Annotated in this window: 56 protein-coding genes (2 of these 56 running past the window's edge); 10 read left to right on the top strand and 46 right to left on the bottom strand. The window is 67.9% G+C overall.

The window, feature by feature from the left end:
- Positions 1-552 carry the 3' portion of an MFS transporter gene (locus EV665_RS03995; protein ID WP_064329529.1) on the top strand. The gene continues 729 nt to the left of window position 1, outside the view, so the window shows 552 of its 1281 coding nt (coding positions 730-1281); its start codon lies off the left edge, out of view; it ends in the stop codon at positions 550-552.
- A gap of 3 nt (positions 553-555) precedes the next feature.
- Here EV665_RS03995 and EV665_RS03990 read toward each other — a convergent pair whose 3' ends face one another.
- Complete coding sequence (locus tag EV665_RS03990; protein WP_064329528.1) at positions 556-1494, bottom strand: DMT family transporter; 939 nt, start codon at positions 1492-1494, stop codon at positions 556-558.
- 324 nt (positions 1495-1818) lie between these two features.
- On the opposite strand from EV665_RS03990, the gene pepN reads away from it, so the two are divergent.
- Together pepN and EV665_RS03980 are read left to right on the top strand one after the other, a co-directional pair.
- Positions 1819-4467 carry an aminopeptidase N gene (pepN, locus tag EV665_RS03985; RefSeq protein WP_133033176.1) on the top strand — a complete coding sequence of 883 codons (2649 nt, stop codon included), beginning with the start codon at positions 1819-1821 and terminating at the stop codon, positions 4465-4467.
- Between the two features lie 212 nt (positions 4468-4679).
- Positions 4680-7028, top strand: a complete 2349-nt coding sequence (locus EV665_RS03980; RefSeq protein ID WP_133033175.1) for a PAS domain-containing sensor histidine kinase — start codon at positions 4680-4682, stop codon at positions 7026-7028.
- A 191-nt stretch (positions 7029-7219) separates the two neighbouring features.
- Here the strand turns inward: EV665_RS03980 and EV665_RS03975 are convergent, their stop codons facing one another.
- The 31 genes from EV665_RS03975 to EV665_RS03820 all read right to left on the bottom strand — a co-directional run bounded on the left by EV665_RS03975 (position 7220) and on the right by EV665_RS03820 (position 37977).
- Positions 7220-10171 carry a bifunctional [glutamine synthetase] adenylyltransferase/[glutamine synthetase]-adenylyl-L-tyrosine phosphorylase gene (locus tag EV665_RS03975; RefSeq protein ID WP_133033174.1) on the bottom strand — a complete coding sequence of 984 codons (2952 nt, stop codon included), beginning with the start codon at positions 10169-10171 and terminating at the stop codon, positions 7220-7222.
- A gap of 51 nt (positions 10172-10222) precedes the next feature.
- Positions 10223-11638 (bottom strand): sensor histidine kinase, encoded by a 1416-nt coding sequence (locus EV665_RS03970; RefSeq protein WP_133033425.1) that lies wholly within the window; start codon positions 11636-11638, stop codon positions 10223-10225.
- 13 nt (positions 11639-11651) lie between these two features.
- Positions 11652-12335 carry a response regulator transcription factor gene (locus tag EV665_RS03965; RefSeq protein ID WP_064329523.1) on the bottom strand — a complete coding sequence of 228 codons (684 nt, stop codon included), beginning with the start codon at positions 12333-12335 and terminating at the stop codon, positions 11652-11654.
- Positions 12336-12449: 114 nt separating this feature from the next.
- Entirely contained in the window at positions 12450-14024 is a 1575-nt protein-coding gene (locus tag EV665_RS03960) for a Do family serine endopeptidase (RefSeq protein ID WP_133033173.1), read from the bottom strand.
- A gap of 205 nt (positions 14025-14229) precedes the next feature.
- On the bottom strand, positions 14230-14682 hold the full coding sequence (locus EV665_RS03955) for a cytochrome c-type biogenesis protein (protein WP_064329521.1): 453 nt from the start codon (positions 14680-14682) through the stop codon (positions 14230-14232).
- Positions 14679-16664, bottom strand: a complete 1986-nt coding sequence (locus EV665_RS03950; RefSeq protein ID WP_133033172.1) for a heme lyase CcmF/NrfE family subunit — start codon at positions 16662-16664, stop codon at positions 14679-14681. The genes EV665_RS03955 and EV665_RS03950 overlap by 4 nt, the downstream gene beginning before the upstream one ends.
- Positions 16661-17110 carry a cytochrome c maturation protein CcmE gene (gene ccmE, locus EV665_RS03945; protein ID WP_064329519.1) on the bottom strand — a complete coding sequence of 150 codons (450 nt, stop codon included), beginning with the start codon at positions 17108-17110 and terminating at the stop codon, positions 16661-16663. Before ccmE ends, EV665_RS03950 begins: the two co-directional genes overlap by 4 nt.
- On the bottom strand, positions 17107-18246 hold the full coding sequence (gene ccmI, locus EV665_RS03940) for a c-type cytochrome biogenesis protein CcmI (protein WP_133033171.1): 1140 nt from the start codon (positions 18244-18246) through the stop codon (positions 17107-17109). Before ccmI ends, ccmE begins: the two co-directional genes overlap by 4 nt.
- Positions 18247-18429: 183 nt before the next feature.
- Positions 18430-18861: a hypothetical protein gene (locus EV665_RS03935; RefSeq protein ID WP_133033170.1), complete on the bottom strand. Its 432-nt coding sequence runs from the start codon at positions 18859-18861 to the stop codon at positions 18430-18432.
- A 267-nt stretch (positions 18862-19128) separates the two neighbouring features.
- Positions 19129-20547: an ATP-binding protein gene (locus tag EV665_RS03930; RefSeq protein ID WP_064329516.1), complete on the bottom strand. Its 1419-nt coding sequence runs from the start codon at positions 20545-20547 to the stop codon at positions 19129-19131.
- Positions 20537-21208, bottom strand: a complete 672-nt coding sequence (locus EV665_RS03925) for a response regulator transcription factor (RefSeq protein WP_133033169.1) — start codon at positions 21206-21208, stop codon at positions 20537-20539. The genes EV665_RS03930 and EV665_RS03925 overlap by 11 nt, the downstream gene beginning before the upstream one ends.
- A gap of 48 nt (positions 21209-21256) precedes the next feature.
- A complete protein-coding gene (locus tag EV665_RS03920) occupies positions 21257-21508 on the bottom strand; it encodes a hypothetical protein (RefSeq protein WP_064329514.1) in 252 nt (83 codons plus the stop codon).
- A 92-nt stretch (positions 21509-21600) separates the two neighbouring features.
- On the bottom strand, positions 21601-21810 hold the full coding sequence (locus EV665_RS03915; RefSeq protein ID WP_064329513.1) for a hypothetical protein: 210 nt from the start codon (positions 21808-21810) through the stop codon (positions 21601-21603).
- A gap of 14 nt (positions 21811-21824) precedes the next feature.
- A complete protein-coding gene (locus EV665_RS03910; RefSeq protein ID WP_133033168.1) occupies positions 21825-25670 on the bottom strand; it encodes a baseplate multidomain protein megatron in 3846 nt (1281 codons plus the stop codon).
- Positions 25671-25673: 3 nt separating this feature from the next.
- On the bottom strand, positions 25674-26150 hold the full coding sequence (locus EV665_RS03905; RefSeq protein ID WP_064329511.1) for an NlpC/P60 family protein: 477 nt from the start codon (positions 26148-26150) through the stop codon (positions 25674-25676).
- A gap of 100 nt (positions 26151-26250) precedes the next feature.
- A complete protein-coding gene (locus tag EV665_RS03900) occupies positions 26251-27141 on the bottom strand; it encodes a DUF2163 domain-containing protein (RefSeq protein WP_133033167.1) in 891 nt (296 codons plus the stop codon).
- Positions 27138-27773: a DUF2460 domain-containing protein gene (locus EV665_RS03895; RefSeq protein WP_133033166.1), complete on the bottom strand. Its 636-nt coding sequence runs from the start codon at positions 27771-27773 to the stop codon at positions 27138-27140. The genes EV665_RS03900 and EV665_RS03895 overlap by 4 nt, the downstream gene beginning before the upstream one ends.
- Before the next feature lie 309 nt (positions 27774-28082).
- Positions 28083-28583 (bottom strand): phage tail tape measure protein, encoded by a 501-nt coding sequence (locus EV665_RS03885; protein WP_133033423.1) that lies wholly within the window; start codon positions 28581-28583, stop codon positions 28083-28085.
- A 36-nt stretch (positions 28584-28619) separates the two neighbouring features.
- Positions 28620-28823: a rcc01693 family protein gene (locus EV665_RS03880; protein ID WP_245507647.1), complete on the bottom strand. Its 204-nt coding sequence runs from the start codon at positions 28821-28823 to the stop codon at positions 28620-28622.
- The gene (locus EV665_RS03875) at positions 28820-29176 is read right to left on the bottom strand and encodes a gene transfer agent family protein (RefSeq protein ID WP_133033163.1); all 357 of its coding nucleotides are present in this window, start codon (positions 29174-29176) and stop codon (positions 28820-28822) included. The genes EV665_RS03880 and EV665_RS03875 overlap by 4 nt, the downstream gene beginning before the upstream one ends.
- Positions 29176-29583, bottom strand: a complete 408-nt coding sequence (locus tag EV665_RS03870) for a phage major tail protein, TP901-1 family (protein WP_133033162.1) — start codon at positions 29581-29583, stop codon at positions 29176-29178. Before EV665_RS03870 ends, EV665_RS03875 begins: the two co-directional genes overlap by 1 nt.
- A gap of 27 nt (positions 29584-29610) precedes the next feature.
- Entirely contained in the window at positions 29611-30018 is a 408-nt protein-coding gene (locus EV665_RS03865) for a DUF3168 domain-containing protein (protein WP_133033161.1), read from the bottom strand.
- Positions 30015-30353, bottom strand: a complete 339-nt coding sequence (locus EV665_RS03860; RefSeq protein ID WP_133033160.1) for a phage head closure protein — start codon at positions 30351-30353, stop codon at positions 30015-30017. The genes EV665_RS03865 and EV665_RS03860 overlap by 4 nt, the downstream gene beginning before the upstream one ends.
- The gene (locus EV665_RS03855; protein WP_133033159.1) at positions 30353-30922 is read right to left on the bottom strand and encodes a head-tail connector protein; all 570 of its coding nucleotides are present in this window, start codon (positions 30920-30922) and stop codon (positions 30353-30355) included. Before EV665_RS03855 ends, EV665_RS03860 begins: the two co-directional genes overlap by 1 nt.
- A gap of 230 nt (positions 30923-31152) precedes the next feature.
- Positions 31153-32397 carry a phage major capsid protein gene (locus tag EV665_RS03850; protein WP_133033158.1) on the bottom strand — a complete coding sequence of 415 codons (1245 nt, stop codon included), beginning with the start codon at positions 32395-32397 and terminating at the stop codon, positions 31153-31155.
- Positions 32398-32469: 72 nt separating this feature from the next.
- On the bottom strand, positions 32470-33027 hold the full coding sequence (locus tag EV665_RS03845) for an HK97 family phage prohead protease (protein WP_133033157.1): 558 nt from the start codon (positions 33025-33027) through the stop codon (positions 32470-32472).
- Positions 33028-33177: 150 nt separating this feature from the next.
- Positions 33178-33486: a DUF6107 family protein gene (locus EV665_RS03840; protein WP_064329501.1), complete on the bottom strand. Its 309-nt coding sequence runs from the start codon at positions 33484-33486 to the stop codon at positions 33178-33180.
- A 380-nt stretch (positions 33487-33866) separates the two neighbouring features.
- Entirely contained in the window at positions 33867-35003 is a 1137-nt protein-coding gene (locus tag EV665_RS03835) for a phage portal protein (RefSeq protein WP_133033156.1), read from the bottom strand.
- A 215-nt stretch (positions 35004-35218) separates the two neighbouring features.
- On the bottom strand, positions 35219-35827 hold the full coding sequence (locus EV665_RS03830; protein WP_133033155.1) for a hypothetical protein: 609 nt from the start codon (positions 35825-35827) through the stop codon (positions 35219-35221).
- A gap of 1 nt (position 35828) precedes the next feature.
- Positions 35829-37031 carry a DNA-packaging protein gene (locus EV665_RS03825; protein ID WP_133033154.1) on the bottom strand — a complete coding sequence of 401 codons (1203 nt, stop codon included), beginning with the start codon at positions 37029-37031 and terminating at the stop codon, positions 35829-35831.
- 403 nt (positions 37032-37434) lie between these two features.
- A complete protein-coding gene (locus EV665_RS03820; RefSeq protein WP_133033153.1) occupies positions 37435-37977 on the bottom strand; it encodes a hypothetical protein in 543 nt (180 codons plus the stop codon).
- A gap of 260 nt (positions 37978-38237) precedes the next feature.
- On the opposite strand from EV665_RS03820, the gene EV665_RS03815 reads away from it, so the two are divergent.
- Positions 38238-38570: an MmcQ/YjbR family DNA-binding protein gene (locus EV665_RS03815; protein ID WP_064329497.1), complete on the top strand. Its 333-nt coding sequence runs from the start codon at positions 38238-38240 to the stop codon at positions 38568-38570.
- Positions 38571-38577: 7 nt separating this feature from the next.
- Here EV665_RS03815 and EV665_RS03810 read toward each other — a convergent pair whose 3' ends face one another.
- On the bottom strand, positions 38578-39063 hold the full coding sequence (locus EV665_RS03810; RefSeq protein WP_064329496.1) for a YcgN family cysteine cluster protein: 486 nt from the start codon (positions 39061-39063) through the stop codon (positions 38578-38580).
- A 168-nt stretch (positions 39064-39231) separates the two neighbouring features.
- Between EV665_RS03810 and EV665_RS03805 the strand changes: the two genes are divergently transcribed.
- From EV665_RS03805 to EV665_RS03795, 3 genes are read left to right on the top strand one after another with little or no spacing between them, the layout of a single operon-like run.
- Positions 39232-41424: a transglycosylase domain-containing protein gene (locus EV665_RS03805; RefSeq protein WP_133033152.1), complete on the top strand. Its 2193-nt coding sequence runs from the start codon at positions 39232-39234 to the stop codon at positions 41422-41424.
- Positions 41425-41453: 29 nt separating this feature from the next.
- Positions 41454-42047, top strand: coding sequence for a DUF1214 domain-containing protein (locus EV665_RS03800; protein ID WP_064329494.1), 594 nt, complete (start codon positions 41454-41456; stop codon positions 42045-42047).
- A complete protein-coding gene (locus EV665_RS03795; protein WP_133033151.1) occupies positions 42040-42591 on the top strand; it encodes a DUF1254 domain-containing protein in 552 nt (183 codons plus the stop codon). Before EV665_RS03800 ends, EV665_RS03795 begins: the two co-directional genes overlap by 8 nt.
- A gap of 132 nt (positions 42592-42723) precedes the next feature.
- Here EV665_RS03795 and EV665_RS03790 read toward each other — a convergent pair whose 3' ends face one another.
- Complete coding sequence (locus tag EV665_RS03790) at positions 42724-42912, bottom strand: hypothetical protein (RefSeq protein WP_133033150.1); 189 nt, start codon at positions 42910-42912, stop codon at positions 42724-42726.
- A gap of 667 nt (positions 42913-43579) precedes the next feature.
- Between EV665_RS03790 and EV665_RS03785 the strand changes: the two genes are divergently transcribed.
- Entirely contained in the window at positions 43580-44494 is a 915-nt protein-coding gene (locus EV665_RS03785) for a DUF2336 domain-containing protein (protein ID WP_133033149.1), read from the top strand.
- 9 nt (positions 44495-44503) lie between these two features.
- On the opposite strand, the gene EV665_RS33055 is transcribed toward EV665_RS03785, so the two are convergent.
- From EV665_RS33055 to EV665_RS03765, 5 genes are all read right to left on the bottom strand, one after another.
- The gene (locus EV665_RS33055; RefSeq protein ID WP_256388502.1) at positions 44504-44635 is read right to left on the bottom strand and encodes a hypothetical protein; all 132 of its coding nucleotides are present in this window, start codon (positions 44633-44635) and stop codon (positions 44504-44506) included.
- 143 nt (positions 44636-44778) lie between these two features.
- Positions 44779-45150, bottom strand: a complete 372-nt coding sequence (locus EV665_RS03780) for a DUF1491 family protein (protein WP_064332459.1) — start codon at positions 45148-45150, stop codon at positions 44779-44781.
- Between the two features lie 201 nt (positions 45151-45351).
- Positions 45352-46803, bottom strand: coding sequence for a methyl-accepting chemotaxis protein (locus EV665_RS03775; RefSeq protein WP_133033148.1), 1452 nt, complete (start codon positions 46801-46803; stop codon positions 45352-45354).
- Positions 46804-46926: 123 nt separating this feature from the next.
- Positions 46927-47640 (bottom strand): peptidoglycan-binding domain-containing protein, encoded by a 714-nt coding sequence (locus EV665_RS03770; RefSeq protein ID WP_133033147.1) that lies wholly within the window; start codon positions 47638-47640, stop codon positions 46927-46929.
- On the bottom strand, positions 47612-49138 hold the full coding sequence (locus tag EV665_RS03765) for a sensor histidine kinase (protein WP_133033146.1): 1527 nt from the start codon (positions 49136-49138) through the stop codon (positions 47612-47614). The genes EV665_RS03770 and EV665_RS03765 overlap by 29 nt, the downstream gene beginning before the upstream one ends.
- Before the next feature lie 512 nt (positions 49139-49650).
- On the opposite strand from EV665_RS03765, the gene EV665_RS03760 reads away from it, so the two are divergent.
- Both EV665_RS03760 and EV665_RS03755 read left to right on the top strand, forming a co-directional pair.
- Entirely contained in the window at positions 49651-50076 is a 426-nt protein-coding gene (locus EV665_RS03760) for a DUF5330 domain-containing protein (RefSeq protein ID WP_064329488.1), read from the top strand.
- Between the two features lie 208 nt (positions 50077-50284).
- Complete coding sequence (locus EV665_RS03755; protein ID WP_064329487.1) at positions 50285-50704, top strand: SufE family protein; 420 nt, start codon at positions 50285-50287, stop codon at positions 50702-50704.
- A gap of 330 nt (positions 50705-51034) precedes the next feature.
- Here the strand turns inward: EV665_RS03755 and EV665_RS03745 are convergent, their stop codons facing one another.
- The 7 genes from EV665_RS03745 to EV665_RS03715 all read right to left on the bottom strand — a co-directional run.
- Complete coding sequence (locus tag EV665_RS03745) at positions 51035-51829, bottom strand: DUF6456 domain-containing protein (RefSeq protein WP_245507641.1); 795 nt, start codon at positions 51827-51829, stop codon at positions 51035-51037.
- Positions 51822-52262 (bottom strand): helix-turn-helix domain-containing protein, encoded by a 441-nt coding sequence (locus tag EV665_RS32795; protein WP_245507640.1) that lies wholly within the window; start codon positions 52260-52262, stop codon positions 51822-51824. The genes EV665_RS03745 and EV665_RS32795 overlap by 8 nt, the downstream gene beginning before the upstream one ends.
- A gap of 232 nt (positions 52263-52494) precedes the next feature.
- The gene (locus EV665_RS03735) at positions 52495-52929 is read right to left on the bottom strand and encodes a Ros/MucR family transcriptional regulator (RefSeq protein WP_064329485.1); all 435 of its coding nucleotides are present in this window, start codon (positions 52927-52929) and stop codon (positions 52495-52497) included.
- Between the two features lie 413 nt (positions 52930-53342).
- Positions 53343-53699, bottom strand: a complete 357-nt coding sequence (gene mnhG / locus EV665_RS03730) for a monovalent cation/H(+) antiporter subunit G (protein WP_064329484.1) — start codon at positions 53697-53699, stop codon at positions 53343-53345.
- Positions 53699-54064, bottom strand: coding sequence for a cation:proton antiporter (locus tag EV665_RS03725; RefSeq protein WP_133033145.1), 366 nt, complete (start codon positions 54062-54064; stop codon positions 53699-53701). The genes mnhG and EV665_RS03725 overlap by 1 nt, the downstream gene beginning before the upstream one ends.
- A complete protein-coding gene (locus tag EV665_RS03720; RefSeq protein ID WP_133033144.1) occupies positions 54064-54537 on the bottom strand; it encodes a Na+/H+ antiporter subunit E in 474 nt (157 codons plus the stop codon). The genes EV665_RS03725 and EV665_RS03720 overlap by 1 nt, the downstream gene beginning before the upstream one ends.
- 1 nt (position 54538) lies before the next feature.
- Positions 54539-55214, bottom strand: partial view of a Na+/H+ antiporter subunit D gene (locus EV665_RS03715; RefSeq protein WP_133033143.1) — the 3' portion only. The gene runs 866 nt beyond the window's last position; only the last 676 of its 1542 coding nucleotides appear in the window; the start codon falls outside the window, past its right edge; its stop codon occupies positions 54539-54541.

The raw sequence follows: 55214 nt of genomic DNA, 5'->3' as shown, positions 1-55214 counted from the left end.
CTCGGCAGCGCCCTTTCGCAGATCCCGATCGGCCGGGCCTCCGACCGGATGGACCGCCGCCTCGTCATGGTGGCCTGCGGTATCGTCGGCACGGTCTCGTGCCTTGCCATGGCCGCCGTCGCCGGCGGGCCGCCGGTGCTGCTCTATGTCGTCGCCGCCTTCGTCGGCTCGGTCATCTTCCCGATCTATGCGCTGAACGTCGCGCACGCCAACGACCGCGCGCAGCCCGACGAATATGTCGAGGTCTCCTCCGGCATGATGATCGTCTACGGCGTCGGCACCATTTCCGGCCCCATCATGGTCGGCCCGATCATGGACCGGTTCGGGCCGGGCGCGCTGTTCGTCGTGCTGGCGGCCTATTTCGTGCTCTACGGCGCCTATGCCGCCTGGCGCATCAGCCGGCGCGAGGAGAACGACGGCCTCGTCGTCAAGACCGATTACCAGGCGATGGCGGCGCAGCCGCTGGGCGCCGATGCCGCGGCCGCCGCGCTCCAGCCGGATGCGGCAGTGGAGGCGCGCATCGAGGATACGACGACGCCGGAATGGCGCTGATGCCTATCCCTGAAGGGTCTGGTGGCGCAGGACCGCCCGGCGCTTCAATTCGAGCTGATGCTCGCGCAGGATGACGAAGATGCCGGCGGCGACGACGACGGCCGTTCCGACGAGCATGGTCTGCGTCGGCACGTCGCCGAACACGACATAGCCGATGATGAGGCCGAGCACGATCGAGATATATTCGAACGGCGCAATGGTGGAGACGTCGGCATGGCGATAGCTCGCCGTCAGCAGAAGCTGCGCGATGCCGCCGCAGAAGCCGGCGAGCGCCATCAGGCCGAGCGACGGCCAGCCGAGCGCGGTCCAGCCGAAAGGCAGCGTGCCCAGCGAGAAGACCGAGGCGAACAGCGAGAAATAGAGCACGATGGTCGGCGTGCGCTCCGTCTGCACCAGCTTGCGCACCAGCACCATGGCAAAGGAGCCGAGCACGGCGAAGGCCAGCATGGCGAGTGCGCCCGTCGCCTCCGAGGAACCGAAGCCGCCCTCGCGGAACAACGTCAGGCGCGGCCAGCTTATGATGGCGACGCCCAGGAGCCCCACCAGCACCGCCGTCCAGCGATAGATGCCGACCTTCTCCTTGAGGACGATCGCGGCGACGACCACGGTGACGAGCGGCAGCGCATAACCGAGCGCGATCGATTCCGGCAGCGGCAGGTGCACGAGCCCGTAGAAGCCGCACCCCATCGAGAGGATGCCGACGAAGCCGCGCTTGAAATGGCCGAAGATGTCGTTGGTGCGGAAGGCGTCGCGCAGTTGGCCCTGCACGGCGAGGAAGACGATGATCGGCACCATGGCGAAGGCGGAGCGCAGGAAGGTGATCTGTCCTGCCGGAATATCCTTGCCGGCCGCCTTGATGAGCGCGGACATGCACAGGAAGATCACCACGGAAATGACCTTGAGCGAAATGCCCCGCATGGGGTTGGAGTACGGCATGTCCATGGAGAACTCGTCACGGCCGGCGGGCCGTGGCATCAGGCGTTGAGGAGAGACCGGAGAACCGATTCAGGCTGGCGGCAAGTCTATCCGGATCGGCTGGCGGATGGGATCAATTCTGGTGATGCGTCACGGATAATTTTGATCGGATCCGCGGGAGGAAACGACTGTCCCGGCAAAACACAAATTTGCAGTTTGCGAAGGCCCATGGAAATGAGATGTTAAGCCAATAAGCTTATCAATCCATGGAATTTGGGGGCAGACCGTCCGCGCCGCCCGTGACGTTGTACGAAAACGATACGGCCCGGACGGCAACGAGCAGGACATATCATGCGGACAGAGAACGGCCGGATCATTCATCTGGCAGATTATCGCCAGACCGACTTCGTTCTCGAGCGCGTCGACCTGACCTTCGAACTGGACCCGACGGAAACCAAGGTCGAGGCGCGGCTGATCTTCCACCGCCGCGAAGGCGCCGATCCCGCCGCGCCGCTGGTGCTCGACGGCGACGAACTGGTGATGACCGGCCTGCTCTTCGACCAGATGGAGATGGATGCCGCGCGCTACGACGCCACGCCCGACAGCCTGACGATCCGCGACCTGCCGGCGACGGACCCGTTCGAGATCACCATCACGACGATGATCAATCCGGAGGCCAATACCCAGCTGATGGGCCTCTACCGCACCAACGGCGTCTACTGCACCCAGTGCGAGGCGGAGGGTTTCCGCCGCATCACCTATTTCCCCGACCGGCCGGACGTGCTCGCCGTCTATACGGTCAACATCATCGCCGACAAGGCGAGCTGCCCGCTGCTGCTGTCCAACGGCAATTTCCTCGGAGGCGCCGGCTACGGCGAAGGCAAGCATTTCGCCGCCTGGTTCGATCCGCACCCGAAACCGTCCTACCTCTTCGCGCTGGTCGCCGGCGATCTCGGCGTCGTGGAGGACACGTTCACCACGATGTCCGGCCGCGAGGTGACGCTGAAGATCTATGTCGAGCACGGCAAGGAGCCCCGCGCGGCCTATGCCATGGACGCGCTGAAGCGCTCCATGAAGTGGGACGAGGAGGTGTTCGGCCGCGAATACGACCTCGACATCTTCATGATCGTCGCCGTCTCCGACTTCAACATGGGCGCCATGGAGAACAAGGGGCTCAACGTCTTCAACGACAAATACGTGCTCGCCGACCCCGAGATCGCCACCGACCAGGACTATGCGAATATCGAGGCGATCATCGCGCATGAATATTTCCACAACTGGACCGGCAACCGCGTCACCTGCCGCGACTGGTTCCAGCTCTGCCTCAAGGAAGGCCTGACGGTCTACCGCGACCACGAATTCTCCGCCGACCAGCGCTCGCGCGCCGTCAAGCGCATCGCCGAGGTGCGCCACCTGAAATCGGAGCAGTTCCCGGAGGATGCCGGGCCGCTCGCCCATCCGGTGCGCCCGACGAAGTACCGCGAGATCAACAACTTCTACACGACGACCGTCTATGAAAAGGGCTCCGAGGTGACGCGCATGATCGCGACCATCGTCGGCAAGGACGGCTTCAAGAAGGGCATGGACCTCTATTTCGAGCGGCACGACGGCGATGCCGCGACGATCGAGGATTTCGTCACATGCTTCGAGGCGGCGAACGGCGTCGACCTCACGCAGTTCTCGCTCTGGTATCACCAGGCCGGCACGCCGCTCGTCAGCGTCTCGTCGAGCTACGACCAGGCGAAGGGTGCGTTCACGCTGTCGCTGGAGCAGATGATCCCGCCGACGCCCGGCCAGGCCACGAAGGAACCGATGCACATCCCGCTGCGCTTCGGCCTCCTTTCCGCCGACGGTTCCGAGGCGCTGCCCAGCGCCGTCAGCGGCGCCGACGTGACCGGCGACGTGCTGCACCTCAGGGAGCGCCGCCAGACGGTGACCTTCTCCGGCATCGCCTCGCGCCCGGTCGTCTCGCTCAACCGCAGCTTCTCCGCGCCGATCAACCTGCATTTCGAGCAGGCGCCCGCCGACCTTGCCCATATCGCCCGCCACGACAGCGATCTCTTCGCCCGCTGGCAGGCGCTGAACGACCTCGCCCTGCCGAACCTCGTCGAGGCCGCGCGCAAGGCGCGGGCCGGTGAGACGGTCGAAACGAACCCGGTCCTCGCCGACACGCTGATCGCCATTGCCGGCGACGAGACGCTGGAGCCGGCCTTCCGCGCGCAGGCGCTGGCGCTCCCCTCCGAATCCGACATCGCCCGCGAACTCGGCAGCAACAACGACCCGGACGCCATCCGCGCCGGCCGCGAAGCCGTGCTCGCCTTCGTGGCGAACCGCGATCCCGCCGTCTTCGCCGCGCTCTTTGCGGGCCATCGCACCGGCGGCGCCTTCACGCCGGATGCGGCAAGCGCCGGCCGGCGGGCGCTGCGCAATGCCGCGCTCGCCTATCTCGCCGTCGCCGACGGCACGCCGGCCCGCGCCGCGGAGGCCTTCGCGGCGGCCGACAACATGACCGATCTCAGCGCGGCCCTCACCGTGCTCGCCCATCGCTTCCCGGACGCGCCGGAGACGGCGGCTGCGCTCGAAACCTTCCGCGCCCGCTTTGCCGACAATGCGCTGGTCATCGACAAGTGGTTCTCCATCCAGTCGACGATTCCGGGCGACGGCGCGCTGGAACGCGTCAAGGCGCTGATGGAAAGCCCGCTCTTCAACAAGGCGAACCCGAACCGCGTGCGCGCGCTCGTCGGCACCTTCGCCTTCTCGAACCCGACCGGCTTCAACCGGGCGGACGGCGCCGGCTACCGCTTCCTCGCCGAGCAGATCCTCGAGATCGACCCGAAGAACCCGCAGCTCGCCGCCCGCATCCTCACCTCCATGCGCTCCTGGCGGGCGCTGGAGGATGGCCGATCGGACCATGCGCGCAACGCGCTGCGCACGATCGCGGCGGGCGAGAAGCTGTCTTCGGACGTTTCCGACATCGTGGAGCGCATGCTGAAGGGGTGAGCGAACGGCGTCCTTCTCCGGTCGGCAGGACCGGAGAGGATGCCATCCCGCGAAGCGCCCTTCGCGCCGCCGCAACCCCAATTTCCCAACCGTAATAATTGGTTAATAGTCCGTTACCTTTTCCTCTGGACAAGCCGAATCACAATTGATTCATTAAGGCAGATTCGGGCGAGCGGCACGCCGAATCACGAGAGGGTACAAGGTTTAAGACTATGACGGACGCGCAACGAGGACGCGCAGCCGGCGGGTGGACTCACCTCAAATTTCCGGGAATGGCGGCCTGGGAAAATGAGCTGACGGGACAGGCGAAGATTTTCGCCGGGCCAGCCGCACGGCATCTGACACGGGCCGAGCCCGTGCTGAAGCGGTCGATACCGATCCTGATCATCGCCTTTCTGTTCGTGGTGGCCATTTCGCGCATGGCCGGCATCCTGGTCGAGCACGACCGGATGGAGACCGGCGTGAAGGACACGACCTCGCTGACGGCGATGGCCGTCGGGGCGGTGTTCTCCGGCCCCATGGCCGGGAGCCTTGCGAAATCCGACCGCATGGCGGTCGAGGCGGCGCTCTCCCTGCATCTGCCGCAGGACCGCATGCAGCCGGGCGGGCTGGTTCTCTTCGTCGCGGAAAAAGGCCAGGTCTTCGGCGCCTCGCTGGGCGCGGCGCGCTATGTCGGCCTGTCGCTGGCGCGGTTTGCGCCGGAGCTGGCGGCAACCCAGTATTTCGGCGATCCGGCCGGCGTCTTCCGTGCCCGCATCGGCGATGAGGACTATTACGCCTCGCTCGTGCAAATGCCCAAGAAGGGCGGATTCATCATCGTCGCCAATCCGCTCGGGCAGCTCGCGACGTTCTGGCGCGATGAGGTAGCGTTGAACGTCACGCTGTTTTCCGGCATTTCGGCCATCCTGCTCGTCATCCTCTATGCCTACTACATCCAGGCGAAGCGCGCGCGCGATGCGGATGCGATCTTCGCGGAATCGAACTTGCGCGTCGAGACGGCGCTCGCCCGCGGCCGCTGCGGCCTCTGGGATTTCGACCTCACGAGCCGACGGCTGTTCTGGTCGCGCTCCATGTATGAAATGCTCGGCATGCCGGCGCGCGACAGCGTTCTGTCCTTCGGCGATGCCGCCCGCCTGATGCATCCCGACGACGACGGCATCTACCAGGTCGCCCGGGCCGTGGCGCGCGGCGAGGCCAAGCAGGTGGACCAGGTGTTCCGCATGCGCCATGCCGAAGGGCACTATGTGTGGCTGCGCGCCCGCGCCCAGCTCATCCGCATGGCCTCCGGCCGCATGCACATGATCGGCATCGCCATGGACGTGACCGAGCAGCACCGGCTCGCCCAGCGCTACCAGGAGGCCGACCAGCGGCTGGCCGACGCCATCGAATGCACCTCCGAGGCCTTCGTGCTGTGGGACAAGAGCGACCGGCTCGTCATGTGCAATGCGCACTACCAGCAGGCCTACGGCCTTCCCGACGACGTGCTCGTTCCCGGCACGGACCGGGCGACGGTGCATGCCGCTGCGGCCCGGCCGGTCATCGAGCGGCGCATCGCGGATGCCGACGGCACCGGCGCCTCGCAGACCAGCGAGGTGCAGCTTGCCGACGAGCGCTGGCTGCAGATCAACGAGCGGCGCACCCGCGACGGCGGCCTCGTCTCCGTCGGCACCGACATCACCATGATGAAGCGCCACCAGGTGCGCCTGCGCGAATCCGAACGCCGTCTGATGGCGACGATCGGCGACCTCTCGGCCTCCCGCGCCAAGCTGGAGCGGCAGAAGGCCGAGCTTTCCCTTGCCAATGCCAATTACCAGGCGGAAAAGGACCGCGCGGAGGCGGCCAACCGGGCCAAGTCCGAATTCCTCGCCAACATGTCGCATGAGCTGCGCACGCCGCTCAACGCCATCCTGGGCTTTTCCGAAATCCTGCAGAACCAGATGTTCGGCCCGCTCGGCTCGGACAAGTACCGCGAATATTCCCGCGACATCCACGAGAGCGGCAAGCATCTCCTCAACGTCATCAGCGACATCCTCGACATGTCGAAGATCGAGGCCGGCCACATGCGCATTAGCTGCGAGACGGTCGACCTGTCGCCGCTGATCGAGGAGACGCTGCGCCTCACCATGCTGCAGGCGGAAAAGAAGCACATCGAGGTGCAGCAGGCCTGCCCGGGCAACCTGCTGACCGTCGCCGACCGCCGCGCCATGAAGCAGATCCTGCTGAACCTCCTGTCGAACGCCATGAAGTTCACCAATGCCGGGGGCACGGTGAAGGTGCGCGCGCGCAGGGTGGACGGCGCCGTCACGCTGACGATCGCCGACACCGGCATCGGCATCCCGAAATCCGCGCTGCAGAAGATCGGCCAGCCCTTCGAGCAGGTGCAGAGCCAGTACGCCAAGAGCAAGGGCGGCTCCGGCCTCGGCCTCGCCATCTCCCGCTCGCTCGCCCACCTGCACGGCGGGGCCATGCGCATCCACTCCGTCGAGGGCAAGGGCACGATCATCTCCGTGCGCATCCCCGACCGGGAACGGCTGGCGGCGCTGCACCTGGCGGCGGCCTAGGGCGACGGCGCGAGGACGCTCCTCTCTGCCAAGCCGTCCCTTGACCGCAGAACCATCGCCTATGGAAGGAAACCGTCGCCCCATCCCCTTCTCCCCCGCGGGGAGAAGGGAAGAGTGGCACCGTCGAACTCCATAGACGATTGCCCCGTCCTTGTGGCGGAAATGCCGGGCAGGGCAGAGGGAGGTAGCGCTTACCCTTTCACCACCCCCTGAAAGATCTTCCGCACCGCCTTGGAGACACGCCGTATCTCCGCCTCCAGCGTGCGCACGTCCGGGCAGTCGCCGGCGCGGCAGACGAGGTCGAGGAGACCGGCGGGCGCCTCCTTCGGGTCGAAGCCGCCATCGACGCTGAGGCGCACGATCTGGGAGATCTCCGTATAGAGGGTGAGCGCCCGCTGCACCGTGTCGAGATCGTTCGGGTCCATCATGCTCTGTCCGAGCAGGGCCAGCGCATCGCCCGTCGGCAGCGCCTTTTCCGGCTGCGCGGCGCCCCGCGCGGGTGCCACCAGCGCGAGGAACTGGGCGATGAACTCGATGTCGATCAGCCCGCCGGCAATCAGCTTCAGGTCCCAGATGTCCTTCGGCGGCTTTTCCTGGTCAATCAGCGTCCGCATCTCGACCACGTCCCTGGCGATCTTGCCCGCATCGCGCGCGCGGGCGAGCACCGCGCGGAAAATCTCCTCCGCCTGCCGCATCAGGCTCTCGTCGCCGCAGAGCACGCGGGCGCGGGTCAGCGCCATGTGCTCCCAGGTCCAGGCCTCCTCCGCCTGGTACTTGGCGAAGGCGGTGATGCGGGTGGCGACCGGCCCCTTGTTGCCGGAAGGGCGAAGCCGCATGTCGACCTCGTAGAGCACGCCTTCGGCCGTCGGGGCGGAGAGCGCCGCGATCAGGCGCTGCGTGATGCGGGTGAAATACCTGACGTTGTCGAGCGGCTTGGCGCCGTCCGATTCGAAGGCGTCGCCGTCGTGGTCGTAGAGCAGGATGAGGTCGATGTCCGAGCCCGCCGTCAGCTCGAAACTGCCGAGCTTGCCCATGCCGACCAGCGCGATGCGCCCGCCGGGAAACCTGCCATGTGCCGCCTCGACCTCCTCCAGCACCGCCTTGAAGGCTGCCTGGACGATGAGATCGGCGACATGGGTGAAGGCGCGGGCGGCCTGCTTTCCGGTGATCGCGCCGGTCAGAAGACGGATGCCGATGAGGAAGCGCTGTTCGGCGGCGATGATGCGCAGGCGATCGAGGATCTCCTCGTAATGCCGCGCGCCGGAGACGAAGCCGTCGATGCGCTCGGAGAGATAGGCGCGGGTCGGCAGTTCGGCGAGAAGCCCCGGATCGAGCATGCCGTCGAAGACATGGGGCTTTGCCGCGATCACCTCGGCAAGGCGCGGCGCCGACGACATGATGTTGACGATGAGGGAGAGCAGCGCCGGATTGTTGCCGAGCAGCGAGAAGAGCTGGATGCCCGCCGGCAGGCCGGAGATGAAATTGTCGAAGCGCAGCAGCGCTTCGTCCGCCCGCTTGCTCTCGCCGAAGACGCGCAGCAGCTCCGGCGTCAGCTCCGTCAGCCGCTCGCGCGCCTCGACGGACTGCGTGGCGCGGTAGCGGCCGTAGTGCCAGGTGCGGATGGTGCGGGAAATGTCGGCGGGGCGCTCGAAGCCGAGGCGCTTCAGCGTCTCCAGCGTGTCCGGATCGTCCTTCTGGCCGGTGAAGACGAGATTGCCGGTCTCCGAGGAGAGCTTCGCCTCCTGCTCGAAGAGCGCCGCATAGCGCCGCTCCACGGTCTTCAGCACCTCGACCAGTCGGGCGGAAAAGGCCGCCGTGTCCGCAAAACCCAGCATATAGGCGATGCGCTTCAGTTCGGCCTCGGTTTCCGGCAGCACATGGGTCTGCTCGTCGCGCACCATCTGGATGCGATGCTCGACATCGCGCAGGAACCAGTAGGCCTGCGTCAGTTCCTCGGCCGTCGCCGCGTCGATCCAGCTCGCCCTGGCGAGTTCCGCCAGCATCGGCTCGGTGGCGCGCAGGCGCAGCGCCGGAACGCGTCCGCCGGCGATGAGCTGCTGGGTCTGCACGAAGAACTCGATCTCGCGAATGCCGCCGCGGCCGAGCTTGACATTGTGGCCCTTCACCGCGATCTCGCCATGGCCCTTGTGCACATGGATCTGCCGCTTGATCGAATGGATGTCGGCGATGGCCGCATAGTCGAGATACTTGCGGAAGACGAAGGGCGTGAGGTCCTTGAGGAAGGCTTCGCCGGCCCTGAGGTCGCCGGCAACGGGCTTTGCTTTGATGAAGGCGGCGCGCTCCCAGTTCTGTCCCCTGCCCTCGTAATAGAGCATCGCCGAATCGACCGAGATGGCGAGCGGCGTCGCGCCGGGGTCGGGCCGCAGGCGCAGGTCCGTGCGGAAGACGTAGCCGTCCGCCGTGCGCTCCTGCATGATGCGGATCAGCCGGCGGACAAGGCGGGAAAAGGTCTCGACGGCCTCGCTCGGATCGACGGCGATGCCGGCCATCGGGTCGAAGAAGACGACGAGGTCGATATCGGAGGAGTAATTCAACTCCGCCGCGCCCAGCTTGCCCATGCCGAGCACGATGAGGCCGGAGCCCTCGCTCGGGCGCGCGGGGTCGGGCAGTTTCAGCTTGCCGCTCCCATGCGCCGATAAAAGCAGGTGGTCGATGGCGGCGGAGGTGGTCGCCTCGGCAAGATCCGTCAACAATGCCGTGGTGCGCCGCGCGTCAAAGATGCGGGCAAGGTCGGCAAGGGCGGTGAAGAAGGCGACCTCGCGCTTGGCGCGGCGCAGCCGGGTCATCAGCACGGCCTCCGTCACCTCGCCGTCCTCCGCCCGCCAGGCCTTGCGGGCGCCGTCGATGGCGGCCTGCACGGCGGGAAGGATCGGCTCTTCGAGCGCGCGGGCGAGCAGGCCGGGATCGATGCGGGCCGTGTCGCGCAGATAGGGCGAGAGCGACAGGGTCGCGACGATGAAATCCTTGAGCGGCCCCTCCTCGCCGATAAGCCGGGCGATGGCGGCGTGGTCCCTGCCCCAGTCCTTGAGGTCGGACAGGACCGACTTGACCTCGGTCTGGCTGAGAGCCCGCACGGGGCTCGCCGAAAGATCGGAAAACCGCGTCGTTTCCGCTGCGCTCATGATGCCTCCTCACCACATCCGGCCGATGAAAGGCCGGCGCGAAAAGGTGTATCAGTCCGCGGCGACGGGGAAAACCATCCTGACCGTCAGCCCCCGATTGTTTTCCCGCTCCGGATGGGTCGCATCGAGCTCCAGGCGACCATGGTGCATTTCCATGACGGCGCCGGCCAGCGAAAGGCCGAGGCCCGTGCCGGGCTTGGAACGGCTGGCATCGAGCCGCACGAAGCGCTTCACCACATCCTCGCGCTTGTCGTCGGGCACGCCCGGGCCGCTGTCGGCGACCGAGAGCACGACATCGCCCTGCCGCCGTTGCAGGGAAATGCGGATCTCCGGCTCGCCGCCGCTGCCCTCGGCATATTTGATGGCATTGTCGATGAGGTTGCCGAGCGCCTGGCCGACGAGCTCGCGGTTGCCCTTGACCTCGACGCCGTCGGCAATGTCGGTCACCAGCTTGAGGCCGCTGTCCTCGGCCACCGGCTCATAGAGCTCGGCGCCGTCCTGGGCGATGCCGCTGATGTCGATCGCGCTCATCTCGGCCGGTGCCTGCCCCGCCTCGACGCGGGAAATCATCAGGAGCGCGTTGAAGGTGCGGATGAGCTGGTCGGATTCCCCGATCATCTCCTCCAGCGCCGTGCGGTAGTCGGCCCGGTCGCCGCCGGAAAGCGCCGCCTCCGCCTTGTTGCGCAGCCGGGTGAGCGGCGTCTTCAGGTCATGCGCGATATTGTCGGAGACCTGCTTCAGGCCCTCGTCGAGCTTCTCGATGCGGCCGAGCATGGTGTTGAGCGATTCCGACAGCCGGTCGAACTCGTCGCCCGAACCGCTGGTCGGCAGGCGCTGCGAGAGGTCGCCCGCCATGATGCGCTGGCTGGCGCCGGACATGCGGTCCATGCGCTTCAGCGCATTGCGCCCGATCAGATACCAGATGGCGAGCGCCCCGAAGCCCATGACGCCGAGCGCCACCATCAGCGCCTGGCGCACCAGATAACGGAAATTCTCGGGCTCGCCGAGATCGCGGCCGACGAGCACGCGCAGGCCGTTGGTGAGCACGATGACCTGCGCATAGGCCATCGGGCGGTTGTTGCCGCGGGCCTCCTCCTGATAGCGCTGGTAGCGGAATGGCGTCTCCGTCCAGCCTTCGGTGTCGAGCACGCCCGGCTGCAGCGACGCCACGTTGCCGGCCAGCACCTCGCCCGTCGGGCTTGCGATGATGTAGAGATTGGCGCCCGGCTGGCGCGAGCGCCGTTCCAGCGTGCGCAGGAGGCCGTTCATGCCGTTGCCTTCGAAGACGCGCTCGATCTGCTCGACCTCCTGCGCCACCGCCTCGCGCATCTGCTGGCGCAGCAGCCGTTCCGACATGGAGGAGACGTAGAAGACGAGGAAGGCCGCGCACAGGGCGAACAGCAGCAGATAGACGGCGGAAAGCCGCACCGCGGTCGTGCGATAGAGGGCGGTCAGCCTGCCGAGCATTCGATGCATGGGGTCAGCCCGCCGCCTCGTCCTTCATCATGTATCCCGCGCCGCGCACCGTGCGCAGCAGCGGCTGGTCGAAGTCCTTCTCGATCTTCGAGCGCAGCCGCGAAACATGGACGTCGATGACATTGGTCTGCGGGTCGAAATGATAGTCCCAGACATTCTCCAGCAGCATGGTGCGCGTCACCACCTGGCCGGCATTCTTCATCAGGTATTCGAGCAGGCGGAACTCGCGCGGCTGGAGCAGGATCTCCTTGCCGGCGCGCTTGACCGTGTGCGACAGCCGGTCGAGCTCTAGGTCGCCGACACGGTAGACCATGTCCTGCTCCGGCGTGCCCTTGCGCCGCCCGAGCACCTCCACCCGCGCCAGCAGCTCGCTGAAGGCATAGGGTTTCGGCAGGTAGTCGTCGCCGCCGGCGCGAAGCCCCGTCACCCGGTCGTCGACCTGGCCGAGTGCGGAGAGGATGAGCACGGGGGTGTGGATGTTGCGGCGGCGCAGCTCCGAGATCAGCGACAGGCCGTCGCGACGCGGCAGCATGCGGTCGATGACCAGGACGTCGTAGCTGTTCTCGGTGGCGAGGAAGAGCCCGCTTTCGCCGTCGCTCGCATGGTCGAGCACGATGCCCGCCTCGCGAAAGGCCTTCGAGAGATAGGCAGCCGCCTCCAGATCGTCTTCCACAATCAATATCTTCATCGTGCGGACCTTACAGCATGTTCGGCGGGACTTGGCCAGAGTGCCGTGTCCCGATATGGCAGCGCCGCGAAACCTTGCGATTTCGCGGCGCCGAAAAGCGGATTACGGAGCCGCTCAGCCCTGGTCGATCGGCAGGGCCAGGAAGCGGCTGCCGTCATTGGTCTCGATCTGGAACAGCGCCTTGGAGCGGCCGTCCTTGCGGGCATTGTTGATGACCTTCACCACGTCGTCGGCGGACTTGACCGCCTGGTTGTTGACCGAGGTGATGCGGTCGCCCTGCTTCAGGCCGCGGTCGCTGGCGTCGGAGTCCGGATCGACGGAGGAGACCGTCAGACCGTCGTCGCCCGGCGTGACCGAGATGCCGAGATCGGCAAGCGCCTGCTCGCTGGCAGGGGTTTCCGGTTCCACCTCCTCGGTGCCGGCCGCGGCCTGGATCTGCTCGCCGGCAAGCGTGCCGATCTCGACGCGGATCGTCTCGGACTTGCCGTCACGCCAGACCGAAAGCTCCACCGTCTTGCCGGGCGCGATATCGGCCACGCGGCGGGCAAGGTCACGCGGATTCTTGATCGGCTCGCCATCGAGCGCCGTGATCACGTCGCCCTTCTTGATGCCGGCCTTGGCACCGGGCGAATCGGCCTGCGGTTCGACGACGAGGGCACCGGCGGCGTCCGCAAGGCCGAGCGAATCGGCGATGTCGCGGCTCACCGGCTGGATCTGCACGCCGAGCCAGCCGCGGTCGACCTTGCCGTCCTTCATCAGGTCGGCGACGACGCCCTTGGCGACGGAAGCGGGAATCGCGAAGGCGATGCCGACATTGCCGCCCGACGGCGAGAAGATCGCGGTGTTGATGCCGACGACCTGGCCGTTGAGGTTGAAGGTCGGGCCGCCGGAATTGCCGCGGTTCACGGCGGCGTCCACCTGCAGGTAGTCGTCATAGGGGCCGGAGCCGATGTCGCGGCCACGGGCCGAGATGATGCCGGCCGTCACCGTGCCGCCGAGGCCGAACGGGTTGCCGACGGCCACGACCCAGTCGCCGACGCGGATCTGGCTGTCATCGGCGAAGCTCACATAGGTGAACTTGCGCTTGTCCTTCTCCTCGACCTTCAGCACGGCGAGGTCCGTGCGGCTGTCCTTGCCGACGAGCTTGGCGTCGAGCTCGGTGCCGTCGTTCATCACGACCGTGAAGGCACTGCCGTCATTGACGACGTGGTTGTTGGTGACGATGTAGCCGTCTTCCGAGATGAAGAAGCCGGAGCCCTGCGAGGTCGGGCGCAGATGCGGCTTGCGGTCACGGCCGCGGCGGTCGCCGCGATCACCGAAGCGGCGATCCGGCCCGCGGTCGCCCCGGAACTGGTCGGGGCCGCCGAACTCACGGAAGAAGCGCTTCAGCGGATGATCGTCGGGAAGCTCGTCGAAGCCGCGGCCGCCGAAATTGAAGCTGAAATTGCTCTCGTCATTGGCCGGCTTGACATCGGACTGGACGCGAACGGAAACGACGGCCGGCGAGACGGCCTCCACGACGTCGGCGAAGCTCGCGACCTGCGGGCCCTGCACCGACACGGCTTCTGCAAAACTCTCGGTGACACGCGCGGGAATGCCGGTCGCAAGCATGACGGCCGCAAGCCCGGCGACGGTGGTCGTCTTCAGGACGGTCTTGAGGCCCGGACGGAATGCTGAAATCTTGGACATTCTTTGCACCTTTTCTCTCACTTCATGGCTGCGTGCGGCAGCCGATGAGCAAGAGATAGGCGCGTGCACATTACAGCGCACTATCCGCGGCATGAATTTTTGGTAATGTTGGGAAGGAAGGCAGTAGGCAGTAGGCAGTAGGCAGTAGGCAGTAGGCAGTAGAAATATCTTCTTCCCTACTGCCTACTGCCTACTGCCTAATTCCTCACTCCAGAGCCTTTTCCAGCTCGGCCTTCTCCGCCTCCGAAAGCGGCGTTCCCGTCGGCTTGCCGCCGCGCTTGCGCACGAAGAGCACCATCGCCGCCGCGCCCGCGAGGAAGAGCACGATCGGCGCGCCCCACAGGAGCAGCGTCTCGCCGCGCAGGCGCGGGTTCAGCAGCACGAATTCGCCGTAGCGCGAGACGACATAGTCGATGACCGCCTCGTCGCTGTCGCCGTTCTTCAGCCGCTCGCGCACGAGAAGCCTGAGGTCGCGGGCAAGCTCGGCATTGGAATCGTCGATCGACTGGTTCTGGCAGACCATGCAGCGTAGCTGGGCCGACAACGCCCGCGCCCGCGCCTCCAGCGCCGGATCGGCCAGCACCTCGTCCGGATTGACCGCGAAGGCCGGAAAAGCGGCAATCAGGAAGGCCGAGGCGAGGAGCAGGCGGCGCATCATTCCGCCGCCTCCAGCGCGGGCTTGACCTTGCGCAGCTTCTGCGGCGCCCCGACGCGCAGCCGCCGGTCGCACAGCGACACGATGCCGCCCGCCATCATGATCAGCGTGCCGATCCAGATACAGAGGATCATCGGCTTCCACCAGACGCGCACGACGATGCCGCCGTCGGCCATCGCATCGCCGAGCGAGACGTAGAGCTGGCTGAGCCCGAAGGTGCGGATGCCCGCCTCCGTCGTCGGCATGCGGCGGGCGGAATAGAGCCGCTTGGAGGACCAGACGTCGGTGACGATCACGCCGCCCCGCGCCACCGTGAAATGGCCGGATTCCTCGGAATAGTTCGGCCCCTGCCCGCGGCGCATGCCGTCGAAGGTCAGCGTGTAGCCGCCGGCCTCCACCTGCATGCCGGGCTTCATCTCGACGACATGCTCGGTCTCGAACGCCGTCACCGCGATGACGCCGATGACCGTCACGCCGATGCCGATATGGGCGAGCGCCGTGCCGAAGGCCGAGCCCGGCAGGCCGATGAAGCGGCGGACGGCGACAGTGCGCGCCACCTTGCCGATGCCGGCGCGCAGCCACAGGTCGGTGATCGCGCCTGCGATCATGTAGAAGCCGATGGCAAGGCCGAAATAGGCGAGCACCGGCCCGCCGTTCTGGATGTAGAGAACCACCGCCGCGAAGACGAGGCCGATGCCCGCCGCCGCAAAAAGGCGCTGGCCGGCGGCGAGCACGTCGCCCCGCTTCCAGGCGAGCAGCGGGCCGAACGGCACCGCCAGCAGCAGCGGCAGCATCAAGAGGCCGAAGGTGAGGTTGAAGAAGGGCGGGCCGACGGAGATCTTCTCGCCCGTCAGCGCTTCCAGCACCAGCGGATAGAGCGTGCCGGTCAGCACCGTGGCGGCCGCCGTCGTCAGGATCAGATTGTTGAGGACGAGCGCGCCCTCGCGCGAGATCGGCGCGAAAAGCCCGCCGGCCTTCAGCGTCGCCGCCCGGAAGGCGAAGAGCGACAGCGCGCCGCCGATGAAGAAGACCAGGATGGCGAGGATGAAGACGCCGCGCGTCGGATCGGTGGCAAACGCATGCACCGAGGTGAGCACGCCGGAGCGCACCAGGAAGGTGCCGAGCAGCGACATGGAGAAGGTGAGGATCGCGAGCAGCACCGTCCAGATCTTCAGCGCCTCGCGCTTTTCCATGACGAGCGCCGAATGCAGGAGCGCCGTGCCGGCGAGCCAGGGAATGAAGGAGGCGTTCTCCACCGGGTCCCAGAACCACCAGCCGCCCCAGCCGAGTTCGTAATAGGCCCAGTAGGAGCCCATGGCGATGCCGGCGGTGAGGAAGCTCCAGGCCGCCAGCGTCCACGGCCGCACCCAGCGCGCCCAGGCCGCATCGATCCGCCCGTCGATCAGCGCCGCGATGGCGAAGGAGAAGCTGACGGAGAAGCCGACATAACCGAGATAGAGCAGCGGCGGATGGATGGCGAGGCCGATGTCCTGCAGAACGGGATTGAGGTCCTGCCCCTCGGCCGGCGCCGGCTGGAGCCGCAGGAACGGATTGGAGGTGAGCAGGATGAAGAGCGCGAAGGCGGTGGAGATGAAGCCCTGCACGGCCAGCACGTTGGCGCGCAGCCGCTCCGGCAGGTTGGCGCCGAAGGTGGCGACGAGCGCGCTGAAGAAGACGAGGATGAGGAGCCAGAGCAGCATCGAGCCCTCATGGTTCCCCCAGACCCCGGTGATCTTGTAGATCATCGGCTTCAGCGAATGCGAGTTCTCCCAGACATTGCCGACCGAGAAATCGGAGACGACATAGGCGAAGGTCAGCACCGAGAAGGAGAAGAGCACGAGCAGGAAACCGGCCAGCGCCGCGGCCGGCGCCACGGCCATCAGCGTGCGGTCGCCCCGGATCGTGCCGACCAGCGGCAGGATCGACTGGACGATGACGGTCGCCAGCGCGAGGATGAGGGCATAGTGTCCGAGCTCGATGATCATTTGATCGTTTCCTTGCCGGAAAGTTCGACGCCCTGCGCCTTCAGGCGATCCGCGACGTCCTTGGGCATGTAGGTCTCGTCATGCTTGGCGAGCACCGTGTCGGCCAGGAACAGCCCGTCCGTGCCGAAGGCGCCTTCCGCCACCACGCCCTGCCCCTCGCGGAAGAGGTCGGGCAGGATGCCGGTATAGGTCACCGGCACCGTCGCAAGCGTGTCCGTCACCGTGAAGGTGATGGTGGAGCCCTCGCCGCGCTTGACCGTGCCGGCCTCCACGAGCCCGCCGAGGCGGATGCGCGTTCCCGGCGGCACATTGGCCTTGGTAAGATCGCCCGGCACGTAGAAATAGGCGATCGACTGGCTGAAGGCGAACATGACGAGCAGCACCGCCGCCACCAGGAAGGCAATGCCGCCGCCGATCACTGCCAGACGTTTCTGCTTGCGTGTCATGGTCCGCTGCCCTCAGCCGAAATCGATAGGTCCCGGGCAAGCGCCAGAAGCTGTTTGCCGTTGTCGCTGTCCGCCGGGAAGGTCTTCAGCGCCGTCTGTAGCGCAGCTTCTGCCTTCGGCCTTTGATCCAGCACAACATAGGAACGGATGATGCGCATCCATCCTTCGATATTATCAGGGTTTTCCTCAAGCTTCGCCGCAAGGCTCTCGACCATGCCGGATATCATCTGCTGGCGGTCGCCCGCCGACATGTCCTGGGCGGCCGCCATGTCCTCCGCCGTCGGATTGCCGAGCGTACCGGCGACCTCACCACCCTGCCCCTCGGCAAGCCCGGCAATATGCCGGTTGACGAGCGGCAGCCAGGGCGCATCGGCCGGCGCTTGCTTCGCCAGGGCCTCGAAGGCCGCGCGCGCCTCGGCGCGCTTGCCCTCCTGCTCCAGCGCCAGCGCCAGGTAGTATTCGGCGCGCGGATTGTCCGCCTTCAGCGTCAGCGACTGTTCCAGCCGGGCGCGCGCCTCGGCGGTCACGATGCCGTTCGACTGGGCGATCAGCGTTTCCGCATAGCCGTCCAGCCGTTCCGGCGTCGGCCCGAGCAGGCGGATCGCCTGGGAGAAGGCGTTCGCCGCATCCTCCACCCGGCCGCTGCGATAGTAGATCGGCGCCAGGAGGTCCCAACCCGCGCCGTCGTCCGGATTGCGCGCGAGATGGTTCTCCGCCTTGGCGATGAGGATGGAGATGTCGTTGCCGGGATTGGCAAGGCGCTCTGCGAGCGGCTGGGCCGGAAGATCCGGCCGGCCGGTCGCCACGTAAAGACAGAGGCCGATGGTGGGCAGCAGCACGATCACGAAGACCTGCGCCAGCCGGTTGCGGCGCCCGGCCGGGCTCGCCCCGCCCTTCGCCTCGGCCTTGCTGGCCGCGATCAGCCGGCGTGCGACCTCCGCCCGGGCAAGCTCGGCCTCGTTCGCGCCGATGAGGCCGCTCGCCTCGTCGCGCTTCAACTCTTCGAGCTGGTCGCGGTAGACCTCGACGTCGTGACCGGCGTCATCCGCCGCCGCCGCAGGGCGGCGCAGCAGGGGAAGAAGCAGAACGGCGGCCACGGCGGCCGTCAGGATGGCGACGAGAATCCAGAAAAACATGACCGTTCAAATACTGGAACGCGCGAACGTTTCCAATTCCCCAGGGAACGATGACGTGAATTTGAGGCGTTTCGCCGCAACCGTCGACGACCAGGCTTGCGCTAACGCATGTCCAGCCGAAGCGGCGCCGGTAAAAAACGAAACGCCTTCCTCTTTCCGGTGACCTCACGCCACCGGAAAAGGCTACGACAGCGGCGCCCAGGCCCCGTCCGCATTGCGGCAGGCCGCCCCGCGCGTCGCGGTGTCCCAGCCGCCCACGGTCAGGGTGTGGCTGTACTGCCGGCAGTTCTGCGAGCCGACCTGATAGGGCGCGGCCGCGACCACCGATCCGCTGACGCCCTTGCCCTGCCAGACGACGGGCTGGCCGCCGGGCGCGGCTTCCAGCGCACGGTATTCGGCTTCCAGCGCCCGCTGCATGTCCGCCTTGGAAAGCTGCGCGCCGCCGGCATTGCGGCTGACGAGCCCGCCCTGCAGCGCTGTGATATAGACGCCCGCTCCGGTCGCAACGGCCGCGCCGGCGGCCCCGGCTACGCCGCCCGACGTGGTCGTGCATCCCGAAACCGTCGCTGTTGCCAGAAGGAGGGGGAAAAAGGCGCCGCGCAAACCCGTCTTCATCCGCTGGGACCGTCTCTCTTCATGAGAGAGCGCCTTCACCCGTGGGCGAAAACGCTCTGACCTTTTGTTCTGCCGCAATTCCGGGCGCAAAACCGCTTCGCAGGTTTGCTGGAACTGCTCTCGCTTTCGTTTCCACGCGACTGCGGCTGCAAAGCCGCCTCGCGCTCCTGCCGGACTCGTCCCGGAGGCGATACGCCCAGCCAGCACTTCATCCATCCCGCGATCCTCATATTCGCGAGCCCCTTCCTTGTTGCATTGTCCGCGGTCTCAGGCAACATCCTTTGTGACGGCCGGAAGCACGAGCCGTGCCAGAAGCCCGCCGCGCGGCCCGCGCGAAAGCGCGAAGGTTCCCTGGTATTCCGAGGCGATCTCGCTGACGATGGAAAGGCCGAGCCCGGTGCCCGGCTTGCTTTCATCGAGCCGCTTGCCGCGCTTCATCGCCTCGCGGATCTCGTCCGGCTCCAGCCCCGGCCCGTCGTCCTCCACCTCGATGACGATCCAGTTCCTGCGCGCATCGTCGTTGCCGCGCACCTCGGCCGGCGCCATCAAGGCGCGCACGGCCACCGTCGTGCGGGCGTAACGTGCGGCGTTTTCCAGGAGGTTGCCGACGGTCTCCTCGACGTCCTGCTGCTCCATCGCCAGAACCAGCCCCGGCGGATCGACCGTCAGCGGAAACTGCCGTTCCGCATTGAGCCGCCGCATGACGCGCACAAGCCGCTCCAGCACGGCCTGTGCCTCGGTGCGCGCCAGCACGGATTCGCGCTGGGCGGCGATGCGGGCGCGGTTGAGATAGGATTGCACCTGGCTCTGCATGGCCTCGGCCTGCGTGCGCACGAGATCGCCCTGCGGGGCGGCGAGCAGCCGCGATTCGTTGAGGAGAACCGCGATCGGCGTCTTCAGGGAGTGCGCAAGGTTGCCGACCTGCATGCGCGCCCGCTCGACGATGCGCCGGTTGCTGTCGATCAGCGCATTCACCTCGCTCGCCAAAGGCAGGATTTCCCTCGGAAAATCGCCGTCGAGCTGCTCGCTCTCCCCCGCGCGGATCTTCTCCAGCGCCTTGCGCGCCCGGTCGAGCGGCTTCAGGCCGATGAGGATCGCCGCCGCGTTGAGAAGCAGGCTGCCGACACCGAAGCCGGCCAGCGCAAGATAGAGGCTGCCGGAAAAATCGTCGATATCGCCCTCCAGCACGTCGCGGTTGCCGACGACGCGGAAACGCGCCGTGCGCCCCTCGTCGTCGAGCACCACTTCCGTCTCGCCCACCTCCACCTCGTTGCCGAAGGAATCGATGGTCGTGTAGAAGCGCTCGTAACGCGTGTCGAAGGGAATGCTGTCGGTATCGGGGATCGGAATGCTCCCCGTTCCGAGCGAGGACGAGGTCAGCGTCTCGCTCGCCAGCGCCCCGCCGATCGGCTCGACCACCCAGTACCAGCCCGATTGCGGCTGGAAGAAGCGCAGGTCCCCGAGCTGCGGCGTACCGGTCAGCCGCGTCTCCTCGTCCGCCGAAACGGAGTTGATGACGTTGTAGAGCTGCGCGCGCAGGAGATCGCGAAAGCTCTTCTCCGCGCTCTGGCGATAGAGCGTCGAGATGACGACGGCGATGACGATGAGTGCGACCGCCGCCCAGAGCGAGGCGAGAAGAAGAACGCGGAAGGTGAGCGAGCGGGAGCGCCTGGCGTTATTTGCCATTGGCGGGGGCTTGCATCCGGTAGCCGAGGCCGCGCACGGTCTCGATCAGGTCGACGCCGATCTTCTTGCGCAGGCGCCCGACGAAAACCTCGATCGTGTTGGAATCGCGGTCGAAATCCTGGTCGTACATATGTTCGACCAGTTCGGTGCGCGACACCACCTCGCCCATATGGTGCATGAGGTAGGAGAGCAGCCGGTATTCATGCGAGGTCAGCTTCAGCGTCTCGCCGTTGACCGTCGCCTTGGAGCCCTTCGTGTCGAGCCGCACCGGCCCGCAGACGATGTCGGGGCTCGCATGGCCCGCCGCGCGGCGGATCAGCGCCCGGATGCGCGCCAGCACCTCCTCGATATGGAAGGGTTTTGCGACATAGTCGTCGGCGCCGGCGTCGATGCCGGCCACCTTGTCGCTCCAGCGGTCGCGGGCGGTGAGGATGAGGACGGGCGTCGTCTTGCCGTCGGCACGCCACTTTTCGAGGACGGTGATGCCGTCCATTTCCGGCAGGCCGATATCGAGGATGATGGCGTCATAGGGCTCGGTGTCGCCGAGATAGTGGCCTTCCTCGCCATCGAAGGCCTGGTCCACCACATAGCCTGATTCCTTCAAGGCCTCGCTGAGCTGCCGGCTCAGGTTGACATCGTCCTCGACCACCAGGATGCGCATTCGCCCTCTTCCTATCTCTCTCGTTCCATCACGAAAGGCCCGGCGGCCCTACATCGGCACGCGCACGGTCACCTTGCGCGGCCGGGCATTGCCCTTGCCGGGCACGAGCACCGTCACCACGCAGGTATCGCCCTTCGGCTGCGCCGAGAGCAGTTCGCCCCCCGTCTGGGCGACCACCTGCGCAGCCGCGTCGCTGCAATCGCCCGCGACCGCGACGACGTCCCGCGCCGTGCCCGTCTCGACGGGCACCGGCAGGATCAGGCTGGCCGCAAGCGCGGTTATGAGAAGTGGCGAGGCCATGAATGTACTTTCAGGTGCGGATCAGTGTGATGCAAGCAATAAACGATCCACGCTGAATGGCAAATGAATGCCCTGTGGATCGTCAAGTCGCCTCACCGCACGCGCCGGCGCGCGCAAATCCGCCCGTAAAGCGCGACGAACCCGCCCAGCGTGCCCACCGCCGCCACGAGGAGATCGGCCAGTTCCCCCTCGTCCCCGGCGGTCACCTCGACGCCCGCCGCATGGGCGAGCGAGGCGAGGATCGCGACCAGCGCGCCCCAGACGGTGCGCGACAGATACCAGGCTTTTGCGTCGTCGTTCATGGTCTTTCCTTCCTTCAGAGAATGATCGTCGCCCGCGCCGGCAGGCCGAGCGGAATGGCCCGGCCGAGCTGGCGCACACGGATGGAGAGCGCCACCTGCGGCGCGCCGAAATCGGCAAGCTCCTGGGCCGCCGGATAGGTGAAGGCCGGCGCCGCGGTCTCGACGCTGCGCACCGCCGTTTCGCCCGAGAGGATATCGAGGCGATAGGCCTCCACCGGCTCGTCGAGCGGGATCTCGGCAGCCAGCCAACTGTCCGAATCGATCCGCCCGCGCCGGACCCACGACAGCCGCACGACGCCGTCGAGACCCCGCCGGCCGCGCAGATGCACCGGCGCCAAGGGCGTCAGCGCCCGCTCGCCGCCGGCAAAGGCGAAAGGCCCCGCCTGTCCGGGCGTCATGCCCACCGGCTCGACGAGCCAGTTCGACGGCCGCCCCACCTCCTCCACGTCGAGCCCGAGCGGCAGCACGGCATCATCAAGCACCACCGCCCGCGCCCCGGCCGCATGGCCGGACGCCATGGCGTCCTCGGTGCCGTGCAGGGCACGCAGCAGCCGGGTGAGCCGCCAGCGCCCCGGCGCGATCTCGCTCGCCCCGGCAAAGCCGACGATTTCCCAGGCCCCGTTGCCGGCCCTGACCGCAAGCCGGTTGGCGCCGTTCAGCATGGCAAGCGTGTCCACCGTGGAAAGCCCGCCGAACGGCAGGTCGAGCACGATCGCCCGCCCCGGATCGAACCGCCCGACGACGCCCGCCGCCAGCGGCTCGACCAGCGTGCCGATCCGCGCCGGCCGGTCGAGCCGCACGCGGCTGCGATAGCCTTCGCTGCCCTCGGAACTCGACACGATCATCGATCGCCAGGGCTGCGCATAGGCCGCGATGCGGGCAAAATCCTGCGCCCCGCCCGAGCCGGGAACCGGCAGGTCGAGGAAGACGACATCCGGCGCAAAGGCATCGCCCGCCCCCGGCCCCGCCCCGCTCACCGGCCGGCCGCGGCCGTCCAGGAGCAGGGGCGCCGGGCTTTCCCCGGCCGCGATCGCCCGCGCCTCCACCTCGCGCACCAGCCCGTCGGTGATGCCGGTGACGAGGAAGCGTCCCTCCGGCCCGCCGGCCAGCCGCACGATGTCGCCCGGCGTCACGCCCATCGCGGTCGGCGGCAGGCGGAAGGTGAGCCGCCGCTGCCCCGCCCGCTGGTCGCGCAGCGCCGTCTCGACGCTCGCCGCGGCCGCCCCCGCATGCAGCACCGCCGGCAGCGCCAGCCGCAGCACGCGGTCGTTCTCTCCCGTCATGCGGCGCGAGCGCGCCGTCACGCGCGAATAGGTGCCCGAATCGTCGAAATGGTCGAGGATCGCCTCGCCCGCGAAATCGCTGACATGCCCGCGGCTCTCCTCGAACAGCGCCTCCTCCGGCCGTTCGGCAAGAAGGCCGATCTCCGCCGGCGGCAGCGCGGATTTCAGCCGCGAGCGGAAGACCAGCCTGCCGTTCGCCTCCAGCGCATCGAGCTGGAACGCTTCCATCAGCGGCTCGATCAGCGCGCGCGCCGAGGTCTGGTCCGCCTGCACGAAACCGGAGAGATCGCCGGCCACGCCCGAGACGTCGAAATCGAAAAACCCGTGATCCTTCAGGATCGCCGCGATGACATCCGCCACCGTTCCGGCCCCGAGCCGCGCGTTCAGCCAGTGCCCGCGCTGCCAGTTGAGCCCGTCCGACCAGAGCGCGGTATCCTCGGGAAAGGCCGGATAGGGCCGCGCATCCCAGGTCCAGAGGAAGACATGGCCCGGATCGACCATGCCGGCCTCCGGCCCGCTGCCCTGCCACCAGCCGTGGTGCGCGTCGAGGAAGCGCCGCTGCACCGCGTCGTTGCGCGCCCCGCCGGAATGATAGGGCAGCGCGTTCTCCGCGCTTTTCGGATCGACGAAGACGTTCGGCTGGTTCGCCCCCTTGTCGACCGCCGGGCAGCCGAGTTCGGTGAACCAGATCGGCTTGGAGCGCGGCACCCAGGCGGTGTGGCCCGAAAGCTCCGCCCCGCCCGGCCCGCGCTCATGGTGGCGATTGCCCCACCAGTTCGCGAGGTCCTTGTAGCGGAACACCCACGGTTTCCCCGCCATGCCGTCGGTGATGGGCACGCGTTCGCGCGCCGCCCGCGCCGCCGCGTCGGGATAATGCCAGTCGAACCCCTCGCCGCCGGTGATCATGGCGCGCATGGCCGCCATGTCCTCGGAATGGCGAAATCCATCCGGATTGCCGGCCAGCGTATCGGCATTCTGCCAGTCGGAGAGCGGCATGTAATTGTCGATGCCCACCGCATCGATCGCCGGGGACGCCCAGAGCGGGTCGAGATGATAGCGCACCTCGCCGCTGCCGCCCGGCGGCTGGTAGCCGAAATATTCGCTCCAGTCGGCCCCGTAGGTGATCTTCGTGCCCGGCCCGAGGATCGCCCGCACGTCGCCGGCAAGCGCGGCAAGCGCCTCGACGAAGGGAAAGGCCCCGCTCCCGTCGCGCAGCCAGGTCAGCCCGCGCATTTCCGAGCCGATCAGGAACCCGTCCACCCCGCCCGCCGCCGCCGCCAGCAGCGCGTAATGCAGGATCAGCCGCCGGAACCCCTCGTCGCCGGCGGGGCCGGTGACCTCCTCGCCCGAAACGGAAAAACTCCCCGCCCCGGCCGCGCCGACAAAGGCGTTCACCTGGCTGCGCGCCGAAGCGGTCCCGTCGGCGGACGGCGGGTGGCAGATGATGCGCCCGCGCCAGGGATAGGGCGCCTGCCGCGTGTCGCCATAGGGATCGGGCAGCGCGTTGTCGACCGGCACGTCCATCATCAGGAACGGGTAGAGATAGACCTCGATCCCGCGCGCCTTCAGGTCGCGGATGGCCGCGATCACGCTCGCATCCGAGGGCGTGCCGCCATAGGCCGGCCGGCCCTCGACGCGGCTTACCACATAGGCGTCCTCGCGCGCGATGCCGGAAACCCTCCAGGGCTTGCTCTCCTCCTGCCGGGCGGGCACCTCCACCCCCGGCAGGATGCGGCACTCACCGGCCCTCAGGTCCGTGCCGAACCAGGCGACCACCAGCCCCACCCGTTCGAGGCCGGGGCACAGCGCCTGCAATTCGTCGATCGAGGCCACCCAGTCCGTCGCCGCGACGAGCGTGTTGCGGTTCATGTTGCGCGCCTTGCCGGCGGCGATCTTCTCCGTCACCAGCTCGGGGTCGTAGCCATGTTCGCTCGAGCCCGGAATGACCGTCACCGCCCGCACCTTGCCCTCCAGCGAGCCGACCGGCTTCAGCACCTCGAACTGCAGGATGGGGATGCGGTTGCCGAACGTGTCGAGCGGCAGCCGTTCGAAGACGACATAGGCAAGCCCGCGATAGGCCGGCGCGTTGCCGGCCCCCTGCTTGGCGAGGATCAGCGGATCGGGCGCCTGGTTCGCGGTGCCGCGATGAACGCGCATCTCGATGCCGGTCAGGTCGATCTCCCGCCCGTCCGCGAAGACGCGCCGGATGCCGGCGATCGGCCCTTCGCACACGCCGACGGCGAAGTTGGCGAAATAGCTGAAGGTCTCGACCCGCGGCCCGCTCGCCTTGCCGCCGGCGCGCTCGACGGAGACGTCCTCCTCGAAGCGCGTCGCCCAGATCAGCGTGCCGCCGACGCGCGCCGTGCCGTAGACGCGGCTCATCGCCGTGCCTTCCTCCGCGCCCGGCACGCGCCCGTCATTGAGCCGCGCGCCGGGAATCCTCGTCATGCCGCCCAACAGCGAGCGGTCGACCGCCGAGCCCGCCAGCGCCCCGACGGCCCGGCCGAGCATGGCGCCGAACGGCCCGAAGAGGCCGCCGAGCGTCGCGCCCGCCGCCTGGAAGAGAAGTGTCGCCATGGCTCAGGAAATCTCCGGAAAACGGAAGACGCCGGCGATCCGCCGCCGCCATGCGGGCACGAGCGGCGATTCGATCACCGCCGCCTGCTCATAGGCATGGATGAAATGCGCATCGGGCGCCGCGATGCCGGCATGTTTCGCCGCCACCCCCGCCCGCCAGCGAAATATGAGGATATCGCCCGGCCGAAGCGCCGAGACCGGCAGCGCCGCCCCGCAATGCCGCGCCGCCGCCGCCAGCAGCCGCTCCTCCCCCGCCCGCTCCGCCCAGTCGGGCGCATAGGCCCCCGGCACCTCCGGCTCCGCCCCATAGAGCTCCCGCCAGACCCCGCGTACCAGCCCGAGGCAATCGCAACCGACGCCCTTCAGCGCACCCTGATGCCGGTAGGGCGTGCCGATGAAGCTGCGGGCGATCGCGACGACGCGACCGCCGGTATCCTGTCCCGGCCCGTCATGGGAATATGCCGAACCGTCTTCTTCCACCGCGGCAATGCCATGCGGGAAACCGTGGCGGCAAATCCCTTCTCCCCGCTTGCGGGGAGAAGGTGGCCGGCAGGCCGGATGAGGGGCAGCTCGCAGCATCTCACGCATAGAGCGGCCTCCCGTCATGCACCGTCTCGCCATCGGCATAGCCATAGGTGAAGTCGCTACCGGGCATGTGCGGAAACCCACGAAAATTCAGTCCGTTGGCAAACTTGGCCTTGCAGGTCGCAAAGCGCTTGTCGCACCCCGCCGTCACCTGCATCGCATCGCCCGCGGCCACCCCGGCCGGCACCGGCTGCCAGAAGGTCAGCTCGTCGCCGCCCGCTACCTTGCGCTGGTCCTCGATATCCGCCGTCAGCCCCTCCGCCGCCCCGCTCGTGAAGGTGAGCACGCCGTAGCGGAAGAACCGCTCGGCAAAGCCGGAGAGTCCGCTCACCCGCAGCCGCATGTCGTCCAGCACCGCGCCCACCGTCGCCGTCGCCCGGAAGGCCGGCGCCGCCGCGTTCACGCCGCACCGGCCGTCGCCCAGCACCGCATCGCAGCGATGCCCGTAGATGCGCCCGCGCACCTGGTCGAGCCGGTGCGTCAGCCGCCGCAGCTCGGCGCGAAAAAGCCCGCCCTCGTGCCGCACCTCGCCAAGCTCGGCCGTGCGCAGCAGCAGCCGCTGCGCGGGGTTCTGCCAGTTGACCCGATAGACCTCGACCTTCGCCCCGTCGTAGCGCCCCGCCGAAAGGTCTTCCGCGCGGATCGCCTCCGCTGAAAACCCGCCCGAGAGGTCGCCGCCCTCGGCGGAAAGCCCGTTGCCGTCCTCCGTCTCGCTCGCTTCGAAGCCGCTCGCCGCCAGGTAGGCGAGCCCGCCGAAGGAAAGATCGCGGTCGTGGTCGGTGAAGCCCATCACCGCGCCGTCGCGCCGCGTCACCCGCCAGGCATGGCACAGCGTCGTCGCCTCGCCGTCGAGATGCGCCTGCAATCCGCCCGGGATCGTCCTCATGGCCGGATCTCCACCAGCGGAATGGAGGGAATGCGTCCGGCATCGAACTGCGCGAGGTCGATGTCGATGCGGTCCGTGTCGAAGCGCACCGGCACGTCGAATTCGTAGCCCGCCCGGATGGCGCCCGAAGCCGGTATCTTGCCCGGCTTGAAGGTGACGACACCCGTCGCATGGTCCACCGTATAGTCCGCCGCCGGCCGCGTGCTGCCCGCCACCGAGACGACCACCGTGCCCATGACCGGCTTGTCGATGGTGCGCACCGTCTCCCCGCCGGCATCCGCATAGCGCTTGACGAGCTGGAAGGCCGCCGTCGCACCGTCCCCCGTGCCGATCTGCTGGTCCATGGCGCTCATCGTCCCGCCCGGCGAACAGGACTTGTGGTCCACCGGATCATGGAAGCGGAATCCGTAAAACTGCCCCGCCCGCGCCTCGAAGAAGGCGAGCACCGCATAGAGATCCTCGACCGAACGCACGCCCGAACCCGCATCATAGTGCCGCCGCGCATCGTGCCAGCGGCGATTGCGGTTCTCCCGCCCGTTGGAAAGGCTGACGATATCCGTCCGCCGCACCGGCCCGCCGCTGGTGCCGAGCGCGACACGCAGCGGAAACCGCACCTCATGAAATCCTGCCATGCCCATCTCTCCGAAAATGCTCCTGCCTCCCATCCCGCTGCCGCGACCTTCTCCCCGAGGGGCGGGATTATCGCCTACAGAGTTCGGCGGTGCCGTTCTCCCTTCTCCCCCGCGGGGAGAAGGTGGCCCGAAGGGTCGGATGAGGGGGTGGCTCGGATAGAGCCTTTGCGCCTTCGCCATCCCCCTCATCCGCCTGCCGGCACCTTCTCCCCGCGGGGGAGAAGGGGGTGTGGCGACGTCGAACTCCATGGGCGATAACCCTGCCGCTCGGGGAGAAGGTCGCGGCAACGGGATGAGGAGCGTTCGTCCTCACAAACTGCGCTGCCCGCGCCCCACGGCGCGCGTCAGCATGGCCGCGATCTGCCCCTCGGACTTGCGGAAGCTCGCCGCATCCTGCGCCGTCACGTTGAAGACGATGCGCGTCCCGCCGCCGTCGCCGGCAACGCCCAGTGCCCCGTCCGGCCCGCGCTTCAGGGGCAGGATCGCCTCCGCTCCCGCCTCGCCCATCAGCCCGACGCCGCCGCCGGTCCCGAAATAGGTCGGCGAGGCCACCACACCGCCCTTGGCGAAGGGCGTGACGCTGCCGAGCAGCCCGGAAAAGCCGGAGGACAGGACCCCTTCCAGCGGCTTCAGCCCGACGGAAAGCGCAATGTCGCTCATGCGCAGCGCCAGCCCGCGCAACACGCTCTCCAGCCCCTTGCCGTCGACCACCGCGCCCTTCAGCGCGCTCGTCAGCGCCGCGCCGAAGGAGCGCGAGCGCGCCTCGAGATCGTCGAAGACCGCCGAAAGCTGCCCGGCGTCGTCGAGCATGCCGGCAAGAGGTCTGTCATCCGCATCCGCCATCGTTCACTCCTTGTGGTCGGGAAAGGCGCGCATCAGCGCGGCAAGCGCATCGCGCCCGGGCGCGGGCGGCACAGGCCGCAGCACGCCGAGCGCGAAGGCCAGCTCGCGCGGCGTCATCGCCCAGAAATCCTTCGCCGAAAGCCGCATCCGGCAGAGCCCGGCATGAAGCGCCGCCTCCCAGGGGAAGGCCGCCCTCTCCCCGTTCAGCCCGGATGCGGCCCCGGAGGGTTTTCCGGCCGCGCCTCCGCGCCGAAGGTCGCCTGCAGCAGCTCCGCCGCGATGCGCGCGAAGCCGGAAAGCCCGTCCGCAACCGCCATCGCGGAAACGTCCTCGTCGGAAAAGAGATTGCCCCCGCCGCGCAGCCCCGCACCGATGATGCGGATGAGATCGTCGGCCTTCAGCCGCCCGGAGGAGAAGCGCTCCGCCAGCCCCGTCAGGCTGTCGACGGCAAAGGCCGTCTCCAGCTCCGCCAGCGCCCCGAGCGTCAGGCACAGCACGCGCCGCTCGCCGTCGAGGACGGCCTCGATCTCGCCGCGGTGCCGGTTCGCCCGCGCGCCCATCAGAGCGCCCCGAAGGTGAGGAGCCCGGCCGATTCCAGCGCGATCTCGAAGACCACCTCGCCGTCATGCGCCCCGGAATAGTCGAGCGCCGCGATCTGGAACGGCCCCGCGACCGTGCCGAAACCCGGGATCACGATCTGCCAGGCGGCGATCGTGCCGGCGAAGAACAGCCCGCGCACCAGCGCGTCCGAGGCCTGGTCCTTGAAGATGCCGGCGCCGGACACCGCCGCGCGCTGCACGCCCGCCCCGCCGAGGAGTTCGCGCCAGCGCCCCGCAGATTCCGCATCCGTCACGTCGACGAGCTGCGCATTGAACGACAGCCGCTTCGAGCGCAGCCCCGCAACGGTGACGAAACCCGCCCCGTTGTCGATCTTGATGAGGAGCTCGCGCCCCTTCTGTGCCACCATGGCAAGGTCCTTTCCGAAAGTTGGGTGTCAGGCATGCGGCTCCGTCACCGCCCGGAAGCGCATTTGCGCGCGGTGGAAGCGGGACTTGCCGTCGCGGCGAAGCTGCGTATCGCGGTGGAAGAGCAGGACGAGATGGTGCCCGGCCAGCACCAGCGCCGCGTCGTCGAGCGCCGCGCGCACGGCGGCGGCCATCGCCTGCGCCTGCCGGTGCCCCGCCGCCTCGGACCAGGCCTCCAGCGTCACCACATGTTCCTCGCCCGCCTCGCTCGCCGTCGAATGGTCGGTGCTGTCGATGCCCGCGATCACGAGCAGCGGCGCCGCCGGCCCGTCGGGCCTGCGGTCGGTGATGCCGTTCGCGCCGACCAGCGCCGTCAGCGCCGCATCGCCCGAAAGCCTGGCGAAGATCGCCTTCTGCAGGGCCGATGCCGCGCTCATGGCTGGATCTCCTCGCAGTCGCAGAGCGTATAGCGCCCCGTCTCGTCCGGATCGCGAAAGGCGCGGATGGCGAAGATCCGCGCGCCCTTGCGCAGCCGCATGCCGCCGGCAAGGTCGCCCCGCCGCCGCAGCCAGATGCGGTGCGTCACCGACACCGGCAGCGTGCCCGCCGCCTCGTCCGCCCGCGCCGCCACCGGCTCGATCGCCGCCCAGAGCATTGCCAGCGCCGCGAAGCCGCGTTCGGCGCCGCCCTGCCCGTCCGGCGTCTCGACCGGCCCTTCCAGCGTCAGCCGCGCGGAGAACGCGCCGGGATCGATGATCCTCGCCTTCGCCATCACAGCCTCCGCGGCCGGTAGGGCGCCACCAGCCGGTCGTAGCCCGCCGGCACCGTGCCCGGCTGGTCCTGAGGCGAAAGCCCCCCGCGCAGCTCGAACATGGCCGCCACATGCAAGAGCAGCGCCCGCTTCAGCCCGTCCGGCACATCCGCGCCGCTCTCGCCGAAGCCGGCGGTGAAATCGATCTCGATGCCGTTGATCGCACGCTCCGTCGCCGGGCGCGCCGGCAGCACCAGCCGGGCCGGCCGCGCCGTGCCGTCGAGCACGTACCCCGTCACATCCACGTCCACCGACAGCCCGGCAACATCATAAACCGTCACCAACTCAATGGTTTGCACCGGCCCCCTGGCAATCTGAATCACCCGCGTTTCGGGCCAGTCGTCGAGATAGAGGCGCAAGGGGCGCGTGATCAGGCAAAGCCCCGTCGCGGCCTCCAGATGTTCGCGCGCCACGCGGACCAGCGCGGACAGGAGCGCATCCTCGTCGGCCGCATCGAGGCGCAGATGCGCCTTCGCCTCGGCAAGCGTCACCGGCTCCACGGCCGGCGGCAACAGTTCGGCAATGGTCATGATCGTCCTTCGCGATGGAGAAAGGAATGCGGGCGCGGCCGGGAGGAAACCGCGCCCGCCGGCACCGGCGTCAGGAAACGCCGCCGGTGCAAGAAAGAAGGAAAACAGAGCCGCAATGCCCTTCTCCCCGCCTGCGGGGAGAAGGTGCCGGCAGGCGGATGAGGGGCAGGCACCACAAGCGTCATACCCTGCGACCGCCTCTCTCCCCGCAAGCGGGGAGAGGAAGAAAGTCAGCTCGCCGCGAACTTCACCAGCTTGATCGCCTCGAAATTCTGCACCCCGCCGCCGACGCGCTTGGTCGTGTAGAACAGCACATAGGGCTTGGCCGAATAGGGATCGCGCAGCACGCGCACGCCGGTGCGGTCGACGACGAGGTAGCCGGAGCGGAAGTCGCCGAAGGCGATGGAGAAGCTGTCGGCCGCCACGTCCGGCATGTCCTCGGCCTCCGCGATGGCGAAGCCGAGCAGCGAGGCCGCCTGCCCCGCCGAGGCCGGCGGACGCCAGAGATAGTTGCCGTCCGCATCCTTGAACTTGCGGATCTGCCCCTGCGTCTTGCGGTTCATCACGAAGGTGCCGTTCTGCCGGTGGCCTGCCTTCAGCGAATAGACCGTGTCGAACAGCGTGTCGGAAGGGCTCGCGGCCTTGAAGGCCCCGGCCGCGCCCGTCGCGATATAGCCGATATTGCCCCAGCTCCAGCTCGCGTCGGCGACAGCCGTGTAGCCGAGGAACCCCTTCGGCTTGTTGGTGCCGTCGCCGGTAACGAAGGCGGTGCCCTCCTGCTCGGCGAAGACCATGTCGATCTCCGAGGCGATCCAGCCCTCCACGTCCACCGCCGCATCGTCGAGCAGTGCGGCCGTCGCCGCCGGCATGGCGTAGAGCTCCATGGTCGGGAAGGAGAGTTCGGCGAGCTGCGCATTGCCCGTCTGCGGCCGCGCGGCGGTTTCCGCCACCCAGCCCGCCGCCATGCCGCCCGTCGCGAACGGCTTCTTCAGCACCGTGCCGGAGACCTGGCGCACGGTCGCAAGCGCGCGGATCGGCGAGACGGCGGAAAGCCGGCGGCCGATCTCCGTGTCGGTCTCCGGCGGCACGAGATAGCCGCCGTCCGCCGCCGAGCCGACCGACATGGCCTTGCCCTCCAGCGCCCGCAGCGCGCTCTCGTCGCCGCGGCGCATATAGGCGGAGAAGGCCGCCTTGTGCTCGGCCGCCTCGAAGCCGCCCTCGCCGCCGCCGAGCGCGGGGCGCGCCTTCTTCAGCGCAAGCTGGTCGATGACGCGCTTGTGCTCGTCCATCGCGCGGTTGATGCGCTCCACCTTGTCGCGCGTCACCACGTCGGCGGTCAGCTTCTGCTCGATCTCGCCGAGCCGCCGGTCGTTCGTCTCCTTGAAGGCCTCGAAGGCCTCCATGAAATCGTCGAAGGCGGCGGTCATCGTTTCCGGCACGGCCTTGATTTCCGGCGCGGTCCTGTGGCTCTCCATGCTGTCGTCCTCTTCTTCGGTTGGCATTTCCAGCCGAAGCGAAACCGCTTCGGCGTCGGGTAAAACAAAAGCCTAGCGTTTCATCATCCGGGCCGCCCGGCGCATGAGGCGCACGAGCTCGGTCTCCCGGTCGCGGAACCACCGCGCATTCTTCACGTTCGACACCCGCGCCGAGGGCAGCATGGGAAAGGTGACGATCGAGATCTCCCAGAGGTCGGCCTCCAGGATGCGGCGCACGCCGCTCGTCCGGTCGGTCTTCGAGCGCACGGTCTGGAAGCCGATGGAAAGCCCGTCGAGCGCGCCCGACTTCATGAGGTTCAGCACCTCGCGGGCCCGCGCCACGCCGGGCGAAAGCACGCCCTCGACATAGAGCCCGCGCCCGTCCTCGCGGATCGTCCGCCAGCGCCCGAGCGGCTCGGCCGGATCGTGCTGGAACAGCATGCGCACGCCGGAGGGCCCGCGCTTTTCCAGCGAGCGGGAAAAGGCGCCCGGCGCGATCGCGTCCTTGCCGAGGTCCACCTCGCCGAAAAGGCTCGCATAGCCGGAAAACACTCCGTCGCCGGAAACGCCCGAAAGCGTCAGATCGGCATATTTCTTCGTCCGCCAGACCGGCAGGTCGTCGGTGATCATGGTCGTCTCCGATGATGTGAAGGGGGAATGGGCGGTAGGCGGTAGGCAATAGCCAATAGGCAGTAGGCAGTAGGGAATTGGTGGTTGGGGCTGCGCTGCGCCCATCCCTACCGCCTACTGCCTATTGCCTATTGCCTGTTGCCTGTTCGCCTATTCCCGCATCCGCTCCGCCAGCCGCGCCAGCACCCCCAGCCCCCACCAGGCCGAAAGGCTGGCGGCCGCCGAGCCGGTCAGGAGCATCTCCGCCGGCCCGAGATAGCCGGCAATGCCGAGCCGCACCGCGATCCACAGCCCCGCCGGCCCGCCGAAGACGAGGCCGCAGGCAAGCCCGGTGAGGAACCGGCACGCCGCCTCGCGGCGGCTCCTGGGCAGGAGATAGATGAGCGAGACGGCCGCGCCCGCGGACGCGCCGATCAGCCGGGCCGTCCAAAGCCCGCCGTCGTTTCCGAAGTCAGCCATTGTTAAGCCTTTCAGATTATTATGGAAATCCGGGATATCGGGCCGCATGCGGCCGAAAGCGCCGGCTTTCCGCCAGGGAAGGCCGGGCCGATCAGCGAGTCTTTTGAATCCCTTGCGCCGCTTCTTTCACAAACCGGGTCAAGATTTTCACGAAGTGAGTCCGGCGCTCTGCAAAATGATTCACTCTTGCCTTGCAGCCAATTGATTTGGCTGGAAAAACCGGCAGCCCCTCACCCTAACCCTCTCCCCGCAAGCGGGGAGAGGGGACGTGCCCCACGAACGGCCATTGCTTGAGGAAACCGCCAAGGCATATCCCTTCTCCCCGTTTACGGGGAGAAGGTCGCGGCAGCGGGATGAGGGGCAAGCATCCCCGCTCCCCCTCAATACCCCACCGCCCGCCGCTTCTCCTCGTCCGTCAAAAACGCCGCCGCGCCCACCCGGGCCCAGAGTTCCGAGCGCTCGTCTGCCAGCCCGCTCACCTGGTCGAGATCCGGCACCAGCCGCAGCCCGTCATCTGCCCCTTCGGAAAACCACCCCGCAAAGGCCGCCGCCGTGCGCTGCACCAGCGGCAGCACGGTGAGCCGCCAGAAGGCCCGGTTGGCCTCCTGGTAATTGGCATAGGTCGCATCGCCCGGAATGCCGATCAGCATCGGCGGCACGCCGAAGGCGAGCGCGATGTCGCGCGCCGCGCCGTTCTTCGCCTCGACGAAATCCATCTCGCGCGGGGAGAGCCCCATCGCCTTCCAGTCGAGCCCGCCTTCCAGCAGCATCGGCCGCCCGGCCCGCGCCGGCCCGGAATAGCCCTCCTCCAGCTCTAATTTCAGCCGGCCGTACTGGTCGGGCGTGAGGTTGCCGCCCTCCTTCGGCTGGTAGACCAGCGCCCCGGAGGGCCGCGCCGAATTGTCGAGCAGTGCCTTGTTCCAGATGGCGGCCGCATTGGAGAGGTCGAGCGCCATGGACGCCGCCTCCAGCGGCGCGAAACCGAGCTGGTCGTCGAGCGGATGGAAGAGGCGCAGATGCAGGATCGCCTGCCCCTCGCCCGCGGGATGCCGGCGCACATGCCCGCCCGCGCGGTATTCATAGGCCTCCGCCCAGCCGTCCCGCCCCTCGACGATGCGCATCCGGTCGGGCCTGAGCAGATGGAGTTCGCGCAGCGCCTCGCCCACCCGCACCCCCTCCACGAAGGCATTGCCGGAAAGCAGAAGATGCCCGTAGAGCGTCTCGAGGAAATCCGCGCCCGCCTGGCGCCCGTTCGGCCGCGACAGCAGCGACAGCAAGGGGTCGCCCGGCCGCTCCGCCTCGCCCTGATAGGCAAGCCAAGGCACCGAGGCCGCCGCTTCCGCGATCATCCGCACCGCCCGGTGCGCCACCGGGTTCTTCATGAACCCCTCGCGCGACAGCGAGGCATAGGAGCGGGACGACCAGTGCGCCCGACCCTCGGCCGTCAGCGCGAAGAAGCCCGACGCCTTGGTCTCGGCCGCCCGGCGCTGCCGCGCGAGGAAGGATGGTAATTTCATGGTGCCCTCCGATTGTGTCGATTCGCCAATGGGTTGGACGGTGTGCCGTGCGGGTGGATCCTCGGGTCGAGCCCGAGGATAACGACGGAAGAGATGTATGAAGGGCCACCGCACCGGATCCGCATGCCGCATCGTTCCATGGGATGGAAACCCTATCCTCCCCTCCGTCATCCTCGGGCTCGACCCGAGGATCCACCCGCACGGCATGCCGCCCGCTACCCGCCCAGCGCGGTGAAAAACGCCCGCCCGTAGCCCGCCACCTTCTCCGCCCGGTCGAGCCCGTTGATGATCCGCCGCGCCCCGACCCAGTCGGTGAGCGCGCCGGAGAAATGGTCGGCCAGCCGCCGCCCCGTGAAGGCGCCGCTGAGCATGCCGGTGCAGAGGATCTCGACCGACACCGCCATCTCCATCGCAAGCTCCGGCCGGCCGACGAGATCGATGCCCGTCAGCCCGGCCAGCCGCGCATAGTTGCGCCGGTGGGTGATCTGCACGAGCCCGCGCCCGAGCCAGCTCTTCCCCTCGCCATCGCGCCGCCAGTAGGGCGCGGAAACCTGCGGCAGCCGCCCGGCCGCAAAAGCCCGGTCGAGCCGGGCGATCGCCTCTGCATCCGTCGCCGCGAAGGTCTCGCGCACCGGCTGCAGGCGCCCGCCCGTCTCGTGATGGGCCGTCGCCAGCATGTAGGCGAGGAAACGCCGGTCCTCGACCTCGCCGCGCTCGAACCGGTCGAGCAGCGCCGCCAGCCCCGCGACCTGCGTCCCCGCCAGCCGGCCGCCATACAGCGTGCCGCGCACCGCATCGAAAAACGCCTTGCGGTCGATCGCCATCTCAAATCCCCCGCACCCGCGGTTCGCCCGCCCGCTCCAGCACCAGCGCCGTCAGCGCCCAGACCAGCGCATCGAGCCGGTCCGGCGAGCGGCCGGAGGACAGCCCGTCCGGCCCGAAATCGCACATCTGGTCCTCCAGCTCGGCAAAGGCGGCCGCATGGACCACCCGCCCCTGCTCGTAGAGCGCCGCCACCGGCTCGGCGCGCAGGAACTTTCCGCGCGTCGCCCGCACGCCCGTCACCGGCAGGTTCGCGTCGACGCTTTTCAGCATCGCCGTCACCATGTCGCCGCCCTGGTTGACCTCGGCCACCACCCGGTCCGCGTCGAAGCGCCGGAAGGCGCGCACCACGGCGCCCGCCCAGCCCGCAGGGCTCGCGCCCGTCACCGAGCAGTCGGCGAGCACCACCGCCCGCCCCGTGCCGTCCAGCCCCGCCACGACGATGCCGCAGACGGAGGCCGCCGAGGCCGTCGCCGGCGGATCGACCGCCACGACGATGCGCGAGAGCGGCCCGGGATAGCGCTGGCGGATCCCCTCCAGCCGTGCCCGGTTCCACAGCGCATCCTCGCGGTCGGCGATCAGCTCGCCGTCCAGCTCCTGCCGCCCCAGCCGCGTGCCGCCATAGCGCTCGGCCATCGCCGCAAGGAAGCCCGGCGCGAGGTTGCCGGCATTGTCGTCGGTGCGGATGCGCCGCACCGCGGTCTTCGGATCGCCCGCCAGCGCCCGCAAAAGCGGCACCGGGCGCGGCGTCGTCGTCACCAGCACGCGCGGATCGTCCCCGAGGCGCAGGCCGAATTGCAGCATGTCCCAGGTCTCCTGCGCATGTTTCCACTTGCCGAGCTCGTCGCACCAGGCGAGGTGGAACTGCGGCCCGCGCAGGCTCTCCGGGTCCTCGGAGGAAAAGATCTGCGCGATCGAGCCGTTCGGCCAGACGAGCCGGCGGCGCGAGGCCTCGAATTCCGGCCGCGCCCGCCCGGCGATCCGGCAGATGCCCGACACGCCGTCGATCATCACCTCGCGCGCATCGCCCAGTGTCTCGGCCACCAGCGCGATGCGCAGGTCCGCCTTCAGGCTGGCGATCGCATGCACCCATTCGGCGCCCGCCCGCGTCTTGCCCGAGCCGCGCCCGCCCATCAGCAGCCACACCCGCCAGTCGCCGTCCGGCGGCATCTGGGCTAGGCGGCGACGGAAGTGCCAGCCGCGCATCTGGCGCCGGCTGGTCGGCGTTATCGGTGTCCCGCGGGCAGGCTCGATTCCTTCGGCCTGGCCCCTCATCCCCCTGCCGGGACCTTCTCCCCGCGAGCGGGGAGAAGGGGATGGGGCCTGGGTTTCCTCCCCATCGGAAGCAAGAGGAATGGAACAGTCGAGCGCCTGTTCCCCCTTCTCCCCGCCTGCGGGGAGAAGGTCCCGGCAGGGGGATGAGGGGCAAGCCTCAGACGAGAGGTAGGCTTCACCGCTCCTCCGCCTCAAAATCCCCGCCTCCAGCGCATCGGCCTCGATCGAAAACGCCGTCCGCCTCCGCTCTTCCTCGATCATCCTCAAGCCCGCAGCCGCCGTCCGCATGTCCGCATCGAATGTCTTCCCGATACACCGGCAGGCGCGCCGCGCCCTACGGTCCGCTTGCCGCGCGCGCGGCAGCATCGCCGCCAGGCCCGAGCCCGCGCATCCAGTCTTCCTTCGCCGCATACAGCCGTTCCTTCACGCGGTCCTCGACAAGCCGGTCGAACTCCGCCGCCAGCGCCGCCTCGTCCTCGGCGCCGTCGGCGGCCGCGTCCGCCTCGGCCCGTGCATTGAGAAGCGTGCGCTGCAGGCTGTCGATCTTCTCCAGCGTGCGCACGATCAGCGAGACGGCCTCGATCGCCGCCTTGGCGTCCGCCTGCGCCTGCTTGCGCAAGGCCTCGTCCCGTGCGCCGTCCGCATCCCCCTCGGCCAGCGCCCTCTGGCTCTGGAAGCGCTGGAAGCGCTCGCGCAGCTCCTTGGTCATCTCCAGGAGCATCGCCTGCATGTCGAGAAACGGATCGAGCGGCGCCTGCGCCTTGATGTCGAGCAGCGGCGCCGCGCCGCCCTTGAAGAGCGCCTGCCGCCCCGCAAGCCCGTCATAGACCGCCGGCGCCGGTAAAACGCCGAAAAGATCGAGATCGATCGCATCCATTGCCGGTCCCCCAAATGAAAAGGCGCCCGGTCCGAAGGGAACGAGCGCCTGTCAATAAATTCCTGCGTCAGAGGCGGAAGGCCGGCCGCGGACGAAGATCGCCGCTCTCCCAGCCTCCGGGAAAACCGGGCTGGATCCCTCCGTCCGCACCTTTCCGACTATGCCATGACCCTATCAGACGACCGTGACGCCGTCAAGGACTATTTTCCTATTTTCTGCGAAAACTTTTCGTCCGCGGGAAAGGATGCTACCTTTCCTCCATGATATCCGACGATCTCGTGGTCATTGCCCTCGGCATGCCGGGGGCGCGGGAAAGTGCTCATTTCGGCAAGCGCGACTTCCGGGTGGGCGAGAAGGTCTTCATGACCCTGCCGGAGGCCGGCCGCGCCGTCCTGAAGTTCACGCCGGACCAGCAGGCGCTGGTCCTGGAGACCGATCCGGGCCTGTGCGCGCCGGTGCAGGGCGGCTGGGGGTTGAAGGGCTGGACGTCGCTCTATTTCGACGGCGCGGACGCCGCGCGGGTGCGCGAACTCATCGACACCGCCTGGCGCAACGTGGCGCCGAAGAAGCTCGTCGCGGCAAGCCTTCCCTGAACCGCCGCTACTTGCCCTCACCCACTTCCAGCGGCCAGGTCACGAGATAGTCCTCGTAGTCGTCGACATCGATGTCCTCCTCGCTCACCGTGCGCCCGCGGGCGGAAATGCCGGCCTGGTGCACGGTGTCAGGATCGCCGGACACCAGCGGATGCCACCAGTAGAGGTCCTCGCCGTCGCGGATGAGGCGGTAGCCGCAGGTCGGCGGCAGCCAGGAGATCTTCTCCACGCTCTCCACCGTCAGCCGGATGCAGTCGGGCACGGTCGCCTGCCGGTTCTCGTAGTCCGAGCACCGACAGCTCTCCCCGTCGAGCAGCACGCAGCGGATCGAGGTCCAGGCGATCTCGCCCGTGTCCCAGTCCTCCAGCTTGTTGAGGCAACAGAGCCCGCAGCCGTCGCACAGGCTCTCCCACTCCGGATCGGTCATCTCGGCGAGGGTCTTGGTCTTCCAGAACGGCAGGTCGTCCGGCTTTTCGGCACTGTTGATCGTCATCTCCGACCCCTGAACCCCTTGGACGCAAAGGTCAAGAGCCCGGCTGCTAACCCTTCCCCGCGAAATCCGTTCTGCTGCCTTCAAAAGACTGATATCCTCGCCGAATAAACCGGTGGTGAGAGGACGTTAACCCAACGCAGGCAGGCTGCACCCGCCCCCGCCAAAGGTATGCGAACCGTGCAAGACGACAGCCAGACGCCGAAAAGACCCCGCCGCCGCAAGCGGCATATCTTCCTGCGCATCGATTCCTGGATCGATTCCACGGTCTGGAACGCCGGTTTTCGCGCGGCCGAGATCTGGGAGGAGATCACCATCTTCTCCCGCCGCTTCCATGTGAAGGGCTGGAAGAAGGCGGTCTTCGAGGTGGCCGGCGAAGGCATGAACCTCGGCACTGCCGGCTTCGTCCTGCTGCTCGCGCTCGCGCTCCCGGCCTTCGAGGAGACCAAGGGCAACTGGCGCGCCCAGAGCGATTTCGCCGTCACCTTCCTCGACCGCTACGGCAACGAGATCGGCCACCGCGGCATCATCCACGAGGATTCCGCGCCGATCGACGAACTGCCCGACCACCTGATCAAGGCGGTGCTGGCGACGGAGGACCGCCGCTTCTTCAGCCATTTCGGCATCGATTTCCTCGGCCTTGCCCGCGCCATGAACGAGAATGCCCGGGCCGGCGGCGTCGTGCAGGGCGGCTCGACGCTCACCCAGCAGCTCGCCAAGAACCTCTTCCTCTCCAACGAGCGCACCATCGAGCGCAAGATCAAGGAGGCTTTCCTCGCCCTCTGGCTGGAAGCCAACCTTTCCAAGAAGGAGATCCTGCGCCTCTATCTCGACCGCGCCTATATGGGCGGCGGTACGTTCGGCGCGGCCGCGGCGGCGCAATTCTACTTCGGCAAGAACGTCACCGACGTGAACCTCGCTGAATCCGCCATGCTCGCCGGCCTCTTCAAGGCCCCCGCCCGCTATGCCCCGCACGTCAACCTGCCCGCCGCCCGCGCCCGCGCCAACGAGGTGCTGACCAACCTCGTGCAGGGCGGGCTGATGACCGAGGGCCAGGTGATCGCCGCGCGGCGCAACCCCGCCACCGTCATCGACCGCAACGAGAAGACGGCGCCCGACTTCTTCCTCGACTGGGCCTTCGAGGAGGTGCAGCGCATCGCAAAGCCCTTCGCCCAGCACTCCCTCGTCGTGCGCACGACGATCGACATGGGCCTGCAGGCCGCCGCCGAGGAGGCGGTGGAAAGCGGCCTTCGCCAGTATGGCGAGAGCTACCGCGTCAAGCAGGGCGCGCTGGTGATGATGGAAAACGGCGGCGCCGTGCGCGCCATGGTCGGCGGGCGCGATTATGGCGAAAGCCAGTTCAACCGCGCCACGCGCGCGCTGCGCCAGCCGGGCTCCTCCTTCAAGGTCTACACCTATTCGGCCGCGATGGAATCCGGCATGACGCCGGAGACGACCATCGTCGACGCGCCGATCAGCTGGGGCGGCTGGTCGCCGCAGAACTACGGCCGCAGCTATGCCGGCCGCATGACGCTGATGACGGCGCTCGCCAAGTCCATCAACACCGTGCCGGTGCGCCTTGCCAAGGACAAGCTCGGCACGAAGCGCATCGCCGAGATGGCCAAGGCCATGGGCGTCGAGACGCCGATCCGCACCGACAAGACCATGCCGCTCGGCACCTCCGAGGTCACCGTGCTCGACCAGGCCGCCGCCTATGGCGTCTTTCCCGCCGGCGGCGTCTCGGCGCGCCGCCACGGCATCAGCCAGATCCTCAACTACGACGGCGACATCCTCTACGATTTCGGCCGCGACGAGCCGCCGGCCAGCCAGGTGTTGTCGGAAGCGGCCATGTCGTCGATGAACCGCATCCTCGTCACCATCCCGGTGAGCGGCACGGCACGGCGCGGCGCGCTCGACCGCGGCATCGTCTCGGGCGGCAAGACGGGCACGACCCAGGCCTATCGCGACGCCTGGTATGTCGGCTTCACCGGCAACTACACGACCGCCGTCTGGTTCGGCAACGACGACTACACGTCCACCAACAACATGACCGGCGGCTCGCTGCCCGCCATGACCTTCAAGCGGCTGATGGACTATGCCCACCAGGGCATCGAGCTGCGCCCCATCCCCGGCATCGAGAACCCCCTGCCCGACGGCAAGAAGGCGAAGGAGGTGGCTGCGGCCGCGAGCGACGAGAACGCGCTGCCCGCGCTCGTGCGCCCGCGCTCGCTCTCGGCCGACGTGACGAAGCTCCTGAAGGACGTCGCCCGTGATCTCGGCGCGGCGCCGGCGCTGAAGGCCGACGGCCGGGTCGCCGCACTCGACGGAGCGCTTGACCTTGCTCCGGCGAACCGGACAGAGTGACGGCAACCTGATTCCAACGGTCGATCGCCTTGTTCCGTACGCCCCTCGTCATCGCCACAGCGCTCGCCGTCGCCTTCGGCCTCGGCATATTGAGCTCGATCTATGCGTTGCGCGCGACGGTCGGCTTCGGCGCCATCGCGCTCGGCCCCTGGACCGCCTTCCCGACCGCCCAGACGGTCGATGCCGACCCTTACGCGAAAGCCCATCGCGCCCGCGACGGCAAGCTGCTGCTCGGCAGTGCCGAGGGCCTCACCTTCACCGCCGCGACGGACAGCGCGAACCGCACGCTGGTGGAAAACTGCCGCTACGAGATCCGCGGCATCACGCCGCCCGCCCGCCTCTGGACACTACACGCGGCGGACCGCAACGGCAATCCGCTGGAGGATGCCCGCCCCGGCCTGCCGACGGGCCTCAACGCCTGGTCGGTGCTGCGCGGCGCCGACAGCACCTTCTCCATCCGCATCGCCTCCTCGGCAACGCCCGGCAACTGGCTGGCCGTGCCGGAAGGCAGGGCGCCGTTCCTCCTGGTCATGACGCTGCTCGACACGCCGACCGCCGGCAGTTCCGGCGTCATCGACCTTGCCATGCCCGGCATAACGCGGCTGGACTGTGCCGATGCGTAGCCTCCTCTATGCCATCGCCGTCGGCCTCGTCGGCGCGGCGCTGCTGCACATCGTCATCATCCTGTCGCTGCCGAGTTTCACCGGCCGCGACGCCTATACCCGCGTGCAGGCCTTCGGCGAGACGAACCGCTTCTTCCCGCTGGCGGGCAACAGCGATTCCCTCGCCCCGATCAACGACGACCCGTCGATGAAGACGGCGGTCTGCGCCTTTTCCGTGGAAAGCGGCCCGATCCGGCTGTTTGCCGAGGGCGAGGTGCCGTTCTGGTCGCTCGCCGTCTATGACAGCGCCTCCAACGAGGTGTTCAGCATGAACGACCGCACGTCGGTCAGCAGCGCGCTCGACACGCTGATCGCCACGCCCATCCAGCTCATCGCCATCCGCAAGGCCGTGCCGGCGGAGCTGGAACAGTCGATCCTCGTCGAAATGCGCGGTGAGGAAGGCTATGCCGTGCTGCGCACCTTCGTGCCGACGCAAAGCCGCGAGGAGGCGGCGATCGCCTTCCTGGCAGAGGCAAGCTGCGAGCCCTTCACGGCGGAACAATAGGAAGGATCGCTCCGAAAGGAGCATGGTGAAGCGGGACATGGCCCGCGAAGGCCGTTCAGGCCCGTTCAGGCAATGCGCGGCGGCCGCACGCGCATGCTCCGAGCGCTGCACCGGGCAGCGATCGGAAGAGGTTCAGGGCCGGCGGGCGGTGTCCGGCGCGCCCTGCTTTGCCGCCTTGCCGCGGGCCGCCAGCATGGCGGGCGTCAGGCGCTCGTATCGCACGCCGGTGAAGAGAAGAACCTGGGCCGGAGCCTCACGGCGGATGGTGTCGCGTCGCGGCGTTCGCGCGAGCCATTCCTTCAATCGTACCACGTCTGCCATTCTCGCCTCCAAAAGAAGAATCGAGACGGATGAAGCACTCCTACAAATCTCACCCTGCCCGTTTCAACGGGCCGGTGCATCCGGTTCCGTCACCCCCGGACGCGACATGAGATCGATGTCTTCCCAGTCGCATACGGGTGGAAAACGGCGATACGGGACCAGAAGTTTCCCATTCACGGGAATGTGTCTGGCGACCGTCCGGCATCCGGAACATCGCACCTTTCCCTCGCGGAACGGCGGGCGTCTTTCGACGGATCCACCGCTCACATGATCGAATCATAACACGTCCATCGCAATAGACGAGCCGATCCTTGTCCCTAAAACTAGCGACTATCGGGTTAACATGCTGTTAACACTAGCGTGAAGTGCGCGTGTTCGCTGTTCCCTGCGGTACAGGCCGGAGCGCCCGCCGGGCGGGCGGGGCCTGTGCCGATACGGTCCGCATCCGCCGGCCCGCCCGCTGCAACCCTTGCGGCACTGCGTTGTAAACATTGCGGTTTCCGCGCGAGCAGGGTTAACGCCTTGCTAACGCTTTTCCTCTACTTTTCATGAACGATTGGGAAGCGGCGGGGGGCTGCCGTTCCGGGGACTGAACAGGTGTTTTGTGGCGGACAGGTTTCGCGAACTGGAGAGACCGCAGGCAGGGCGGCCGAAGGACATCGTGCTGATGGCCACGGTCTCCAGCTTCGAGAGCCTGCGTTTTCCCTCGCGCTCGGACCTGCGCCAGTTCGGTGAGCTCTTCGAGCCGCTCTACAACGCCTCCACCGAGGAGGCCCGCCGGCAGGCCGTCGCCGCGCTCTCGCGCTGCCCGCAGGTGCCGGACGAAACCGCCCTCTTCATCGCCACCCAGCCGATCGGCGTCGCCGCCATCTTCCTCATGGGCTCGAAGGCCATTGCCGATCGCACGCTGATGCATGTGCTGCGCGCCGCCGGCCCGGAGCATGCCCGCGCCATCGGCCGGCGGGACGACCTCTCCCCCGCCGTGGTCGAGGCGCTGGTCGCAAGCCATCAGGACCATGCCAGCCGCAGGGTCGGCGAGGATCGCGAGGCGTCGCTGAAGGAAGCGGCAAGGCTGGAGCGGGAAGAACAGATCCGCGAGGAGTTGCGCGCCCTGGTGCGTGCCGCAACGCCCGCCGTCGAAGCGCCTCTCGGGCTCGAGCCGGCAACGGAGGCGCACCAGGCGCTGTTCGTGCGGTTCGCGCGCGCGGGCGAGGCCGGCATGCTGGCCGTCACGCTCGCCGACGCGCTCGGCTCCAGCCAGTGGCTGTCCGAGCGCATCCTTCTCGACGTGTCCGGCCGCCAGCTCGCCGAGACGCTCCTGGCGCTCGACGTGCCGGACGCGGACAGCCTGTTCGTGCTGACGAAGATCTATCCGCACCTCGCCGAAGGGGGCGCGGCGGCGTTGCTTTCGGCGCTAGACCCGGCCGAGGCGATCGACCGGGTCGAAAGCTGGCAGCGGGCGGACAGCTACACGAATGGCAACGGCCTGCCGAAGGCGGCAAACGCCGACGACGCGCAGTCGAATGGGCAGGATCACCACGACAGGTCCTCCGAAGCCACGCGGCACCGCGCCGCCGGCTGATCGTTTCTACTAGAAAATCCGGCGCCTGGCCGGTACGCGAATCGTCGCGCCTTCGTTGCGCTCGGCCGAGAGCGCGGCGAGCGTGGTCACGACGAACATTCCCGAAATCAGCAGTGCAAGAGCGGGCAGCACGATGAACATGGCGTTTCTCCGAGGGTTCGACACAGGCCAGCGCCTGTGTGCCTCCCTTTTCCCATGCCCGGCGCCGCCGCGATGTTCCCGCGGGAACAGGCCCCCGGAACGAAACCGCCGTTATCGCGCGCTTGGAGCGCGCCAGCGCATCGTCAGCGCCGGAAGAACCCGTCGTCCTTCGGCTCGGCGGCGGCAAAGTCGATGAGATCGCCGAGATCGTCGGTCTCGATCGACACCACCCAGAGATCGCCGTCGAAACGCCGCTCCCGGGCGAGCGCCTCGGCGACGGCAGGCGCCTCGACCCGCTCCAGGCGCGTCTCGAAGCGCCGGAGCCCGCTCTCCTCAGCCTCGAAGAAGCTCTGCGGCGCCGGCGCATGGAGGCTTTCCGCCCCGTCGCGGAACACCTGCCGCACGAACACCGCCCCCGCCTCCTCCGCGCCCTTCACCTCGACAGCCGCAAAATCGCCACGGGCAAAGACGCGGCGCATCAGGGCGGACACGAAGATATCGGAACGAAGGCGCATGGCGGCGGCATACACGGCGCGGCGTGATCGGGCAATGGCGAAGCCTGGCGCGCCCTCATCCCGCTACCATTCCCCAAACAATGCCCGCGATGGACCCGGGAAAACGCTGCATCCTCCCCTTCGCCCCGCTTGCGGGGAGAAGGTCGCGGCAGCGGGATGAGGGGCAGCGCCGCCATCACCGCGGCCAGGAAAAGCCCCGCCTCACACCCGGATCGCCAGCCGCAGCCCGCGCCAGTGGCGGCCGTTGACGGTGATGGGGGCGGAGATGTCCTTCATCAGCACGAACTGGCCGCCGCCCATGTCGCGGCGGTAGGTCTGCACGAGGAAGGGTTCCGTGCTGCGCCCGGCGGCAAGCCCCACCCGGTCGTCGAAGATCCGGCGGTTGCGGCAGTTGGCGGTGTTCCAGGCCGGATCGCCCGGCCGCTGCGGCTCGGAGAACTTGCGGTTGTGCGTCGGCAGGTAGCCCCGGTCGTCGATCGCCGCGCAGAAGGCGATGCGCGTGTCCGCGGCCACCGCCGGCTCCTGGATATCGGGCAGCACGCGGTCGGTGAAATCGGTGAAACGCGTCGTCATCTGCACCGGATCGGTGCCCGGGATCGGCCGGTACTGCCGGTCGAACAGCGCCTCCATGCCCATCTCGCCGCTGGCGACGGCGGCCGAGAAGCGCGCCGAGACCTTGTCGGCCAGTTGCTGCACGAGGCGGATATAGGGACTGTCCGGCGTCTCGATCCCGGCGCTCGCCGTCGCCTGGATGATGCGCTCGGAAATCGCCACCACCTCGCCGACCTTGCCGGAAGCGCCCTGCAGCGTCTCGTTGGACCGGATGACCTCCGCCGAAGCCGCGCCGATCGAGCGTGCGAAGTCGCTGCACTCCCGGTCCACGGCGCCCGTCGTCGCGGCGAGCGCCGAGGCGCTGTCGAGGATCTTCGACATGACCTCCTCGACGCCGGCGAACGAGCCCTGAACCTGCGATGCCGTCGCCTTGACGCCCTCGGCGGAAACGCGCGCCTCCTCGCCCGCCGCCTCCAGCCGGTCGATGCGGGCGCGCAGCGCCTGCAGCGTCTTCTGGATCGAGGCCGTCGTGCTTGAGGTTTCGAGCGACAGCGCCCGCACCTCCGCCGCCACGACCGCAAAGCCCTTGCCCGCCTCGCCCGCGCGCGCCGCCTCGATGGCCGCGTTCAGCGCCAGGAGGTTGGTCTGCCGGGCGATGGTGCCGATGGCGTCGGCAAGCCGGCCGACATCGGCCAGCGCCCCGGAAAAGGCGGAGATTTCCGTGCCGATCTCGTTGGAGGCCGTCACCATGTGGTCGATGGCGGCAATCGAGCCGTCGAGCTGCACCGCCTGCTCGCCGAGCACCTGACGGGCGCTCGCGGCCAGTTGGTCCGTCTCGCCGAGCGAGCGGGCGATGTCGCCATTGGCGCTGGCGATCGCGGTCGCCGACTGGGTCAGCCGGGTGAAGAGCGTAGCGTGCTCGCGCGACTGGGCGGCGGTGTCCTGGATGGAGCCGGCGATATCGACGAGATGCAGGCCGAGATCCGACGCCTCGACGGCCAGCGAGCCGACGACCCGGCGCAGCGCAGCGCCATCGACCGGCGCCTGTCCTTCGTCCTCGTTTCGGGTATGCGCAGTCTCACGCAAGGCAGCGTTGGACATGGTTCGACGATCCTCCCGATGATGATCGGATCATCCGGCAGGCATGGTTAACGCATCCTTTAAGAACCATCGGCAGATGTGCCATTGCGGCATGCGACTTTGGTCGCATGGAGCCCGCCTTCGTCAGAGCGCGCCGATGTCCTTCAGCTTGGCGAGCACCTTCTCGTTCGGCTCGCCGGTGACCGGCAGGCGATAGTGCTTTTCGAAATGGCGGATCGCCGTGCGGGTCTTCTCGCCGATCAGCCCGTCCACGGCGATATCCGTATAGGCGATGTTGCTGAGGCCCTTCTGGATCTTCATCACCAGCTCGCTCGGCACCGGCCGCGCGACAGCGGAGGTGACGGCCGGATCGGCCTCGGCCTGCAGGATGGCCGCGGCCACCGGGTCTTCCTCGACGTCCGCCTGCGTCTGGGCCGGCTTGCTTTCGATGACCTTGGCCACCTCGTCGAAGGGCCGCTCGGCGGGCGTCACGTCGGTCACCTCGGGCAGCGGCTCGCCCTCCTCGGCCCGCTCGATGACGAAGGTCGTCACATCGTGCGGCTCGGGCTTCGTGGCGGTGAAGCCGAGGGAATTGTCGGCCGAGCGCATCTTCAGGAACGGCGCCGGATGGCCGCCCGGCTGGTACCACAGCGCATTGGCGGCGACGAAGGAGAAGACCACGACGAAGGCGCAGGTGCCGCCGACCACGGTCGGGTGGCGCGCGGCAAGGCCGCCGAGCGCCGCAAGCGTGGCGATCACGATATTCGGCCGGCGCGGCTCCACGCGGGTGCCGGACCGGCCCTTGCGGGTCTGGCCCTGGGGCCGCCGCTCAGGCTGTCTTCTGACGTGCGCGTTCATCGTTCGTGTCCTTGCCATCTCGCGACGGCTCGTAAACCGTCTCGATCACAGCCGCAAGGCGCGGCGGAAATTCGACGGTGGATGCAGGTCCCGGCCGCAGGTCGTTTTCCTGCGCGATGCCGGAGCCGTCGGCCGGCACGCGCACGCTGATGACCGTGCCCTCGCCCGGCCGGCTCTGGATGAGGAAGCTGCCGCCATGCAGCGCCACGAGACCCTTGACCAGCGACAGGCCGAGGCCGGTGCCCTCGTATTTGCGGGTATATTCGTTCTGCACCTGCATGAAGGGCTGGCCGATCAGCGCCAGCTTGTCGGCGGGGATGCCGATGCCGGTATCGCTGACGGTCAGGATGAGGTCCCGGCCCTCGCGCGTCGCATCGATGGTGACGATGCCGCCGCGGTCGGTGAACTTGATCGCATTGCCGACGAGGTTGATGAGCACCTGCTGGATCGCCCGCTGGTCGGCGACGGCCTCGCCGATGGCGCGCGGCACGCGGCTCGTCAGCTTGATGCCCTTCTCGCGCGCCTGGAGGCCGAGCATCTGCTCGCAGGCCTTCACGCTGTCGGCGACGAGGAAGGGCTCGCTCATGAGTTCGTAACGGCCCGCCTCGATCTTCGAGACGTCGAGCATGGTGTTGACGACCGACAGGAGATGCGAGCCCGACTGGTGGATCAGCGTGACATATTCGCGCTGCCGGTCGTTCTCCAGCTTGCCGAAATACTCCCCGGCGAGGATGTCGGAAAAGCCGAGGATGGCGTTCAGCGGCGTGCGCAGCTCGTGGCTGACGGCGGCCAGGAACCGCGTCTTGGCGTCGTTGGCCGATTCGGCCTCGGCCGCCTTGCGCGCGCTCTCGCCGCGCAGCCGCGCCTCGTCGGACATGTCGCGCGACTGGGCGACGACGGCGGCCAGCGCGCCGTCCGCGCCGGCAAGCGCCGTCATTTCCACGCGCATATGGGTGAACTGCTCGGCATCCGCCTCGATGCGCGGGCGGTCGATGCGCAGTTCGACGGTCTCGCGCGTGCCGCCCTGGCGCAGGCGGTCGATCGCGGCGAGGAAGCCGATCCGGTCGGACACATGGATCTGGTCGAGATAGCCGCGGCCCATGGGATCGCGCATCCAGGCGAGCATGTCGGCGCGGTCGCGGCCATGCACCGCCGTGACGAAGCCGCGCGCATCGTGCAGCGTCACGAGGCCGGCGAAGAGATCATAAGGAGAGGCGGCGGGCGGCGCGGCGGCGGCCAGCTCCTCGGCAAAGCTCTTCTGCGGCGCCGGCTTTTCCTTGAGGGTCGCGGCCGCCGCCGTCAGCAGTGCGCCGGCGCCGGCCAGCGCGACGCCGGCCGGCAGCGCGGCGGAGGCGGGCATGACGGCGGACAGGATGAGCGGCAGGCCGGGAACGGCCGCCAGCAGCGCCAGCGTGGTGGCGCGCAGCGACGCGGACGGGCGCTGATCGGCAACGGACGCGCCAGCAACGCCAGCAACGGCGCCCAGGCGGGCTGCCATTCTGTCAGCGATGGTGGTCAATTGGCGCAACGCGATACCCTGCCGTTTATGTTCTTTTGGTGCGCCCAAAATCGCATCGGCGACTTAAGGAAAGGATAAACGGCGGGGCCTGAAAGCGGGTCAAAAAGGCCCAAAAGTCCCATTTCGGGGCAATCCAACGGCCATTCGTCCGGCGTGGTTAACGGGGCGTAAGCGCCTCATTTTGCGGCATTTTTCTGTTCATATTAACTTCTGGGGCAAAGGGCCGGAAGACGCCCTCCCGGCATTCCGGCGCCTTGCCGCGGCGCGGCCCGCCACGATCCTTAACGGCAATCGCTAAAATCCGCCTCAAATGCGTTTAAAGTGCCGACAGGAACGAGATAGATCGCATTTTAATCAAAACTGGGCAAAACCCGAATGATTCCTGCAAAGGGGAATTTCCTTCCCGCCCCTATTCTCGCATCAACGGTTCGCCAAGGACCAGACAAGCCGAAGGCCGCAAAGAGCCGAGGCGATAACGAGGATGGCAAGCGATGTGGTTTCTGATCAAGGGAACGTTCTGGTTCTCACTGGTTCTCGTCCTGCTCCCCTTCCTGGACGCGGAATCCTCCGCCAAGCTGGAGAAGGGCCCGACGGTCGAGATCGGCGGCACCTTCACCGCCGCCAGTGAAGCGCTGCATTACGTCACCGCCATGTGCCTGGAAAAGCCCGACGTCTGCGAGAAGGGCGCCGAGACCTTCGTCGCCCTCGGCCACCGGGCCCGCGAAGGCGCCCGCATCGCCTACCAGTTCCTCGACACCCAGTTCGCCGAAGAGGGCACCGCCGTCGCCAAGGCCGATCCGGCCGCCAGGGAAGCGCTCGACCAGCCGCTCCCGGCCATGGCGACCATCGACGCCGACGACGAGGTCATCACCGGCACCGTCGCCATCCCGACCCGCCGCCCCGACCACAAGGGCTGATACCGCCCCCCAATTCCCGCCCGTCCGGAAACGGATCCTCTTTCCCCTCCGGACGTCGCCCGACCGTTTTTCTGCCTGCCTCACTCGTTGCCCTGCAACCGCCGCATGGACCCGTTCCCTGCGGCGTTTCTTTTTGCCCCGTCGGTTTGCGGTTCAAATTCCGGGCGGCCTCGCCTATATGAAGGCAGTCCCCGCACACGGAAGAACCATGGCCACGCTGCAAGAGATCATCGACGACTTCGCCTTCCTCGACGAATGGGAGGACCGCTACCGCTATGTCATCGAGCTCGGCAAGGCGCTGCCGGACCTGCCGGAGGAGCAGCGCACGGCCGCCAACAAGGTGCAGGGCTGCGCCAGCCAGGTCTGGCTCGTCAGCCAGGTCGGCGCGGGCGCCGATCCGGTCATGACCTTCACGGGCGATTCGGACGCCCATATCGTGCGCGGCCTCGTCGCCATCGTGCTCGCCATCTATTCCGGCAAGCGCGCCTCCGAGATCGCCGCCCTCGACGCCATCGACACCTTCAACGCCATCGGCCTCGTCGAGCACCTCTCCTCCCAGCGCGCCAACGGCCTGCGCTCGATGGTGCGGCGCATAAGGGAAGAGGCGGCGATGCGGGTGGCGGCGTAGGCGGCCGGCATTTTCGCCTGAACGGCCTCAGCATCGCTGCCCCCGATCTCCCTTGTCGACCGGGCCATCACCCCCCTCTGGCCTGCCGGCCATCTCCCCCTCAAGGGGGGAGATTGGATGGGGCACCGTCCCGCCAATCTCAAAAGCTGCTGATTGAGCAAGGTTTTTGCCTCTTGCCGATCTCCCCCCTTGAGGGGGAGATGGCCGGCAGGCCAGAGGGGGGTGATGCCACATGCTGCTTCGCCTGCTCATATGCGGCTGCCGTGCCCATTTTGCGGAACAACGAACCTAACGCCGCATTCCCGCCATCGACCTGCCTGCGAGGCCCCCTCACCCCGGCAGATCCGGCCGATAGCCCTCCGCGCCCCAGGCATGCGCCCGCCGCCCGGCCGGGGCCGGCGGGGCGTAGTGGCGGGCGAGCGCCATCAGGGCGGCGCGCAGCATCAGCTTGGCCGAGCGGGCGGGCCATTGCCGCTCGCGCTCCACCGTCTCCAGCCCCTTCATGAAGCAGCAGACATCGAGCGCGACGCCCGACAGTTCCGGCCCGACCGCCGCGATGGCGCGCGCGACGCGCAGGCGCGCGGCAAGCGCGGTGTCGGTGAGCTCGCGCGCCGCGCCCGCCTCGCCCTTCTGGCGGCCGGCGATGCGCGGCTCCCAGGACATGGTCAAACGCGGCTGCAGGCCGCCGCGGGTGAAATCCGCATGCAGCCGCTCGCCGGCGGCAAGGGCGGTGTCCGGCAGGAACGCCTCGCCCGTCTTCTCCTTCAGCCGCGTGAGGCTCGCCAGCGGCGATTCCAGCCGGTTGGCGAGCGCCCTTTCCCGCACCCCGTCGCGCAGCACCGTCACCTCGGCCATGTCGCGGTGCTGCAGGGCAAAGGGCGTCTCGGCCGTGCAGAGCCGGCGCTTCAGATAGGCCCGCGCTTCCGCCGCCGCGAAAAGCCGCTCGCCCTTTCGCTCGACGAGGCCGAGGCGCAGCGCCTCGGCGAGAACCGCCGGGGCGAGCGGCTGCCGGCGCCCGTCGGCGGCAAGGACGGCGTCTTCGGCCAGCCGCGCCTCGCCCACCGCCAGCAGGAAGCGCAGGATCTTCGCAAGCGCGGCATCGTCCATCACCGCCCCCTCACGCATGGCTGCCGATCCCCGCCAGGCCGAAGACCGACAGCACGACACGCTCGATCGCCGAGACGAAGGCATCGAAGGCGGCATCGTCGCGGCGATCCTCCACCACATTGCAGGCATGGCCGACCGTGGTGCGGTCGCGCCCGTAGGCCGCGCCGATATCGGACAGCGACAGTTGCAGCACGACATGGCAGACATACATGGCGATCTGGCGCACATGGCAGGTGGAGCGCCGGCTGTCGCGCCGGAAGAGCGAGCGGTCGCCCGCCATCGCCGTCATCTCCAGGACGAGCTGGCGCACGATGCGGCAGGCAACGCCGGCCGGCACCACCGGCAGGGCCGGCGCCGCACCCGGCACGGCGCTCTTGGTCTCCGGCGCGAGGGCGGAGCCGGACGCGGTCTTGAAGGACGCCCGCCGGTGGGGAACGATGAACTGGTGCATGACTGGCCACTCCGTTGATAGGAATTTATTCATACACCCTAGAGGATCGACGGGGACGAATGAAGCATCACCCCGCAACCATGCATTGAATTTCTTTATAAATTTATGCCAACCTTCCCCGCATAGGCATTTATTCCTCAATCTCCTCCGATATGCGCCCAGACCGGCCGGCAAACGCAAAAGGCCGGCCCCATGCGGGACCGGCCTTCATTCCGCATTCCGGATGCGGGGTTTACTTGCCCTTGCGGCGCTGGCCGAGGCCCATTTCCTTGGCGAGGCGCGAACGGGCTTCCGCATAGGCGGGCGCGACCATCGGATAGTCGGCCGGCAGGTCCCACTTCTCGCGGTATTCTTCCGGGGTCATGCCGTAATGGGTCATCAGGTGGCGCTTCAGCGACTTGAACTTCTGGCCGTCTTCCAGGCAGATGATGTAGTCGTTCTGCACGGACTTCTTCACCGGCACCGGCGGCTTCGGCTTTTCGGCGACGACGGGCACTTCCACGGCGGCGGCGGGCTGCGTCGTGTTGTTGAGCGCGGCATGCACGTCGGCGATCAGGCCCGGCAGCTCTGAGACGGGAACGACATGGTTGCCGACATAGGCAGCGACGATATCGGCAGTCAGTTCCACAAGCAGATTGGAGCCGGCGCCAAGGGTTGTTTCGGTCATTTCTTTCTCCTGTCGGACAACGCGAAGGTCGATGGCCCTATCCACCGGCCTGGACAATCAATTCGGCGTAAAGCGTCCTTGTCGGGCGATCCTGTGGCAGAATAATGCTCGCCGGTCGAAATGCAGACATTTCCGTCAATATAACTTCCACTACAGCGGCCATCGCGTCATGCAGCAGCTCTTTCCGAGACATATACCCCTCTAGGCATAAATACGGTCCGAACTCAACTTAAACAGGAAAGCCGCACGCAAGCCAAATCAACCCGAATGCTTTACTTCGTCTGGAATATCATTCCGCAATTCGTTGTCCAGTATTATTTTAGAGAAACAACCCTGAAATCTTTGAGGTAAAGAGAAACCAATAAAAATTAGTGGATACTATAATTTCTTGGGGTTTGCACCTCAACCCTTTATCAACGCTTCTTGTTGCTGCGTTCGCGCGCGTCGCGCATCTCGTCGAGCACGGTATGACGCGAAAGGCGATAACCGGCCTCATGAGCCGCCCTGGCGATGAGATGGGCGGCGATCGGCGCCGTCAGCACGAAGAAGACGAAGCCGGCGAGCGCCCGGGTGAAGATCGCCGCATCGAGCGAATGGATGCCGGCGGCAAAGAGCATGAGGCCTGAGCCGACCGTGCCGGCCTTCGAGGCGGCATGCATGCGCGTATAGACATCCGGCAGGCGCACGATGCCGAGGGCCGCCAGGAAGGTGAAGACGCCGCCGGCGACCAGCATGACGGCGACGATGACCGCGAGAACGAGATCCAGCATCAGCGCCGCCTCCTTGCCTTGGCCGCTTTCCTCTGCCGCCCGCCCCTGCGGCCGGGATTTTCGCCTTCCGCTGCCGGTTCGTCCGCTTCCATGCCCTGGCGCAGCACGAAGCGCGCGAAGGCGACGGTGGCGAGGAAGCCGACGAGGCCGAGCGCGATGGCGATGTCGATATAGAGGTTGAAGCCGGTCCTGATGGCGAGGACGGCAATGAAGCCGATGGCGATGGCCACCAGCATGTCGAGCGCGACGATGCGGTCCGGCAGCGTCGGCCCCTTGACGACCCGGTAGGCCGTCAGGAAGAAGGCCGCGCACATCAGGAAGAGCGCGAACGTGGCGGCGGCGGAGATGACGGTTTCGGCGCCCATCAGCGGAAGGCCTCCAGGATCTTCTTCTCGAAACCACCGGCGATGTCCCGTCGCGCGCCGACGGGATCGGAGCAGTCGAGCGCGTGCACATAGAGCACCTTGCGGTCGACGGAGACGTCGACCGAGAGCGTGCCCGGCGTCAGCGTGATGAGATTGGCGAGCAGCGTGATCTCGAAATCCCGGTCGACCGTCAGCGGAAAGGCGAAGATGCCGGGTTTCAGCACCATTTTCGGGCTCGCCACCAGCACCGCAACCTTCCAGGCGGAGAGCGCCAGTTCCTTGATGAACAGCAGGACGAGCGACAGCAGCTTCAGGGGCCGGACGCGCCGCCCGTCCGGCCGGATGTGATCGCGGATGAGGGCGAGCGACAGTCCGCCGGCGACAAGGCCGAGCAGCAGGTTGGGGATGGTGAAGCTGCCGGAGACGGCGAGCCAGGCGAGCGCGAAGAGGGCGACGGTGAAGGCGGGCCGCATGTCAGTTGCCTCCCGGAAAGACGGAACCGATATAGGCCCGCGGATCGGCCAGCCCCTGCGCGGCGAGCTGGATGGTCGAGAGCAGCGCCTCCGGGAAGAGGCCGAAGACCGCCGTCAGCGCCGTGAGTGCGACGAGCGGCAGCAATGCGCTGGCCGGAATGGTCTCGGCCGAAAGCGCGCCGCCCGCCGGCCGCCAGTAGGCCAGCAGGAAGACGCGGCCGACCGCGATGGTGGTCAGGAAGCCGCTGAGGAAGACCACCGCCGCCAGCCACCAGGCGCCGATGTCCATGGCCGCCTTGGCCACCATGACCTTCGGCCAGAAGCCGGAGAACGGCGGCAGGCCGGAGACGGCGAAGAACAGCACCAGCGACAGCGCGGAAAACAGCGCCGAGCGCGCATAGAGCCCGCCGAGGCGGGAAAGGTCGAACGTGCCGGAAAGCCGCCCGGCAAGCCCCGCGGCCATGTAGAGCCCCGTCATCACGACCATGGAATGCAGCGCATAGAAGATCGCCCCGCCGGTGCCGCCCGGGCTGCCGAGCGACAGGCCGGCCAGCATGACGCCGATGCCCGAGATGACGAGATAGCCGAGCAGCCGGCGGATGTCGTTCTGCCCGAGCGCGCCGAGCGCGCCGAGGAGCATGGTGGCGGCACCGGTGAGCGCGATGACGAAGCTCAGT

It is taken from the genome of Shinella granuli (assembly GCF_004341885.1).
Classification (GTDB): Bacteria; Pseudomonadota; Alphaproteobacteria; order Rhizobiales; family Rhizobiaceae; genus Shinella; species Shinella granuli.
Note: the sequence above shows the minus strand (reverse complement) of the source record. Positions and strands in the feature narration are given on the sequence as shown.

Bases quoted from the DNA above. Each gene is read 5' to 3' on its own strand.
- pepN (WP_133033176.1), top strand. From the start codon at position 1,819: ATGCGGACAGAGAACGGCCGGATCATTCATCTGGCAGATTATCGCCAG.
- EV665_RS03830 (WP_133033155.1), bottom strand. From the start codon at position 35,827: ATGGCGATCGACCGCAAGGCGTTTTTCGATGCGGTGCGCGGCACGCTG.
- EV665_RS03970 (WP_133033425.1), bottom strand. From the start codon at position 11,638: ATGCTCGGCAGGCTGACCGCCCTCTATCGCACGACCGCGGTGCGGCTT.
- EV665_RS03960 (WP_133033173.1), bottom strand. From the start codon at position 14,024: ATGTCCAAGATTTCAGCATTCCGTCCGGGCCTCAAGACCGTCCTGAAG.
- EV665_RS03950 (WP_133033172.1), bottom strand. From the start codon at position 16,664: ATGATCATCGAGCTCGGACACTATGCCCTCATCCTCGCGCTGGCGACC.
- EV665_RS03810 (WP_064329496.1), bottom strand. From the start codon at position 39,063: ATGACGATCAACAGTGCCGAAAAGCCGGACGACCTGCCGTTCTGGAAG.
- EV665_RS03930 (WP_064329516.1), bottom strand. From the start codon at position 20,547: ATGGCAAATAACGCCAGGCGCTCCCGCTCGCTCACCTTCCGCGTTCTT.
- EV665_RS03925 (WP_133033169.1), bottom strand. From the start codon at position 21,208: ATGCGCATCCTGGTGGTCGAGGACGATGTCAACCTGAGCCGGCAGCTC.
- EV665_RS03755 (WP_064329487.1), top strand. From the start codon at position 50,285: ATGGCCACGCTGCAAGAGATCATCGACGACTTCGCCTTCCTCGACGAA.
- EV665_RS03900 (WP_133033167.1), bottom strand. From the start codon at position 27,141: ATGAGGACGATCCCGGGCGGATTGCAGGCGCATCTCGACGGCGAGGCG.
- EV665_RS03725 (WP_133033145.1), bottom strand. From the start codon at position 54,064: ATGGGCGCCGAAACCGTCATCTCCGCCGCCGCCACGTTCGCGCTCTTC.
- EV665_RS03980 (WP_133033175.1), top strand. From the start codon at position 4,680: ATGACGGACGCGCAACGAGGACGCGCAGCCGGCGGGTGGACTCACCTC.
- EV665_RS32795 (WP_245507640.1), bottom strand. From the start codon at position 52,262: ATGCACCAGTTCATCGTTCCCCACCGGCGGGCGTCCTTCAAGACCGCG.
- EV665_RS03795 (WP_133033151.1), top strand. From the start codon at position 42,040: ATGCGTAGCCTCCTCTATGCCATCGCCGTCGGCCTCGTCGGCGCGGCG.
- EV665_RS03780 (WP_064332459.1), bottom strand. From the start codon at position 45,150: ATGCGCCTTCGTTCCGATATCTTCGTGTCCGCCCTGATGCGCCGCGTC.
- EV665_RS03965 (WP_064329523.1), bottom strand. From the start codon at position 12,335: ATGAAGATATTGATTGTGGAAGACGATCTGGAGGCGGCTGCCTATCTC.
- EV665_RS03770 (WP_133033147.1), bottom strand. From the start codon at position 47,640: ATGAACGCGCACGTCAGAAGACAGCCTGAGCGGCGGCCCCAGGGCCAG.
- EV665_RS03875 (WP_133033163.1), bottom strand. From the start codon at position 29,176: ATGGGCGCGCGGGCGAACCGGCACCGCGGCGAGATCGAGGCCGTCCTC.
- EV665_RS03895 (WP_133033166.1), bottom strand. From the start codon at position 27,773: ATGGCAGGATTTCATGAGGTGCGGTTTCCGCTGCGTGTCGCGCTCGGC.
- EV665_RS03885 (WP_133033423.1), bottom strand. From the start codon at position 28,583: ATGCTCGACGACGCCGGGCAGCTTTCGGCGGTCTTCGACGATCTCGAG.
- EV665_RS33055 (WP_256388502.1), bottom strand. From the start codon at position 44,635: ATGTTCATCGTGCTGCCCGCTCTTGCACTGCTGATTTCGGGAATGTTC.
- EV665_RS03765 (WP_133033146.1), bottom strand. From the start codon at position 49,138: ATGGCAGCCCGCCTGGGCGCCGTTGCTGGCGTTGCTGGCGCGTCCGTT.
- EV665_RS03990 (WP_064329528.1), bottom strand. From the start codon at position 1,494: ATGGACATGCCGTACTCCAACCCCATGCGGGGCATTTCGCTCAAGGTC.
- EV665_RS03805 (WP_133033152.1), top strand. From the start codon at position 39,232: ATGCGAACCGTGCAAGACGACAGCCAGACGCCGAAAAGACCCCGCCGC.
- EV665_RS03865 (WP_133033161.1), bottom strand. From the start codon at position 30,018: ATGAGCGCGGCATCGGCCCTGCAGAAGGCGATCTTCGCCAGGCTTTCG.
- EV665_RS03910 (WP_133033168.1), bottom strand. From the start codon at position 25,670: ATGGCGACACTTCTCTTCCAGGCGGCGGGCGCGACGCTCGGCGGCCTC.
- EV665_RS03975 (WP_133033174.1), bottom strand. From the start codon at position 10,171: ATGAGCGCAGCGGAAACGACGCGGTTTTCCGATCTTTCGGCGAGCCCC.
- EV665_RS03955 (WP_064329521.1), bottom strand. From the start codon at position 14,682: ATGATGCGCCGCCTGCTCCTCGCCTCGGCCTTCCTGATTGCCGCTTTT.
- ccmE (WP_064329519.1), bottom strand. From the start codon at position 17,110: ATGACACGCAAGCAGAAACGTCTGGCAGTGATCGGCGGCGGCATTGCC.
- EV665_RS03720 (WP_133033144.1), bottom strand. From the start codon at position 54,537: ATGCGGCCCGCCTTCACCGTCGCCCTCTTCGCGCTCGCCTGGCTCGCC.
- EV665_RS03840 (WP_064329501.1), bottom strand. From the start codon at position 33,486: ATGGCTGACTTCGGAAACGACGGCGGGCTTTGGACGGCCCGGCTGATC.
- mnhG (WP_064329484.1), bottom strand. From the start codon at position 53,699: ATGCTGGATCTCGTTCTCGCGGTCATCGTCGCCGTCATGCTGGTCGCC.
- EV665_RS03815 (WP_064329497.1), top strand. From the start codon at position 38,238: ATGATATCCGACGATCTCGTGGTCATTGCCCTCGGCATGCCGGGGGCG.
- EV665_RS03820 (WP_133033153.1), bottom strand. From the start codon at position 37,977: ATGGATGCGATCGATCTCGATCTTTTCGGCGTTTTACCGGCGCCGGCG.
- ccmI (WP_133033171.1), bottom strand. From the start codon at position 18,246: ATGTTTTTCTGGATTCTCGTCGCCATCCTGACGGCCGCCGTGGCCGCC.
- EV665_RS03775 (WP_133033148.1), bottom strand. From the start codon at position 46,803: ATGTCCAACGCTGCCTTGCGTGAGACTGCGCATACCCGAAACGAGGAC.
- EV665_RS03935 (WP_133033170.1), bottom strand. From the start codon at position 18,861: ATGAAGACGGGTTTGCGCGGCGCCTTTTTCCCCCTCCTTCTGGCAACA.
- EV665_RS03785 (WP_133033149.1), top strand. From the start codon at position 43,580: ATGGCCACGGTCTCCAGCTTCGAGAGCCTGCGTTTTCCCTCGCGCTCG.
- EV665_RS03835 (WP_133033156.1), bottom strand. From the start codon at position 35,003: ATGAAATTACCATCCTTCCTCGCGCGGCAGCGCCGGGCGGCCGAGACC.
- EV665_RS03850 (WP_133033158.1), bottom strand. From the start codon at position 32,397: ATGGAGAGCCACAGGACCGCGCCGGAAATCAAGGCCGTGCCGGAAACG.
- EV665_RS03825 (WP_133033154.1), bottom strand. From the start codon at position 37,031: ATGCGCGGCTGGCACTTCCGTCGCCGCCTAGCCCAGATGCCGCCGGAC.
- EV665_RS03790 (WP_133033150.1), bottom strand. From the start codon at position 42,912: ATGGCAGACGTGGTACGATTGAAGGAATGGCTCGCGCGAACGCCGCGA.
- EV665_RS03760 (WP_064329488.1), top strand. From the start codon at position 49,651: ATGTGGTTTCTGATCAAGGGAACGTTCTGGTTCTCACTGGTTCTCGTC.
- EV665_RS03860 (WP_133033160.1), bottom strand. From the start codon at position 30,353: ATGGCGAAGGCGAGGATCATCGATCCCGGCGCGTTCTCCGCGCGGCTG.
- EV665_RS03915 (WP_064329513.1), bottom strand. From the start codon at position 21,810: ATGAACGACGACGCAAAAGCCTGGTATCTGTCGCGCACCGTCTGGGGC.
- EV665_RS03845 (WP_133033157.1), bottom strand. From the start codon at position 33,027: ATGATCACCGACGACCTGCCGGTCTGGCGGACGAAGAAATATGCCGAT.
- EV665_RS03870 (WP_133033162.1), bottom strand. From the start codon at position 29,583: ATGGTGGCACAGAAGGGGCGCGAGCTCCTCATCAAGATCGACAACGGG.
- EV665_RS03745 (WP_245507641.1), bottom strand. From the start codon at position 51,829: ATGCGTGAGGGGGCGGTGATGGACGATGCCGCGCTTGCGAAGATCCTG.
- EV665_RS03855 (WP_133033159.1), bottom strand. From the start codon at position 30,922: ATGACCATTGCCGAACTGTTGCCGCCGGCCGTGGAGCCGGTGACGCTT.
- EV665_RS03920 (WP_064329514.1), bottom strand. From the start codon at position 21,508: ATGGCCTCGCCACTTCTCATAACCGCGCTTGCGGCCAGCCTGATCCTG.
- EV665_RS03735 (WP_064329485.1), bottom strand. From the start codon at position 52,929: ATGACCGAAACAACCCTTGGCGCCGGCTCCAATCTGCTTGTGGAACTG.